The sequence below is a fragment of the Sanguibacter sp. Z6_81 genome (assembly GCF_057180625.1).
Genome location: NZ_JBXUFV010000003.1, coordinates 339672 through 396705, shown reverse-complemented (window position 1 = coordinate 396705; position 57034 = coordinate 339672). Strand labels below are relative to the sequence as shown.

At 71.2% G+C, this 57034-nt stretch carries 51 protein-coding genes (2 of these 51 only partly in view); 12 read left to right on the top strand and 39 right to left on the bottom strand.

The features are described 5' to 3' along the window. From rplS to AC2AXK_RS10135, 21 genes are all read right to left on the bottom strand, one after another. A protein-coding gene (gene rplS / locus AC2AXK_RS10235; protein WP_484345261.1) for a 50S ribosomal protein L19 crosses the window boundary here: on the bottom strand, positions 1–294 show its 5' portion. 66 nt of this gene lie to the left of the window's left edge; only the first 294 of its 360 coding nucleotides appear in the window; the start codon lies at positions 292–294; the stop codon falls past the left edge of the window. 225 nt (positions 295–519) lie between these two features. Beyond that, positions 520–1311 carry a tRNA (guanosine(37)-N1)-methyltransferase TrmD gene (gene trmD / locus AC2AXK_RS10230; protein ID WP_484345260.1) on the bottom strand — a complete coding sequence of 264 codons (792 nt, stop codon included), beginning with the start codon at positions 1309–1311 and terminating at the stop codon, positions 520–522. 1 nt (position 1312) lies between these two features. Next, positions 1313–1921, bottom strand: coding sequence for a ribosome maturation factor RimM (gene rimM / locus AC2AXK_RS10225; protein ID WP_484345259.1), 609 nt, complete (start codon positions 1919–1921; stop codon positions 1313–1315). Positions 1922–2034: 113 nt separating this feature from the next. After that, complete coding sequence (locus AC2AXK_RS10220; RefSeq protein ID WP_484345258.1) at positions 2035–2274, bottom strand: RNA-binding protein; 240 nt, start codon at positions 2272–2274, stop codon at positions 2035–2037. Then, positions 2274–2708, bottom strand: coding sequence for a 30S ribosomal protein S16 (rpsP, locus tag AC2AXK_RS10215; protein WP_484345257.1), 435 nt, complete (start codon positions 2706–2708; stop codon positions 2274–2276). The genes AC2AXK_RS10220 and rpsP overlap by 1 nt, the downstream gene beginning before the upstream one ends. A gap of 158 nt (positions 2709–2866) precedes the next feature. Next, positions 2867–3964, bottom strand: a complete 1098-nt coding sequence (locus tag AC2AXK_RS10210; protein WP_484345256.1) for an amidohydrolase family protein — start codon at positions 3962–3964, stop codon at positions 2867–2869. Positions 3965–3988: 24 nt separating this feature from the next. Further along, positions 3989–5566: a signal recognition particle protein gene (gene ffh, locus AC2AXK_RS10205; RefSeq protein WP_484345255.1), complete on the bottom strand. Its 1578-nt coding sequence runs from the start codon at positions 5564–5566 to the stop codon at positions 3989–3991. Positions 5567–5618: 52 nt separating this feature from the next. After that, positions 5619–7475, bottom strand: a complete 1857-nt coding sequence (locus tag AC2AXK_RS10200; protein WP_484345254.1) for a [protein-PII] uridylyltransferase — start codon at positions 7473–7475, stop codon at positions 5619–5621. Between the two features lie 95 nt (positions 7476–7570). Then, positions 7571–7909: a P-II family nitrogen regulator gene (locus tag AC2AXK_RS10195; RefSeq protein WP_484345253.1), complete on the bottom strand. Its 339-nt coding sequence runs from the start codon at positions 7907–7909 to the stop codon at positions 7571–7573. Then, positions 7906–9216, bottom strand: coding sequence for an ammonium transporter (locus AC2AXK_RS10190; protein ID WP_484345252.1), 1311 nt, complete (start codon positions 9214–9216; stop codon positions 7906–7908). The genes AC2AXK_RS10195 and AC2AXK_RS10190 overlap by 4 nt, the downstream gene beginning before the upstream one ends. Before the next feature lie 161 nt (positions 9217–9377). Beyond that, on the bottom strand, positions 9378–10586 hold the full coding sequence (gene ftsY / locus AC2AXK_RS10185; RefSeq protein ID WP_484345251.1) for a signal recognition particle-docking protein FtsY: 1209 nt from the start codon (positions 10584–10586) through the stop codon (positions 9378–9380). Between the two features lie 121 nt (positions 10587–10707). After that, complete coding sequence (gene smc / locus AC2AXK_RS10180; RefSeq protein ID WP_484345250.1) at positions 10708–14274, bottom strand: chromosome segregation protein SMC; 3567 nt, start codon at positions 14272–14274, stop codon at positions 10708–10710. 44 nt (positions 14275–14318) lie between these two features. Continuing rightward, complete coding sequence (ndk, locus tag AC2AXK_RS10175; RefSeq protein WP_484345249.1) at positions 14319–14759, bottom strand: nucleoside-diphosphate kinase; 441 nt, start codon at positions 14757–14759, stop codon at positions 14319–14321. A 38-nt stretch (positions 14760–14797) separates the two neighbouring features. Beyond that, the gene (locus tag AC2AXK_RS10170; protein WP_484345248.1) at positions 14798–15247 is read right to left on the bottom strand and encodes a DUF4233 domain-containing protein; all 450 of its coding nucleotides are present in this window, start codon (positions 15245–15247) and stop codon (positions 14798–14800) included. A 38-nt stretch (positions 15248–15285) separates the two neighbouring features. Further along, complete coding sequence (dhaM, locus tag AC2AXK_RS10165) at positions 15286–16002, bottom strand: dihydroxyacetone kinase phosphoryl donor subunit DhaM (RefSeq protein WP_484345247.1); 717 nt, start codon at positions 16000–16002, stop codon at positions 15286–15288. Beyond that, positions 15999–16646, bottom strand: a complete 648-nt coding sequence (gene dhaL / locus AC2AXK_RS10160) for a dihydroxyacetone kinase subunit DhaL (RefSeq protein ID WP_484345246.1) — start codon at positions 16644–16646, stop codon at positions 15999–16001. Before dhaL ends, dhaM begins: the two co-directional genes overlap by 4 nt. A 149-nt stretch (positions 16647–16795) precedes the next feature. Continuing rightward, positions 16796–17785, bottom strand: coding sequence for a dihydroxyacetone kinase subunit DhaK (gene dhaK, locus AC2AXK_RS10155; protein WP_484345245.1), 990 nt, complete (start codon positions 17783–17785; stop codon positions 16796–16798). A gap of 81 nt (positions 17786–17866) precedes the next feature. Next, entirely contained in the window at positions 17867–19267 is a 1401-nt protein-coding gene (locus AC2AXK_RS10150) for a bifunctional folylpolyglutamate synthase/dihydrofolate synthase (RefSeq protein ID WP_484345244.1), read from the bottom strand. After that, the gene (gene ileS, locus AC2AXK_RS10145) at positions 19264–22623 is read right to left on the bottom strand and encodes an isoleucine--tRNA ligase (RefSeq protein ID WP_484345243.1); all 3360 of its coding nucleotides are present in this window, start codon (positions 22621–22623) and stop codon (positions 19264–19266) included. The genes AC2AXK_RS10150 and ileS overlap by 4 nt, the downstream gene beginning before the upstream one ends. Before the next feature lie 158 nt (positions 22624–22781). Next, complete coding sequence (locus tag AC2AXK_RS10140; protein ID WP_484345242.1) at positions 22782–23012, bottom strand: hypothetical protein; 231 nt, start codon at positions 23010–23012, stop codon at positions 22782–22784. Between the two features lie 244 nt (positions 23013–23256). Continuing rightward, positions 23257–24015: an SDR family oxidoreductase gene (locus AC2AXK_RS10135; RefSeq protein ID WP_484345241.1), complete on the bottom strand. Its 759-nt coding sequence runs from the start codon at positions 24013–24015 to the stop codon at positions 23257–23259. A gap of 85 nt (positions 24016–24100) precedes the next feature. Here AC2AXK_RS10135 and proC point away from each other — a divergent pair, with 85 nt between their 5' ends. Further along, the gene (gene proC, locus AC2AXK_RS10130) at positions 24101–24934 is read left to right on the top strand and encodes a pyrroline-5-carboxylate reductase (protein WP_484345240.1); all 834 of its coding nucleotides are present in this window, start codon (positions 24101–24103) and stop codon (positions 24932–24934) included. Positions 24935–24974: 40 nt separating this feature from the next. On the opposite strand, the gene AC2AXK_RS10125 is transcribed toward proC, so the two are convergent. The 7 genes from AC2AXK_RS10125 to AC2AXK_RS10095 all read right to left on the bottom strand — a co-directional run bounded on the left by AC2AXK_RS10125 (position 24975) and on the right by AC2AXK_RS10095 (position 34201). Next, positions 24975–25205, bottom strand: a complete 231-nt coding sequence (locus AC2AXK_RS10125; protein ID WP_484345239.1) for a helix-turn-helix domain-containing protein — start codon at positions 25203–25205, stop codon at positions 24975–24977. Further along, positions 25205–25879 (bottom strand): hypothetical protein, encoded by a 675-nt coding sequence (locus AC2AXK_RS10120; RefSeq protein WP_484345238.1) that lies wholly within the window; start codon positions 25877–25879, stop codon positions 25205–25207. The genes AC2AXK_RS10125 and AC2AXK_RS10120 overlap by 1 nt, the downstream gene beginning before the upstream one ends. Positions 25880–26025: 146 nt before the next feature. Next, entirely contained in the window at positions 26026–26769 is a 744-nt protein-coding gene (gene narI, locus AC2AXK_RS10115; RefSeq protein ID WP_484345237.1) for a respiratory nitrate reductase subunit gamma, read from the bottom strand. Further along, positions 26766–27425, bottom strand: coding sequence for a nitrate reductase molybdenum cofactor assembly chaperone (gene narJ, locus AC2AXK_RS10110; protein WP_484345236.1), 660 nt, complete (start codon positions 27423–27425; stop codon positions 26766–26768). The genes narI and narJ overlap by 4 nt, the downstream gene beginning before the upstream one ends. Then, a complete protein-coding gene (gene narH, locus AC2AXK_RS10105) occupies positions 27422–29101 on the bottom strand; it encodes a nitrate reductase subunit beta (RefSeq protein ID WP_484345235.1) in 1680 nt (559 codons plus the stop codon). Before narH ends, narJ begins: the two co-directional genes overlap by 4 nt. A gap of 67 nt (positions 29102–29168) precedes the next feature. Beyond that, positions 29169–32879, bottom strand: a complete 3711-nt coding sequence (locus AC2AXK_RS10100) for a nitrate reductase subunit alpha (protein WP_484345234.1) — start codon at positions 32877–32879, stop codon at positions 29169–29171. A gap of 68 nt (positions 32880–32947) precedes the next feature. Further along, a complete protein-coding gene (locus AC2AXK_RS10095; protein ID WP_484345233.1) occupies positions 32948–34201 on the bottom strand; it encodes an MFS transporter in 1254 nt (417 codons plus the stop codon). 350 nt (positions 34202–34551) lie between these two features. Here AC2AXK_RS10095 and AC2AXK_RS10090 point away from each other — a divergent pair, with 350 nt between their 5' ends. The 3 genes from AC2AXK_RS10090 to AC2AXK_RS10080 are packed head-to-tail and all read left to right on the top strand — an operon-like array spanning position 34552 to position 37494. Then, positions 34552–35523, top strand: a complete 972-nt coding sequence (locus AC2AXK_RS10090) for a putative F420-0 ABC transporter substrate-binding protein (protein WP_484345412.1) — start codon at positions 34552–34554, stop codon at positions 35521–35523. A 7-nt stretch (positions 35524–35530) separates the two neighbouring features. Further along, positions 35531–36658: a putative F420-0 ABC transporter permease subunit gene (locus AC2AXK_RS10085; RefSeq protein WP_484345232.1), complete on the top strand. Its 1128-nt coding sequence runs from the start codon at positions 35531–35533 to the stop codon at positions 36656–36658. After that, a complete protein-coding gene (locus AC2AXK_RS10080) occupies positions 36655–37494 on the top strand; it encodes a putative F420-0 ABC transporter ATP-binding protein (protein WP_484345231.1) in 840 nt (279 codons plus the stop codon). The genes AC2AXK_RS10085 and AC2AXK_RS10080 overlap by 4 nt, the downstream gene beginning before the upstream one ends. Before the next feature lie 37 nt (positions 37495–37531). Here AC2AXK_RS10080 and AC2AXK_RS10075 read toward each other — a convergent pair whose 3' ends face one another. After that, the gene (locus tag AC2AXK_RS10075; RefSeq protein ID WP_484345230.1) at positions 37532–37951 is read right to left on the bottom strand and encodes a CoA-binding protein; all 420 of its coding nucleotides are present in this window, start codon (positions 37949–37951) and stop codon (positions 37532–37534) included. Between the two features lie 168 nt (positions 37952–38119). Here AC2AXK_RS10075 and AC2AXK_RS10070 point away from each other — a divergent pair, with 168 nt between their 5' ends. The 4 genes from AC2AXK_RS10070 (at position 38120) to AC2AXK_RS10055 (ending at position 41417) form a co-directional block, all read left to right on the top strand. Continuing rightward, entirely contained in the window at positions 38120–38713 is a 594-nt protein-coding gene (locus AC2AXK_RS10070) for an HhH-GPD-type base excision DNA repair protein (protein ID WP_484345229.1), read from the top strand. A gap of 65 nt (positions 38714–38778) precedes the next feature. Further along, the gene (locus AC2AXK_RS10065; RefSeq protein ID WP_484345228.1) at positions 38779–39828 is read left to right on the top strand and encodes a zinc-dependent alcohol dehydrogenase family protein; all 1050 of its coding nucleotides are present in this window, start codon (positions 38779–38781) and stop codon (positions 39826–39828) included. A gap of 84 nt (positions 39829–39912) precedes the next feature. Next, a complete protein-coding gene (locus tag AC2AXK_RS10060; RefSeq protein WP_484345227.1) occupies positions 39913–40566 on the top strand; it encodes a SatD family protein in 654 nt (217 codons plus the stop codon). Beyond that, positions 40563–41417 (top strand): hypothetical protein, encoded by an 855-nt coding sequence (locus AC2AXK_RS10055; RefSeq protein ID WP_484345226.1) that lies wholly within the window; start codon positions 40563–40565, stop codon positions 41415–41417. Before AC2AXK_RS10060 ends, AC2AXK_RS10055 begins: the two co-directional genes overlap by 4 nt. Before the next feature lie 83 nt (positions 41418–41500). Here AC2AXK_RS10055 and AC2AXK_RS10050 read toward each other — a convergent pair whose 3' ends face one another. From AC2AXK_RS10050 to AC2AXK_RS10030, 5 genes are all read right to left on the bottom strand, one after another. Further along, complete coding sequence (locus AC2AXK_RS10050; protein WP_484345225.1) at positions 41501–42310, bottom strand: coenzyme F420-0:L-glutamate ligase; 810 nt, start codon at positions 42308–42310, stop codon at positions 41501–41503. Then, positions 42307–43305 (bottom strand): TIGR03557 family F420-dependent LLM class oxidoreductase, encoded by a 999-nt coding sequence (locus tag AC2AXK_RS10045; RefSeq protein WP_484345224.1) that lies wholly within the window; start codon positions 43303–43305, stop codon positions 42307–42309. The genes AC2AXK_RS10050 and AC2AXK_RS10045 overlap by 4 nt, the downstream gene beginning before the upstream one ends. Positions 43306–43367: 62 nt before the next feature. Then, a complete protein-coding gene (locus AC2AXK_RS10040; RefSeq protein WP_484345223.1) occupies positions 43368–44060 on the bottom strand; it encodes a hypothetical protein in 693 nt (230 codons plus the stop codon). Continuing rightward, positions 44057–45667, bottom strand: a complete 1611-nt coding sequence (locus AC2AXK_RS10035) for a WXG100-like domain-containing protein (RefSeq protein ID WP_484345222.1) — start codon at positions 45665–45667, stop codon at positions 44057–44059. The genes AC2AXK_RS10040 and AC2AXK_RS10035 overlap by 4 nt, the downstream gene beginning before the upstream one ends. Then, positions 45664–45951: a hypothetical protein gene (locus tag AC2AXK_RS10030; protein WP_484345221.1), complete on the bottom strand. Its 288-nt coding sequence runs from the start codon at positions 45949–45951 to the stop codon at positions 45664–45666. Before AC2AXK_RS10030 ends, AC2AXK_RS10035 begins: the two co-directional genes overlap by 4 nt. A 135-nt stretch (positions 45952–46086) precedes the next feature. Here AC2AXK_RS10030 and valS point away from each other — a divergent pair, with 135 nt between their 5' ends. The 4 genes from valS to AC2AXK_RS10010 all read left to right on the top strand — a co-directional run bounded on the left by valS (position 46087) and on the right by AC2AXK_RS10010 (position 51462). Continuing rightward, complete coding sequence (gene valS / locus AC2AXK_RS10025) at positions 46087–48810, top strand: valine--tRNA ligase (RefSeq protein WP_484345220.1); 2724 nt, start codon at positions 46087–46089, stop codon at positions 48808–48810. 209 nt (positions 48811–49019) lie between these two features. Then, complete coding sequence (locus tag AC2AXK_RS10020) at positions 49020–49808, top strand: transporter substrate-binding domain-containing protein (protein ID WP_484345219.1); 789 nt, start codon at positions 49020–49022, stop codon at positions 49806–49808. Next, complete coding sequence (locus tag AC2AXK_RS10015; protein WP_484345411.1) at positions 49805–50653, top strand: amino acid ABC transporter permease; 849 nt, start codon at positions 49805–49807, stop codon at positions 50651–50653. Before AC2AXK_RS10020 ends, AC2AXK_RS10015 begins: the two co-directional genes overlap by 4 nt. Then, positions 50650–51462 (top strand): amino acid ABC transporter ATP-binding protein, encoded by an 813-nt coding sequence (locus AC2AXK_RS10010; protein WP_484345218.1) that lies wholly within the window; start codon positions 50650–50652, stop codon positions 51460–51462. Before AC2AXK_RS10015 ends, AC2AXK_RS10010 begins: the two co-directional genes overlap by 4 nt. 89 nt (positions 51463–51551) lie before the next feature. On the opposite strand, the gene AC2AXK_RS10005 is transcribed toward AC2AXK_RS10010, so the two are convergent. From AC2AXK_RS10005 to tig, 5 genes are all read right to left on the bottom strand, one after another. Further along, entirely contained in the window at positions 51552–52766 is a 1215-nt protein-coding gene (locus tag AC2AXK_RS10005) for a baeRF2 domain-containing protein (protein ID WP_484345217.1), read from the bottom strand. Positions 52767–52920: 154 nt separating this feature from the next. Further along, positions 52921–54201 carry an ATP-dependent Clp protease ATP-binding subunit ClpX gene (gene clpX, locus AC2AXK_RS10000; protein WP_484345216.1) on the bottom strand — a complete coding sequence of 427 codons (1281 nt, stop codon included), beginning with the start codon at positions 54199–54201 and terminating at the stop codon, positions 52921–52923. Between the two features lie 166 nt (positions 54202–54367). Next, positions 54368–55066, bottom strand: a complete 699-nt coding sequence (locus AC2AXK_RS09995) for an ATP-dependent Clp protease proteolytic subunit (protein ID WP_484345215.1) — start codon at positions 55064–55066, stop codon at positions 54368–54370. Positions 55067–55115: 49 nt separating this feature from the next. Then, the gene (locus AC2AXK_RS09990) at positions 55116–55739 is read right to left on the bottom strand and encodes an ATP-dependent Clp protease proteolytic subunit (protein WP_484345214.1); all 624 of its coding nucleotides are present in this window, start codon (positions 55737–55739) and stop codon (positions 55116–55118) included. Between the two features lie 212 nt (positions 55740–55951). After that, positions 55952–57034: the 3' portion of a trigger factor gene (gene tig, locus AC2AXK_RS09985; RefSeq protein ID WP_484345213.1), read on the bottom strand. 315 nt of this gene lie beyond the right edge of the window; the window shows 1083 of its 1398 coding nt (coding positions 316–1398); the start codon falls outside the window, past its right edge — the gene reads right to left on this strand; it ends in the stop codon at positions 55952–55954.

Below are 57034 nucleotides of genomic sequence, written 5' to 3'. Positions count from 1 at the left end.
GTAGTACAGCTTGGCGCGACGCACGTCACCACGGGTGATGACCTCGACGGACTCGATGGTCGGCGCGTTGAGGGGGAACGTGCGCTCCACCCCGACGCCGAAGCTGATCTTCCGGACGGTGAACGTCTCGCGGACGCCGCCGCCGACGCGAGCGATGACGACGCCCTGGAACGCCTGGACGCGAGAGCGGGTGCCCTCGACGACCTTGACGTTGACCTTGACGGTGTCACCGGCGCGGAAGGCCGGGATGTCGTGGCGCAGCGATGCTGCGTCGACGCTGTCGAGAGTATGCATGTCGTTCTCCCCGTCCTGCCACAGGTCAGGCACGTATCGTGGGCACGCGCGGCTCGCACCGCGCGGTCCAGTCCAGTTCAGAAGGTGGTGCGACATCCTGCGGGAGCCGCAGGACGACATCGCCGTGTTGGACGCCCCTGTGGCAGAGTCCGGTCCAGCGCACACCAATGACCTATCTTGCCACACGAGCAGGGAGCCGCTGCACGCCGGCCCGACCGGTCTGCGTCAGGCGCTGGCGGTCTCCGGCGGTCTGGGATGGCCCGTCGCCCCCACGGACCACCCGTGGGCTGCGAGCACTGCGCGGTCGCCCGCGTCGAGGGCCTCCGCGTCGAGCGCCAGCACGAGGTCCGGACGCCGCGCCAGGGTGCGCTCCAGCGACTGGTCGCGTCGCCACCGGACGATGCGCGCGTGGTGACCGCTGAGCAGGACGTCCGGCACCCGGTGACCCATCCATTCAGCCGGCTTCGTGTAGACGGGATACTCGAGCAGCCCGGCCTCCCCGTGCGACTCCTCGACGAGAGACCCTGGGTTGCCGATGACGCCCGGGAGCAGGCGCGCGACCGCCTCGATCATGACCATCGACGCCACCTCGCCCCCGTTGAGGACGTAGTCACCGATCGACAGCTCGCGCACGTCGCCGCCCGACGAGCGATGGCGCTCGACGACACGCGCGTCGATGCCCTCGTAGCGCCCGCAGGCGAAGACGAGCTGGGACGCGCCTGCCAGCTCGTGCGCGGTGCGTTGCGTGAACGACTCCCCCGACGGCGTCGGGACGACGAGGGTGCCGTCCGGTCGCAGCACCTCGTCGAGCGCGGCACCCCACACGTCGGGCCGCATGACCATGCCTGCGCCGCCGCCGAAGGGCGTGTCGTCGACCGTACGGTGCCGGTCGCTCGTCCAGCCCCGCAGGTCGTGCACCCCGAGCTCGAGCAGGCCCGAGGCCACTGCCTTGCCCACGAGCGACAGCCGCAGCGGCTCGAGGTAGTCCGGGAAGATGGAGACGACGTCGATCCGCATGTCAGCGATCGCCGTCCGGCTGCACGCCAGGTGCCCCGGCGTCCTCGTCGTCCGGCTCGGGCCGATCGGAGCTGTCGCCCGCCGGCAGCGCGACGTCCAGGTTCGCGGCGTCACGTGCGAGCAGCCCGCCGGGCGGGTCGAGGACGACCCTGCCACCGGGGACGTCGACGACGGGGACCATGGCGCGGACGAAGGGGACGAGCGTGCGCGTGCCGTCCGTCTCGAGCAGCACGAGGACGTCGTGCGCGGGCATGTGCTCCAGGCCGCTGATCGTGCCCACCACGGTCCCGTCGACGAGCTCCGCGCGCAGGCCGGCCAGCTCGTGGGGGTACCAGGCGTCCTCCTCCTCGGAGGCGTCCACGTCGACGACGAGCTCGATCCCGCGCGAGGCCTCGGCAGCGGTCCGGTCCGCGATCTCGGCGAAGTACACGTGCCACCGGCCGTTCTGGATCCGCGTCCCGGTGACGGTGAGGGGACCCGCGGACGCGGGGACGGTGCGCAGCACGGCCCCGACCGCGAGCCGGGTCTCGGGGTCGTCCGTGTGCAGGTCCAGCGCGACCTCGCCGCGCAGCCCGTGCGCGCGGCCGATCTTCGCGACCGTGAGTTCCATGGGTGCTCCTCCTGCAACGACCTCGTCCGAGGTCTGGTGACAACGCACCGGGGCCCGCCCACCTCACGGTGGCCGGGCCCCGGGCCATGCTGGTCGTACGTGTGCCGGTGCGCTCAGCGGCGGTCGATGTCGACGACGTCCACCCGCACGGGCGTGTCACCGGCGAGCGCGCCGGTCACCGTCCGCAGCGCGCGCGCCGTCCGACCGCCGCGACCGATCACCCGACCGAGGTCGTCGGGGTGCACCCGGACCTCGAGGAGCTCGCCACGGCGCAGGGCCTTGGCGTTCACCTGCACGTCATCGGGGTTGTCCACGATGCCGCGCACCAGGTGCTCGAGCGCGTCGGCGAGCATCAGGCCTGCTCGTCCGCGGGAGCGTCAGCGGCGGGGGCGCTCGCTGCAGCGGCAGCCTTTGCCTCGGACGCCTTCGCCTTGACCTTCTCGGCGTCGGCGGCAGCCGTCGCGACGGCCTCGGCGACAGCCTCGGCGCTCGGCGCGGCCTTCACGCGCAGGGTGCCCTCCGCGCCGGGGAGGCCCTTGAACTTCTGCCAGTCACCGGTGACCTTGAGCAGCGCGAGGACCTGCTCGGTGGGCTGGGCGCCCACGCTGAGCCAGTACTGCGCACGCTCGGAGGTGATCTCGATGAGCGAGGGCTCCTCGGTCGGGTGGTACTTGCCGATCTCCTCGATGACGCGGCCGTCACGCTTGGTGCGGGAGTCGGCGACGACGACGCGGTAGTACGGTGCTCGGATCTTGCCGAGACGCTTCAGACGGATCTTGGTGGCCACAGTGGTGGTCTCTCCTGCTTCTGGGGATGTGGTGAACCGTGCACCTCCCGGCGGGGTGCGGGGGGTCCGTGGTTCGAAACGCGGCTACGCACGGAGAGAGGGGCCGGGCATGCCGAGTACAGCGGACCATTATGCCAGATCCACGAGGCCCGCTCCACCTACGTTCGCGGGTGGATCTCACCGCGCAGGACGACCGCCGACGGCGCCGCCAGGACGCCGATGTCCGCCCGGGGATCCTCGGCGTAGAGCACGAGGTCTGCCGGCGAACCGTCGCCGAGCCCGCCGACCCCGAGATACTGCCGGGAGCGCCAGCTGGCCGCCGCGACGACGTCCGCTGCTGGTATCCCCGCGCGCACGAGCTCCGCACACTCGGCGGCGATCCGACCATGCGCGATCGTGCCTCCCGCGTCCGTCCCCACGAGAAGACGGACGCCCGCGTCGTGCATGTCCCGCACCTGCTCGTACCTGCGCCGATGCATCGCGCGCATGCGCGCTGCGAACACGGGGTACCGGGCGTCCGCCTGCCGGGCGATCTGCTCGAACTGGCTGATCTGCAGGAGGGTCGGCGTCACGGCCACCTGCCGCCGGGCCACCTCGTCGATCTGCTCGGGTGTCAACCCGGTGCCGTGCTCGAGGCAGTCGATCCCCGCCCCGAGCAACCCGGGTACGGCCTCTGCCGAGAACGTGTGAGCGGTCACCCGGGCTCCGGCGCGGTGCGCCGCCGCGACAGCGTCGTGCACGACGTCGTCCGGCCAAAGCGGAGCGAGGTCCCCGAGGTCCCGGTCGATCCAGTCGGCGACGATCTTCACCCAACCGTCCCCGCGGGCGGCTTCCTCGGCGGCGGACGCGGTGAGCTCCCGCACGTCGTCGAGCTCCCGCGCGAAGCCACGGATGTACCGCTTGGGCCGTGCGAGGTGCCGTCCAGCCCGGACGATCCGCGGGAGGTCCGGGCGCCGGGCGATCCATCCGGTGTCGACGGGCGAGCCGGCGTCGCGGATGAGCAGGACGCCACTGTCCCGGTCGGCTCGCGCCTGCTGCTCGGCGACCGCCGGGCCGACCCCGCCGTCCGGGCCGAGACCCACGTGGCAGTGCACGTCGACAAGACCGGGGAAGGCGAAGCCCTCCAGGTGCAGGACGTCCCCGCTCAGTCCGGTCGGCGGCGTGAGGCGGACGTGCCCGTCCTCGACCCAGAGGTCCCCGACCTCCTGGTCCTCCCCGAGCACGACGACGCCGCGCACGTGGATCACCTGGGGCATCGCGTACCTCGCCCGGCCCGACCGTCAGCGACCGAGGAACTTCTCGAGACCTGCGGGGATCTCGAGCGGAGCGTCCGGCTGGCCGCTCTGCCCGATGCCGAAGGCCGAGCCGGGGGCGGTCGGAGCTGTCCCGGCCGCGGCTGCGCGCTGCTCAGCAGCGCGCTTCGCCGGGTTGCCGGACTTGCTCTTCTTGCCACGGACCTGCTGCGCCTGCTGACGACCGCGCGACTTCTTGCCGCCCATGCCGGGGAGGTTCCCCATACCGGGGACCGCCATGCCGCCGCCGCGGGACATCTGCCGCATCATCTTCTGCGCGCCGGCGAACCGCTCGAGCAGCTGGTTCACATCCGTGGTCGTCACCCCGGAACCCCGGGCGATGCGCGCGCGGCGCGACCCGTTGATGATCTTGGGCGTCTCGCGCTCGGCGGGGGTCATCGACCGGATGATCGCCTCGATGCGGTCGACCTCGCGCTCGTCGAAGTTCTCGAGAGCCTCGCGCATCTGCCCCATGCCGGGCAGCATCCCGAGCATCTTCTTCATCGAGCCCATCTTGCGCATCTGCTGCATCTGGACGAGGAAGTCGGCGAGCGTGAAGTCCGTGCCCGCGGCGACCTTGGCCGCCATGGCCTCGGCCTCGCCCGCGTCGAAGGCCTGCTCCGCCTGCTCGATGAGGGTGAGGATGTCACCCATGTCGAGGATGCGGGACGCCATCCGGTCCGGGTGGAACGCTTCGAAGTCGGTGAGCTTCTCACCCGTGGACGCGAAGAGGATGGGCTGCCCGGTGACTCTCGCCACCGACAGGGCTGCACCACCTCGGGCGTCTCCGTCGAGCTTGGACAGCACGACGCCGGTGAAGCTCACCCCGTCCGCGAACGCCTGGGCCGTCGCGACCGCGTCCTGACCGATCATCGCGTCGATGACGAAGAGGATCTCGTCGGGGTTCGTCGCGTCCCGGATGTCCGCGGCCTGCTGCATGAGCTCAGCGTCGACACCGAGGCGACCCGCGGTGTCGATGATGACGACGTCGTGCTGCCGCGAGCGTGCCGTCTCGACGCCGGCGCTCGCGACCGCCACCGGGTCGCCGCGGGGTGTCTCGTCCTCACCGGCGACCCCGGGGTGCGGGGCGTAGACGGGGACGCCCGCGCGCTCGCCCACGACCTTGAGCTGGGTGACGGCGTTCGGACGCTGGAGGTCAGCGGCGACGAGCAGCGGGGTGTGCCCCTGCGTCCGCAGGCTCAGCGCGAGCTTCCCGGCGAGCGTCGTCTTCCCGGCACCCTGGAGGCCGGCGAGCATGATCACCGTCGGGGGGTTCTTGGAGAACCGCAGGCCACGGCTCTCGCCGCCGAGGATCGCGACGAGCTCCTCGTTGACGATCTTGACGACCTGCTGCGCGGGGTTGAGCGCCCCGGAGACCTCCGCGGACAACGCTCGCTCACGCACGGTCCCGGTGAACTCGCGGACGACGGGGACGGCGACGTCCGCGTCGAGGAGCGCGCGCCGGATCTCCCGCACGGTCGCGTCGATGTCCGCCTCGGACAGACGTCCCTTGGTCCGGAGGTTCTTGAAGGTCGATGTCAGGCGGTCGGACAGAGTGGCGAACACCGTTGCAATCCTCACCGTTCGCTGGATATGGCCAAGAGCCAAGACTACCGGCTCACTCCTCGGGCGTGGCGCCCCGGCCGTCCCCCGGCCCCACGTCCAGCGCCTCCGCGTCCCCGAGGGTCCGCCGCGTGCGTTCGACGAGGTCGTCGACGAGCCGCGCACGCCACGCTGTCCAGGCCGTCGGTCCGAGCGACGACGAGTCGGCTTCGGTCAGGGCACGCAGCACGTCGAGCAGGTCCGCGCGGTGGTCGACGGCTGCGGCGAGCTCGGCGACGGTCGCCGGGTCGTTCGGGTCGCTGCTCACCGCGAGCCGCGACAGGGTCAGGTGGTGGGCGACCATCCGCGCGACGTCGGCGATGACGTCCTCCGCGAAGCCCATCCGCCCCAGGATCGCCGGGACGAGACCCGCGCCGGTGACGGAGTGGTCCTGCGCGCCGGCGCGCTTGCCGATGTCGTGCAGGAACGCTGACAGCAGGAGGACGTCGCCGCGAGCCACCGCCTTGCGGGGGACGAGCGAGACCGCCTCGATGAGGTGTCGGTCGACGGTGTGCCGGTGGATGGCGGCCCGCTGCGGCCGGTTCCGCACACCGGCCCACTCGGGGATCCAGGACGTGACGACGCCGGCCAGGTCGAGCGCCTCCCACACGGGGATCTGTGCCTGACCGGAGCCGAGCACGGTGAGCAGCGCAGCCCGGGCCGCGCGCGGCCACGGCTCAGGCAGTGGCGGGCACTGCGCGAGGCTCGCCACGGACACCGGTGAGATCGTCAGACCGGTGCGCGCTGCCGTCGCGGCGGCCCGCAGCGCGAGCATGGGGTCCGTCGTCGGGTCGGTCGCGACGGCGAGCACGAGCTCGCCGTCGTGCTCGACGAGCCCGTCCCCCACGGGACGCAGGCGGGGAGCCGCCCGTCGGCCGCGGATCATGAAGGGGCGCGCCGCGGCCAACGGGCGTTGCAGTGCCTGGCGTGCACGGCGCACGGTCGTGTCCAGCCCGTAGGAGATCTCCCGGCCTGCCTCGGCGAGACTCGCGAGGAAGTCGTCGGGGTCGTCGTACCCGCAGCGCGCGGCGACCTCGTCGAGGTCCGCGAGCACGAGGCGGTTCGTGTGGCGTCGCGTCGCGAGCTGGAGCGCGTCGCGCGCGTCGAGCAGGTGCGCGTAGGCCCGGTCGACGGCCCCGTGGGGGCGGTCGGTCAGCCAGGTCGCGGCGAGTGCTCCGAGGACGACCGCATCGCGGATGCCGCCTCGTGCCTCCTTGAGATCCGGCTCGACGAGGTAGGCGAGCTCCCCGTGCCGGTCTGCTCGCGCACGGGTCGATGCGAGAAGCTCGGGCAGGCGCCGTCGCGCGGCGGAACGCCAGTCGGACAGCACGGCGGAGGTGGCCCGGTGCACGACGACGGTGTCTCCCGCGATCGGCCGCACGTCCAGCATGCCGACCGCCGCGGGAAGGTCCTTCGACGCCACCTGTCGGCACTGCGCGAGCGACCTCACCGAGTGGTCGAGGTCGAGGCCGGAGTCCCAGATCGGGTACCAGAGCCGGTCTGCGAGCGCGGACAGCTGTTCTGCGGAGTGCGTCCGCCCGTCGTGCACGAGCACGAGGTCGAGGTCGCTCATCGGCCCCAGGTCTCCGCGTCCGAGGCTCCCGACGGCCGCCAGCGCGACACCGCTCGGGTCGAGGTCCGCGGCGGCGTCCTGCCACAGCTCGGCGAGCCTGCCGGTGACGAGGTCCACGAGCGACTCCCGCCGTGCACGTCCCAGCTCGGACGTCCCTGCTCCTGCTGCACCGACCCGGTTGAACCGCTCCGCGACGGCGAGCCGCTCGGTCCGCAGGTCCCGCACCCCCCGTGCTGCTCCCGGCGCTCCGGGGGAACCGGGGTCCGCCTGCGCGCCGTGTCCCTGCACCTGCTCCGTCATCCTGTCGCCCCCTGACGTGCTCCCCGGCCGGGGAGCGCAAGACGGACCGGCCGATCGACCGGTCCGTCTCGTGCTGTTCGGTGTTCGTCCGTGCGCTACAGAGCCTGCGCGCCGTGCTCCCCGGTACGGACCCGGGCCACGTCGTCGACGGGAACGGTCCAGACCTTCCCGTCGCCGATCTTCCCGGTCTGCGCGGCCTGGACGATCACGCCGGTGACGACCATGGCGTCGTCGTCCTCGACGAGGACCTCGATGCGGACCTTGGGCACGAGGTCCACGGTGTACTCGGCGCCGCGGTACACCTCGGTGTGGCCTTTCTGGCGGCCGTAGCCGCTGGCCTCACTGACGGTCATCCCTCGGACGCCGGCCGCCTCGAGGGCCGACTTCACGTCGTCGAGACGGTGGGGCTGGATGATTCCGGTGACGAGCTTCATGCCTTGACCTCCGTAATGACCCGGCCGCCGCCGAGGGTCTCGTATGCGCCCTCACCGTGGACGGCGAGGTCGATGCCGCCGACCTCCGCCTCCTCGGTGACCCGCCAGCCGAGGGTGCTCTTGATGATGAGGCCGATGACGAGCGTCACGACCGCCGAGACGATCATGGCCACGACTGCGACGACGATCTGGATGATGAGCTGGTCGATGCCGCCACCGTAGAACAGACCGGTCTCGGTCGCGAGGAATCCGATCGCGACGGTACCGACGAGGCCACCGACGAGGTGGACGCCGACGACATCGAGCGAGTCGTCGTAGCCGAACCGGTACTTGAGGCCGACGGCGAGTGCGCACAGGGCGCCGGAGACGAGACCGAGGACGATCGAGCCGACGGGGCTGAGCGCACCAGCGGCGGGGGTGATGGCGACGAGACCAGCGACGATGCCGGACGCGGCACCGAGCGACGTGGCGTGACCGTCACGGATCTTCTCCACGACGAGCCACCCGAGGATGGCTGCCGCGGCGGCCGTCGTCGTGTTGACCCAGGCGAGGCCGGCCGTCTCGTTGGCACCGAAGGCCGAGCCCGCGTTGAACCCGAACCAGCCGAACCACAGGAGCGCGGCACCGAGCATGACGAACGGGAGGTTGTGCGGGCGCATCGGCTCCTTGCCGAAGCCCTTGCGCGCTCCGATGAGCAGGACGAGCACGAGCGCTGCCACACCGGCGTTGATGTGCACGACCGTGCCACCCGCGAAGTCGATGGGCGCGACGTCGGCCACGCCGTCCGTGCTGCCGAAGATCATCGACGCGATGCTGTTCTCGGCACCGCTGAGGATCCCACCGCCCCAGACCATGTGGGCGATCGGGAAGTAGGAGAGGGTGACCCACAGGGCTGTGAACAGCAGCCAGCTGCCGTACTTCACACGGTCCGCGATGGCGCCGCTGATGAGCGCGGTCGTGATGATCGCGAAGGTGACCTGGAAGGCGACGTCGACGACCTGCGGGTAGTTGCCGAGGGTGCTCACCACCGGATCACCCGCCTCGTCGAAGATGGTGCCGGAGAGGCCGAACTGATCGAACGGGTTACCGATGATCCCGCCGACGTCGGAGCCGTACGACATCGACCAGCCCCACAGCACGTACACGACGCCGATGATGGCCATCGCGCCGAACGACATCATCATCATGTTGAGCACGGACTTGGCTCGGACCATGCCGCCGTAGAAAAACGCCAGACCGGGCGTCATGAGGAGCACGAGAGACGCTGACGTCAGCATCCACGCGGTAGCTCCGGTATCCCATTCCATCGGATCATCTCCCATCCCAGCCGGGGCGGCCGGTCGGGTACAACCTTCTGGGAGCGCGGTTACCCTCAGCGCGCGATCGTGTTACGCCCGCGTGACGAGATCACCACTCAGGTAAACGTTGTGTTTCGCGCAGGCCGACGATGCCCCGATCCGGGCCGGGCTCACTCCTGGAGCAGGGCGTCCACGAATCCGGCGGGGTCGAACGGGGCGAGGTCGTCCGGCCCCTCACCCAGGCCCACGAGCTTGACCGGGACGCCGAGCTCACGCTGCACGGCGACGACGATCCCGCCCTTGGCGGTCCCGTCCAGCTTCGTCAGGACGATGCCCGTGACACCCGCGACCTCTGCGAACACCCGGGCCTGGTTGAGTCCGTTCTGTCCTGTCGTGGCGTCCAGCACGAGGAGAACCTCGCTCAGGGGCGCCTCCTTGGTGATGACGCGGGTGATCTTGCCGAGCTCGTCCATGAGGCCGGCCTTGTTCTGCAGACGTCCCGCGGTGTCGACAAGAACGACGTCCGCACCGCGGGAGTGCGCCGTACGCACCGCATCGAACGCGACGGCCGCAGGGTCTGCCCCGTCCTTGAAGGACCGCACCGTCTCGACGCCCACCCGGGCGCCCCAGGTCGTCAGCTGGTCCGCGGCTGCTGCCCGGAAGGTGTCGGCTGCGCCAAGGACCACCGAGCTGCCGTCCGCGACGAGCACCCGGGTGAGCTTGCCGACCGTCGTCGTCTTGCCGGTGCCGTTGACCCCGACGACGAGGACGACGGCTGGTGTCTTCGTGCCGTCCTCGTTCACGACGGGCTGGGTGTTGAGGCTGCGGTCGAGCGTCGGGTCGACGAGCGTGATGAGCTCGGACCGCAGCATCGCTCGGACGCTCGCCGCGTCCTTGACCCCCTGGACCCGCACCTGCAGGCGCAGGGCCTCGATGAGCTCGGTCGCCGGACCGGCACCCACGTCCGCGAGGAGCAGGGTCTCCTCCAGCTCGTCCCAGTCGTCCTCGGTGAGGTGGTCGCGCGAGAGCACCGAGAGCAGCCGGGTGCCGAGGGGGGAACCGGAGCGCGCGAGCCGCTCGCGCAACCGGGTCAGCCGCCCGGCTGCCGGCTCGGGCACCTCGACCTGCGGGAGGTCGAGGTCGGGCACGCCGACCTCGGGTCGGGTCAGCCCGGGGTCCACGAGCCCCCCGGGAGCCGGGTCCACCGCGACGCCCGTCCCGTCCGCCTCGTGCGCCCGTGGGCCGACCTGGGCGCCCGTCGAGGAGCGGTCGATCGGCGGAGCCCCACGGCGCCGTCGTGCGGTCGAGACGCCGACGAAGCCGAGGACGAGGAGGGCGAGGACAGCGAGGGTGATCCACAGCGGGAGGAGTTCAGTCACCCCTGCAGTCTCTCAGGACGGGGCGTCGCGCTGCACCACGAGCGGTCCACCGCGAGCGGCCCGCGGCGAGCGGCCCGTCGGCCAGCACGTTGCTGAGCGCGCCGGCAGGGGGCAGCGTGCGTCAGTCCCGGGCGGGCATGCGCTGGCTGATGACCGTCGTCACGCCGTCGCCCTGCATGGTGACCCCGTAGAGGGCGTCCGCGATCTCCATCGTCCGCTTCTGGTGCGTGATGACGATGAGCTGGCTGTCCTCTCGGAGCTCGACGAAGATCTCCAGGAGCCTGCCGAGGTTGGTGTCGTCGAGCGCCGCCTCGACCTCGTCCATGACGTAGAACGGGCTGGGTCGTGCCTTGAAGATGGACACGAGGAGCGCGACGGCGGTGAGCGAACGCTCGCCGCCCGACAGGAGGGACAACCTCTTGACGCGCTTGCCGGCGGGCCGCGCCTCCACCTCGATGCCCGTCGCGAGCATGTCCGACGGGTCGGTGAGCACGAGGCGCCCCTCACCGCCGGGGAACAGCCGCGGGAACACCTCCTCGAACTGGGCCTGGGTGTCGTGGAAGGCCTGGGTGAACACCTGCTCCACGCGGTCGTCGATCTCCCGGACGATCTGCAGGAGGTCGGCTCGGGAGGTCTTGAGGTCGGCGAGCTGCTCGGTGAGGAAGGTGTGCCGCTCCTCGAGCGCCGCGAACTCCTCGAGCGCGAGCGGGTTGACGCGCCCCAGACGCGCGACGTCCCGCTCGGCGGCCTTGAGCCGCTTCTCCTGCTCCGCGCGCACATAGGGGCGCTCGCGCGGAACGTCGGGGTCCTCCCCGTCCGCCGCCGCGCTGCCGGGCGGGTCGGGCACGGGACGGTGCGGCCCGTACTCCTCGACGAGGACCTCGGGGTCGAGCCCGAGGTCCTCACGGGAGCGCTGCTCGGCCTGCTCGATGCGCAGCTGGTGCTGCGCCCGGAGGACCTCGTCACGGTGGGCGACGTCGGTGAGGGCCCGCACCTGCCCGTCGAGGTCCTGCACGACGCCCCGTCGTCGGGCAGTCTCCTCGTCGTGCTGGGCGCGGGCTCGCTGCGCCGCGTCCCGCTCGAGACCCGCTCGCTCGAGCGAGCGCTCGACCTGGCGCAGGAGCACCGTGGTCGCGTCCTGGACCGCGGCGGCTCGATCGATCTGGCGCAGGCGCTCGGCCTCGAGCGCAGCCGCGCGTTCACGAGCAGCTCGCTCCGCGGCGGCTGCACGGTCGAGCCCTTGCGCGCGACCAGCAAGTGCGCGGGCACGCTCCTCGCTCGTCCGCAGCGCGAGCCGGGCCTCGACCTCCCTGGCTCGGGCATCGGCCGCTGCTGCGGCGCGCGAGTCGCGGTCCGAGGTCGCCGCTGCGATGGACTGCTCGGACTCCTCCGGGACGGCGTCGGCCGCCTCGAGACGGTCCTCGAGCTCCGCCATCTCCTGCTCGAGACGCTCGAGGTTCGCGGTCGCGGTCGCGAGCTGTGCCGTGAATCGCGCGGCCTCTGCGCGGGCACCACGCGCGGTCGCACCGAGGCGCCCGAGCCGCTCCGCCACGGCCGCCAGCGCGGCGTCCGACGCGTTGAGGTTGACGAGCGTCTCCTCGGAACGCGCCCGCGCGACCGCCTGCGCCTCGCGTGCCTGCTCCTCGGCAGCACGGATGGCGAGCAGCCGCTCCTCGACCTCACGCGCCCCGGACTGCGCCTCGTCGAGCGCCGCGCGCAGGTGCAACGCGCCCGGTGCGGACGCCGAGCCGCCCGCCGCGCGGTCCGCAGCGAGGAGATCACCGGTGCGGGTGACAGCAATGAGCTCCGGACGCCCGGCGACGAGGCCGCGAGCGGCGTCGAGATCGTCCACGACGACCACGGTGCGGAGCAGGGCTGCGATGCCCCGCGCCACCGACGGGTCCACCGTCAGGACGTCCGTCACCCGCACGACGCCCGGCGGGAGGTCGTCTTCCGCGGACTGCGCGACCGGCTCGCCCTCGGCCGCCACCACGAGGGCGGCGCGGCCGGCCTCCTCCTCGCGAAGGAGGCGGAGCGCTGCGGCGGCTGCGTCGACTGACCCGGCCGCAACCCCGTCGGCCCACGACCCGAGAGCCGCGGCGACGGCGTCCTCGTACCCGGGGGCGATGGTCAGCAGATCAGCGACGGGTCCCAGCAGCCCGGACGCGTCGGAGGCCAGCAGCACCCCGGCACCGTCCTTGCGGTCGAGGCTCATCTCGAGCGTCTCGCTCCGGGTGCGCCACCGGGCATGCTCGGCCTCCGCGTCGGCCCGCGCCTCCCGCACGGCGCGCAGGGCGCTCGTCGCAGCCTCGAGCGCGAGGGCAGCTGCCTCGTGCTGTGCGTCGAGGTCGTGCTCGCCCTGCTCCGCGCCCTGCACCTCGGTCTCGAGCGCCTCAGCCTCCTGCGTGGCGCGGCTCGCGCGGCGCTCAGCCTCGGCGAGCGACTCGCGGACCCGCTCGATCTCGGACGCGGTCGCCTCGAACCGTGAGCGTGCAGCAGCGACCTTGCCCGCGAGGCGCGCCCGTCCCTCCCGCCGGTCGGCGGACGCGAGCACGAGTGCAGCCAGGAAGCGCTCCGCGGAGCTCGCGCCCTCCTCCGCGTCCGTGCGCTCGACGCCAGCCGCCTCGAGCGCCACCCGGAGGCGCTCGACCTCGTGCTGGAGCTGCGCCTCGGTGGCACGGGCACGTTCGGCCTGTGCCTCGAGGTCACTCGGGTCCTGACCCCGGGTCGTCTCCTGCGGTGCTGCGAGCAGCCGCAGACGCTCGGCCGCGAGCGTCCGGGTCCCCCGGACGCGCTCGGCGACGGCGGACAGCTCGTACCAGGTCTCCGCCGCGGCCGCGAGAGCCGGCGCGGCCTCGGCTGCCCTGGCCTCGCTCTCCGCGAGCGCTCCGCGAGCCTGGTCGAGCGCCTGCTCCGCCGCGGCCCGTCGCTGCTGGACCGCGGTGTCCTCGGCGATCTCCTGCTCCCTCGTCGCGAGGAGCTGGGCGAGGTCGTCTGCGAGGAGTCGGGCACGGGCGTCCCGGAGGTCGGACTGCACGGCAGCGGCACGACGCGCGACCTCGGCCTGACGTCCGAGCGGACCGAGCTGCCGGCGCACCTCCGCCGTGAGGTCGCCCAGCCGCAGCAGGTTCCCCTGCATGCTCTCGAGCTTGCGGAGCGCCTTCTCCTTGCGCTTGCGGTGCTTGAGCACCCCCGCGGCCTCCTCGATGAACCCGCGCCGCTCCTCAGGGGTCGCCCGGAGCACCGCGTCGAGCTGCCCCTGACCGACGATGACATGCATCTCCCGCCCGAGGCCGGAGTCGGAGAGCAGGTCCTGGATGTCGAGGAGCCGGCAGGATGACCCGTTGATCGCGTACTCAGAGCCCCCGTTGCGGAACAGCGTCCGGCTGATCGTCACCTCGGAGTACGCGATCGGGAGCGCTCCGTCGGAGTTGTCGATCGTCAGGGCCACCTCGGCCCGTCCGAGCGGCGGCCGACCTGACGTGCCGGCGAAGATGACGTCCTCCATCTTCCCGCCGCGCAGCGTCTTGGCCCCCTGCTCGCCCATGACCCAGGCGAGGGCGTCGACGACGTTCGACTTGCCGGAGCCGTTGGGCCCCACGACGCACGTGACACCCGGCTCGAACCGGAGGGTCGTCGCCGATGCGAACGACTTGAATCCCCGCAGAGCGAGGGTCTTGAGATGCACGGTACGACGGCCGGTGTGCTGCTGGCGGAGAGGGGGTCAGGTGCTCAGAGGCCGGGGAACCACAGGGCGATCTCGCGGGCGGCAGACTCCTCCGAGTCGCTGCCGTGCACGAGGTTCTGCTGCACCTTCAGGCCCCAGTCACGGCCGAGGTCACCACGGATGGTGCCGGGGGCGGCGGTCGTCGGGTCGGTCGTCCCTGCGAGCGAGCGGAAGCCCGGGATGACGCCCTGCCCCTCGGCGACGACTGCGAGCACCGGGCCGGACTTCATGAACTCGACGAGCGGTGCGTAGAACGGCTTGCCCTCGTGCTCGGCGTAGTGCTGCGCGAGGAGCTCGTCGGTCGCGGTCTTCAGCTCGACGGCTGCGAGGGTGTACCCCTTGGCCTCGATCCGGCGCAGGATCTCCCCCGACAACCCCCGGCGGACGCCGTCCGGCTTGACGAGGACGAGGGTGCGGGAGGTCGCGGGTGCGGGGTCTGTAGTCATGCGGAACACCCTAGTGGGTGACTCTGACGCCGCGGCGATCAGCGGACGTTGGGCGCCTCGTCGGGGTGGGCCGCGTCGTACTCCGCGCGCTCCCGGTCGATCTTCGCGCCCAGCCACAGGGAGACGATCCACAGCGCGATGAAGACGATCGCCACGGGGAACATGAGGGGGATGACGAGACCGCCCGCGAGGAACGGGACCTGGACGAGCGACCCGGCGACATAGCCGCCCGGCATGGTCACCGTCCGGCTGAGGACGAGGAGCGTGAGAGCGAGGACACCACCGACGAGCCAGACCTGGCCCGCGGGGACGTCGAGGAGCCGTGATGCCGTGAGCGTGGCGAAGACCACGACGAACGCCTCGAGGACGAGCATCGTCGACGCGAACTGCGGCTTCGCGGGCTTCTTGGGGACGATGCGTGGTACTCCGCCGCTCTGCGGGGAGACACCGGGGCCGACGGGCTCGGGGGTGCTGCTGGCTCTGCTCACCGACCCAGGATACCGACGCCAGCGCCCGGGCCTGCCGCTCAGGCCTCGCCGAACCCGCCCTCGACGGCGTGCACGACAGCTGCCACGGCCTCGACAGCCTGCGGTCCGCTGGCCGAGACGTCGAGCTCCTGCCCGCCGGTCGCACCCAGCTTCATGAGCTCGAGGATGCTCGCGCCGTTCACCCCGTTGACGGTGAGTCGGGCGTCGAACCCCGCGATGAGACGCGCGAGGACCGCCGCCGGCCTGGCGTGCAGACCGAGCGGGTTGCGCAGCACCACCGACCGGCGTGTGCCGTCGCCGTCACCGCTCGCTGCAGCGGGCACCCCGGCCTCGCTCGTCCTCTCCGGCCACTCCCGGTCCGAGAAGGTCGAGCCCGCATGCTCCGCGGAGTCGAGCACCTCGGCGAGGCTCCCGCCGCCATGAGCCGTGACCGCGGCAGCGACCGCTCCCTCGACGAACGGAGCGTCCGCGAGGCGGACGCGTTCCGAGTCCGCGGCAGGCAGCACCTCGATGACCGACTCCACCGTGAGGATCGCCGAGCCGAGGTCGGCGAGGACGAGCACCCCGTCCGAGGTCCGCAACGCCTCGGAGACCGCGCCACTGACCCGGCCGAAGTCGGTGCCGAGCGTCTGCTCCGCGGTCCCGCCGGCGTGCAGCAGGAGCACCCCCGGCGCCATCTGCGCGGCGAGCTCCGCGGTCCCCGCGGCGAGCCGCTGGGAATGGGAGACGAGGACCAGCGCCACACGTGCTCTCATGCTGCGTCCTCCTGGGTGGCCGCCCGCACAGCCGCGCACAGGACGATGACGCTCGAGGCTGCCCCGGGGTCCTCGTGACCGACGCTCCGCTCACCGAGATAGCTCGCGCGCCCCTTCGTCGCGACGAGCGGCTTCGTCGCGTCCGCGCCCGCGCTCGCACCCTGCGCGGCAGCGACGAGGACCCCGAGCGGAGCGGCGCCGGCGGCCGCGGCAGCGACCGCGGCCTCGACCGCCGGCACCCAGGCGTCGACCATCGTCTTCTCGCCCTGGACCGCCTTGCCTCGCGCCGTGATGCCCTCGAGGGCCGCCTCGAGGAGTGCCACCACACCACGCGCGTCGAGCGTCTCGAGCCCCGTGACCTTGGCGGCGCGCAGGTACGCCGTCCCGTACAACGGACCGGAGGCCCCCCCGACCGAGGACATGAGCGTCGTGGCGACGAGCCTGAGCACGTCACCGATGAGCCGTGGCTCCTCCTCGACCGAGTCGAGGGCGCTCACCACGGCCCGGAAGCCCCGGTCGAGGTTCTCCCCGTGGTCCCCGTCCCCGATCTGCCGGTCGAGCTCCACGAGATCGTCGCGCGCTCCTGCGATCGCGGCTGCGGTCTCCCGCGCCCATCGCTCCGCCCACGCCACGTCCAACGCCATACCTGCCACAGTCCTTCTCTCGCCCGCATCCGTGCATCTCTCGTGACCCGCCCGCGTCACTCCCGCACTCCCGCACGCCCTGCTCGTCGCCGGGCTGGAGCCGTTCGTCGTCGGGCCGGGCTTCGTCACCCGCCGGGCACCCGTGTGGTTCACCACCGGAGAGCTGCCGTCCGGACCGGGGCGTCCCACAGCTCGGTGAGCTCGTCGTCGAGGCGGAGCACCGTGACCGACGCCCCCTGCATGTCCAGCGCAGTGACGTAGGAACCCACGAGCGACCTGCTGACCTCGACACCCTGCTCCTCGAGGAGCCGGCGTGCCTGACGATAGACCACGTACAGCTCCGACACGGGTGTCCCGCCCATACCGTTAACGAACAGCAACACCCGGTCCGCCGGACGCAGGGCGAGGGCACTCCCCACCGCGTCGAGCAGGACGCGGGTGATCTCGTCGGCCTTCGTGTGCGGGACACGGCGACGCCCGGGCTCGCCATGGATCCCGATGCCGATCTCCACCTCGTCCTCCCCGAGGTCGAAGCTCGGACGTCCGACATGCGGCACGGTGCACGCCCGCAGGGCGACGCCCATGGTGCGGACGTCGCCGACGACCCGCCGGGCGAGCGCCGCGACGGACGCCAGGTCGTCGCCGCGCTCTGCGGCGGCGCCGGCGATCTTCTCCACGAGCAGCGCTCCGGAGACACCCCGCCGGCCGATCCCTGGCTCGTCGGTCGCGACGTCGTCGTCGACGACCACCGTGACGACGTCGCGGCCGTCATCCACCGCGATCTCGGCCGCGGTCTCGAAGTTGAGGACGTCGCCCGTGTAGTTCTTGACGATCGCGAGGACCCCGCGCCCGCCGTCGGCTGCGACGAGACCCCGCAGCACCTGGTCCGGCGTGGGCGAGGTGAACATCGGACCCGGGACGGCGGCGTCGAGCATGCCCGCTCCCACGAATCCCGTGTGCAACGGCTCGTGCCCGGATCCCCCGCCGGAGACGAGGCCGACCTTGCCGGCGCTCGTGCCCCCGCGTCGGGTGACCACCAGGGAACCCGGGAGCTGCGCCACGAGGTCGGCGTGTGCGAGGACGAACCCCTCGACGGCCTCGGCCACGGCCTCCTCGGGCGCGTTGATCAACTTCTTCATGGCACGCCTCTCCCCGGGTCGCGTCGTCGTCGGTCCCGCCATTAGACCACCCCGGCTCCGGCGGTGCGGGCCGGAGCCCGGTCAGCCGCGGCCGAGGAGCACCCGGGCCTCGGCCGCGAGGATGACGGACCCGGTGATGAGCACGCCGGTGCCGGTGCCGACACCGATGGTGTCCTCGCTCTCCGCACGGCCGGCCGCGAGGTCGATCGCGGCGTCGAGCCGTTCAGCGCTGTGGACCCGGTCCTCCCCGAAGATGTCGATCGCGAGCTCCTCCAGGTCGTCGACGTCGTGCGACCGTTCGGAGCTCGAACGGGTGACGACGACCTCCGCGAGGAGCGGCTCGAGGAGGGCAAGGATCGTCTCGGCGTCCTTGTCCGCGAGGACACCCACGACGCCGATGAGCCGGGTGAACTCGAAGGACTCCTCGACGGCGTCGACGAGCGCCTGCGTCCCGGCGGGGTTGTGCGCCGCGTCGACGAGCATCGTCGGGCTGGAACGGACCACCTCGAGGCGCCCGGGGCTGTCGACGTCCGCGAACGCCGCACCGACGACCTCGCCGTCGAGGGCCCGTCCACCGGAGAGCAACGCCTCGGTCGCCGCGAGGGCGAGCAGCGCGTTGTGCGCCTGGTAGGCCCCGTACACCGGGAGATAGATCTCCGTGTAGAGCCCGGCCGGGGTGCGCAGGCTCGTGAGCTGGCCGCCGACAGCCGGGTAGCGCTCGGGGACCTCGAGGTCGATCCCCTCGCGCAGGACACGCGCCCCGCGCTCCGCGGCCACCGCGAGGATCACTCCCTCGGCGTCCTCGCTCTGCTCCGCCAGGACGAGCGTCGCCCCCTCCTTGACGATTCCCGCCTTGGTCCCGGCGATGTCCGCGATCGTGTGACCGAGCCACCGCTGGTGGTCGAGAGCGACGGGAGTGATGATCGCGACCTCGCCGTCCGCGACGTTCGTCGAGTCCCAGGTGCCGCCCATCCCGACCTCGATGATCGCGACGTCGACAGGGGCGTCGGCGAACGCGGCGAAGGCCATGACCGTGAGCACCTCGAAGAAGCTCAGTCGCGGGCCACCGGACGCCTGCGACGACTCGTCCACCATCTCGACGTACGGCTGGACGTCGCGCCACACCTCGATGAAGCGCTCCGCGCTCAGCGGCTCGCCGTCGATGGCGATGCGCTCGGTGACGGAGGTGAGGTGCGGGCTCGTGAAGCGTCCGGTGCGCAGCCCGTGCTCGCGCACGAGCCGCTCGACCATGCGGGAGGTGGAGGTCTTGCCGTTCGTGCCCGTGACGTGGACCGTGCGGAACGCCCGCTGCGGGTCGCCCAGGAGCTCGCAGACCTGCCGGACCCGGTCGAGGGTCGGGTCGATGTCATGCTCCGGGGCGCGGCTCATGATCGACCGGTACACACCGTCCAGCTCCGCCTGGACCTCGGGCGGGACCTCGGGGCCCTCGTCCCGACGTCGGCCGTTCGTCCTGCTGCTCATGCGTCCACCCCCGTGGTCGTCCCCTCACCGGTCGCGCGGGCGACCGTGACGTGCCGGTCCGGCGCCGGCGACGCGGCAACGACGATCTCGACCGCGAGCGTCTCCCGTGCGATGAGCTCGGAGTGCTCCTCGACGGCTGCGAGCCACTCCGGCGGCACCGTCAGCGAGAGGGTGATGCGGTCGGTCACGTCGAGGTCCGCCGCCTTCCGGGCGTCCTGCACGTCGCGGACGACGTCGCGGGCGTACCCCTCGGCGAGGAGCGCGTCCGTGAGAGCGAGGTCGAGCACGACGAACCCGCCGTCGGGCAGGACCGCCGCGGCGACCTGTCCGTCCGCGTCACCGGAGCCGACGACGGTCGACACCTCGTACTCCGCCGGCTCGAGCGGCACGTCGCCGTCGGGCGTCGTCAGCACGATCGTGCCGTCCGGCTCCTCGCGCCACTGGCCGGCCTTGGCCGCCTTGATCGCAGCCTGGACGCCCCGGCCCAGGCGTGGGCCTGCCGCGCGGGCGTTGACCGACAGTCGGCGGGAGATGCCGTACCTCTCGGCCGCGCCGGAGTCGAGGCCGACCAGCTCCACGTCCTTGACGTTGAGCTCGGTCGCCAGGAGGTCGGTGTACGGCGCGAGCGTCGTCGGGTCCTCCACGACGACGGTGAGCCGGGCGAGCGGCTGGCGCACCCGCAGCTTGTGGGCCTTGCGCAGACCGAGGCTCAGCGAGCACGCGGTGCGGACGCGGTCCATGACGGCGACGAGCCCGGCGTCCGGCACGAGGACGGGGTCGACGACCAGCCGCACCCCGGCCGCGCGGACGGCGCCGTCGACGACGAACGGTTCGGCGTCCTCGTCGACGCGCTGCTGCGCGGGCCAGTCGGTGAGGTGCACGCTGCGTCCACCGGTGAGCCCGCGCCACACCTCCTCGCTGAGGAGCGGAGCGAGGGGGGCCATGACCCGGGTGAGCACCTCGAGCGCGGTCCACAGCGTGTTGAACGCGTCGGTGTCCTCCGCCCAGAACCGGTTGCGCTGGGTGCGCACGTACCAGTTGGTGAGCACGTCGAGGTGCTCCCGGACGCTCTCACAGGCGCCGGAGATGTCGTAGACGTCCATCTGTCGGGTCACGGTGTCGACGAGACGCTCGGTGCGCGCGAGGAGGTACCGGTCCATGACGGGCAGGCCGGCGACCTCGTCGGGCGTGACGGCGCGTGCCTGGTACCCCGCGCCGCCGTTCGCCGCGTCGGCATACAGCGTGAAGAAGTAGTACGTGCTCCACACGGGCAGCAGCACCTGACGCACGGAGTCCCGGATGCCCTCCTCGGTGACGACGAGGTTGCCACCACGCAGGATGGGCGAGCTCATGAGGAACCACCGCATCGCGTCCGAGCCGTCGCGGTCGAGGACCTCGGAGACGTCCGGGTAGTTGCGCAGCGACTTGCTCATCTTGCGGCCGTCCGACCCGAGCACGATCCCGTGCGAGACGGCGGTGCGGAAGGCGGGCCGGTCGAACAGGGCGGTCGCGAGGACGTGCAGCGTGTAGAACCAGCCCCGCGTCTGCCCGATGTACTCGACGATGAAGTCGCCCGGGTAGTGGTGCTCGAACCAGTCGGCGTTCTCGAACGGGTAGTGCACCTGCGCGAACGGCATGGACCCCGAGTCGAACCAGACGTCGAGGACGTCGGGGATGCGGCGCATCGTCGAGCGCCCCGTGGGGTCGTCCGGGTTGGGGCGCGTCAGCTCGTCGATGAACGGGCGGTGCAGGTCGGTGACGGGCACGCCGAAGTCCGCCTCGAGCTCGGCGAGGGAGCCGTAGACGTCGACGCGTGGGTAGGCAGGGTCGTCCGAGACCCACACGGGGATGGGCGTGCCCCAGTAGCGGTTGCGGGAGATCGACCAGTCACGGGCGTTCGCGAGCCACTTGCCGAACTGGCCGTCCTTGATGTGCTCCGGTGTCCAGGCGATGTCCTGGTTGAGCTCGACCATGCGGTCGCGGATCTTCGTGACGCTGACGAACCAGCTCGAGACGGCCTTGTAGATGAGCGGGTTCCGGCACCGCCAGCAGTGGGGGTAGGAGTGCTGGTAGGTCTCGTGGCGCACGACGACCGCGCGGCGCGCCGCGTCGGTCCGGGCGAGCGGCCCGGTGCCGTCCTTGAGGTCCTTGATGATCGCCGGGTTGGCGTCGAACACCTGCTGGCCGGCGTACTCCGGCACCTGCGCGGTGAACCGACCGCGGTCGTCGACGGGCACCACCGTGCTGATGCCTGCCTCGAGGCACACCGCCATGTCGTCCTCGCCGAAGGCGGGCGCGAGGTGCACCAGCCCGGTGCCGTCCTCGGTGGTGACGAAGTCGGCCGTGAGGATCTGGTGAGCGGCGGGGTCGGCGTCCGCCCCCGCGAAGTAGTCGAACGGCGGGACGTACCGGCGGCCGGCGAGCTCGGCGCCGCGGACGGTGCGCAGGACGTGCGACGCGACGTCGTCGGAGAGGTCGAGCTCCTTGGCGTAGGCGGACAACCGCGCCGCACCCAGGAGCACCTCGTTGCCCGCGAGCGCAGACTCGGGGCCGGGCGCGACGACGACGTACTCGACGTCCGGCCCGACGGCGACGGCGAGGTTCGAGGGCAGCGTCCACGGTGTCGTCGTCCAGATGAGCGCGAGCTCCTGGGTGGGCTCGCCGGCGTTGTCGAGCAGGCGGAGCCCGACGGTCAGCGCCGGGTCCTGACGGGACTGGTAGACGTCGTCGTCCATGCGCAGCTCGTGGTTGGACAAGGGTGTCTCGTCGCGCCAGCAGTAGGGCAGCACCCGGTAGCCCTCGTACGCGAGCCCCTTGTCGTACAGCTGCTTGAACGCCCAGATCACGGACTCCATGAACGTGATGTCGAGCGTCTTGTAGTCGTGCTCGAAGTCGACCCAGCGCGCCTGGCGCGTCACGTACTGCTGCCACTCCCCCGTGTACCGCAGCACGGACTCGCGGCATGCCGCGTTGAACGTGTCGATGCCCATGGCCTCGATCTGCGACTTGTCGGTGATTCCCAGCACCCGTTCGGCCTCGAGCTCGGCCGGCAGGCCGTGGGTGTCCCAACCGAAACGGCGCTCGACCCGCTGCCCACGCATCGTGCGGTAGCGCGGCACGACGTCCTTGGCGTACCCGGTGAGCAGGTGGCCGTAGTGCGGCAGGCCGTTGGCGAACGGGGGGCCGTCGTAGAAGACGAACTCGTTGCTGCCGTGCTCGCCCTCGGGGCGGTTGTCGATCGACGCCTGGAACGTGCCGTCGGCCTGCCAGTAGGCGAGGACCTCCTCCTCGAGCGCGGGGAGGTTCGGGGAGGCGGCGACGCCGTCGTCGGACGGGCGGTGCAGCGGATAGCTCATGAGTACAGCTCCTGTGGCGGGTGGTCCGGGTCGTGCTCGCTCTCGTGCGAGGACGACACCGACGCGTGAGCGTCGAGCCGCGGTACCACCCCGCTTGCCGCTGGTCGGTGCAGACCGGCGGCCTCTCATGTCGGCTGTGACGGGCCACCCGTCCGGTTCTACTGGGGTGCCCCGGTGAGGGAGACCTGTTCTTCCGGAGGCTCACCGGTGATGGCCGGGTCGACGCCTGTGCTCCCACTATAGCCACCGGTCCGCGCGCTGCGGGGCGGGTGACGGCGGCCAGGACGCTGTGGTGGCGCCAGGCGACGGGCGGAGTAGGCGGAGATGTCGCGGGCGACGAGCATCTCGATGGTGAGGGGTGCGGAGGCGAGGACCTCGAGGGTGACCATGGTGTTCCTCTGGGGCGGTGCTGGGCCCGCTCACCTCAGGGACATGGTCCTGGGTCGGCGCGGGCAGGGCGGGTCGGAGGCAGGGGCCTCAACAACACGCGGCACGGGTGACCTGCACCGCAGCGGAGCGCACGCGCTGGGCGCGCACGACGGCGGGGCGGGAGGTGGTCACGACGAGGAGTGTGCCATCTCCCCAACGGTCGGGCAAGGGCACCCGCGGCTCGGGGCGCGCACCGGCGATACGTCAGGCGGGCGGCGTGCGTGCGACGACCGTGTTCGACGCCTGTGCCCGCGGGCGGATCACCATGGAGTCGATGTTCACGTGGTGGGGTCGGGTGAGGGTCCACGTGATCGCGTCGGCGACGTCCTGCGCGGTGAGCGGCTCCTCGACGCCGGAGTAGACGTCGTCGGCGCGGCGCTGGTCGCCGCCGAACCGGGTGAGCGAGAACTCCTCCGTGCGCACCATGCCGGGGGCGATCTCGATGACACGCACGCTCTCGCCCACGAGCTCGAGGCGCAGCGTCTCGGCGAGCACGCGCTCGGCGTGCTTCGCGGCGACGTACCCGGCACCGCCCGGGTAGGTGCCGTGCCCGGCGGTGGACGTGACGACGACGACGTCACCGCGTCCGGACTCTCGGAGGGCGGGCAGCAGCGCCTGGGTCACCTGGAGGGTGCCGAGGACGTTCGTCTCGTACATCTGACGCCACTGCTCGACGTCGCCGGTGGCGACGGGGTCGAGCCCGAGCGCTCCCCCGGCGTTGTTGACGACCGCGTGGAGCGGGCCCTGTTCCGTGACCAGCGCGGCCAGGCGTGCGACGTCGTCGGCGCGCGTGATGTCGGCCGCGACCGCGGTGGCGCCGGTCTCGGCGGCCAGCTCGGCGAGGCGGTCCGCACGGCGCGCGACCGCGACGACCTCCCAGCCCTGCGCACGCAGGAGGCGCACGGTGGCGGCGCCGATCCCCGACGAGGCTCCGGTGACCACCGCTCGTAACGCCTGCGACATCGCTCTCCCCCTGCTTCCCGGGGGGCTCGTGCCTCCCACCCGCTACCGTAAACCAGCACGTCCACACCACGAGAGGTACGCAGACATGACGGTCGGGTTCATCGGTACGGGCAACATGGCGAGCGCGATCGTCCGCGGGATCGTCAGCGACGGCTTCCTCCCCGCGACGGAGATCGTCGTGTCCGACCCGACGACCGAGAAGCGCGAGGCGCTGCGGGACGAGCTGGGCGTGCGCGCCGCCGCGACGAACGCGGAGCTCGTCGAGGCCTGCGACGTCGTCGTGCTCGCCATGAAGCCGCAGGTGATCCCGGAGGTCCTGCCGGAGCTCGCCGCCCAGCTCGCCGACCGGCGCCGGGTCGTCGTGTCCATCGCCGCAGGGACCCCCGTCGCCCGGCTCGAGGCGCTCCTGGCGACGGCCGGACGGCCGGCGGGCTCCGCGCCCGTCGTCCGCGTCATGCCGAACATCAACGCGACCATCGGTGCGGGCATGGCGGCGGTCACCGGCAACGCGGCCGCGACGCGCGAGGACCTGGACCTCGTGCTCGGGATCTTCCGTGCTGTCGGCGACGCCATCGAGCTGGCGGAGTCACAGTTCTCGACCTTCACGGCGATCGCCGGCAGCTCGCCCGCGTTCGCGTACCTGTTCATCGACTCGCTCGCGCGGGGCGCCGTGCAGGCAGGTATGCCGAAGGCGCTCGCGACGCGGATCGCCGCCCAGACCGTGCTCGGGTCGGCGCGGATGGTCCTGGAGTCCGAGCACAACCCGTGGGGCCTCATCGACGCCGTGTGCTCGCCCGGGGGGACGACCGTGGCCGGTCTCATGGCGCTCGAGGACCGGGCGTTCCTGTCGACCGTCGTCCATGGCGTCGCCGCGACGATCGCACGGGACGCCGAGCTCACCGCGCGCACCGAGACCTGACCCGATCCGCCCGAGGACACCCAGGGTGGCGAGGACGAGATCAGGCATCGAGCACGACCTCGAAGAGGTCGCCCGGCCCGCACCCGAGCACCTGGCACAACCGGGTGAGGGTGTTGAACCGGATCGCCCGCGCACGGTTGTTCTTGAGGACGGAGAGGTTGACGACCGATATCCCCACCCGCTCGGAGAGCTCGACGAGGGTCATCCCCCGCGCTTCCAGGAGGGTGTCGAGACGGCACACGACCGAGTGGTCGTCGGGCTGCTCACCCATCAGACGATGCCGTCCTGGTCGCGAGCGAGCCGCGCACCGCTGCGCAGGGCTATCTGCATGCAGATGCAGAAGAGCATCGCGGCGTAGGCGATCCACACGCCGGACCCGAGGTCGGGGCTCGGGGCCATGCGGCCCTGCCACCCCAGGGAGCCGATGGCCCAGTTGGTGCCCAGCTGCCGCAGCCCTTGCGGACCCGCGACCATGGCGAAGACCGCCACCGTGAACACGTTGAGGACGCGCATCGTCGCCGGTGCGAAGAGGCGCCCGTCCGACAAGCGCAGGGCGAGCAGCGCGAGCATGACGGCGACGGCGCACCACAGCACCGTGTGCACGCCGTCAGCCAGCCAGAGCAGGGCCACGGCAGCTCCTGGCAGAGCATCAGCGGCGACGGTCGCCTCGAGCGTTCCCGTGGGCTCGAGAGCGACGCCAGAGGGCGACTGGACTGTCGACACGCCGTCGACCTGGTGCAGCGCCAGCACGACGAAGCCCTCGCTCCACTGGTAGGTCGCGGCGAGCAGGTACGACACGACGAGCGCCACGACACCGATCCCGCAGACGACGACGACGACCCAGAAGAGCAACCTGCGGTCCTTGCGGCTCTGGTCGGTGAGGGTGGTCACGACCGTCGACGGTCGGGGTGCGGGCTCTGCGGGTGGTGTTCCGTTGGTGTCCATCGTCGCACCATATTGTTTATCGTTACTAACGACAAACGATATGGTGAGCGACAGCCGGTTGCCCGACGGCGCGTGCGCGGTCTGCTCCCCTGGCTGCACGACGGTCGAGATCACTGCACGCACCGCACGCGCCGAGAGCTGACGGGCTACCGGCCGCTCGTCGCGCGGTCCCAGGCTGAGCCCCGGGGCCGCCGAGCCGGCGCGACGTCCTTGCTGCGGTAGACGACGTACGGACGCCACAGGTAGCCCACCGGGGCGCTGAAGACATGGACGAGGCGGGTGAACGGCCACATCGCGAAGAGGATCATCGCCGCCATGGCATGCGCCTGGAAGCCGATGGGCGCCTGCGCCATGAGCTCTCCCCGGGGGTCGAGGTAGAAGATGCTGCGGTACCACTCGGAGACACCGGTGCGGTAGTCGTAGTCCCCGCCGAGGTTGAGGACGGAGCCGGAGACGGTGTTCCACAGGCCGAGGAGGATGACGAGCCCGAGCATGAACCACATGGCCTTGTCCGTCCTCGTCGTCGCGCTGAACACCGGCCCCACGGTCCGCCTGCGGTAGATGAGCAGCGCCGCGCCGACGAGGGTGCAGAACCCGGCGACGCTCCCGATGCTCACGGCGAGGACGTGGTAGGCGCGCTCGGAGATGCCCACCGCGTCCGTCCAGCTCTGCGGGATCCCGAGGCCGAGGACGTGCCCGAGGAACACGGCGAGGATCCCGAAGTGGAACAGCGGGCTGGCCCAGCGCAGCAACCGGCTCTCGTAGAGCTGCGAGGAGCGCGTCGTCCAGCCGAACTTGTCGTACCGGTACCGCCAGACGTGCCCGAGCACGAAGATCGCGAGGGTCACGTACGGGATGACCACCCACAGGAGGATGTCGGTCGTCGTCATGGGTGGACTCCGGAGTACTCGGGGCGGGCGAACGGTTCGAGGCCGACGTCCTCGCCGGGTGGTCCCTCGGCCGCGAGGCGCAGGACCGCCTCGCGGTCCGTGCCGGCGAGCGCCGGGAGCGTCGCGCTCACCGCCGTGACGGCGTCGGCGTACGGCGACCCGACGTCGAGGAGGGCGGTGCGCAGCAGCTCCAGTCCTGCACGGTGCTCGAGCAGCAGCCGGATGCCCTCCGCCCGGTCGGCGGTGGCGGCGAACTCCAGGAGCACGCAGAGGTGGTCGGGCAGCTCCTCGTCGCCGACGACGAGCCCGGCCCGCCGGTACGCCTGCTTGAGGGTGACGAGGGCGACGCCGCGCTGCCGGGTGTCGCCGTGGGCGTAGTAGGTGAGGTAGAGGCAGCAGCGCCGACGGTGGTCGAACGTCGCGACGTACTCCGCCTCGAGCTGCCCCTGGGTCCCCGCGGCGAGGTGCGCGACGAGCCGGCGCAGCGGGGCGCCCGACTGTCCGGGCAGCGCGCCGCACACCCGCTCGAGGGCGCCGAGACGACCGAGCAGCGTCGCGTCGGGGTAGTCGAGAAGGAGCGCCGCGACGCGATGCACGAGGGCGGTCTCCTCGGACGCCAGCTCTCTGGCTGCGCGCGCCCGCGCCGCACGGTTCACGGCCGCGGCTCCGTCTCTCCGGCGGGGTCGGTCCCGTCCCCGCGGGACGGGAACAGTCCGGCGGGAGCCCCTTTCCCGTCCCAGTTGAGGAGGTTCACCCGGGTGGGCGTGCCCGTCGCGCTGTCGCTCGTCTGACGCTGCTTGAGCATGTGGAAGTTCTCGATCGCCACGGGAGTGGTCCCGCCCGACCCCTCGCCGAACGGGCCGGACCCACCCATGCCGGGACCGCCGTCGTAGTCGAGGCTGCACTCCGTGGCGAGCTCCTCGAGACCGTGGGCCTGCTCCGCGTGCGCCGGCGGGATGACGTACCGCTCCTCGTACTTCGCGATCGCCAGGAGCCGGTACATCTCGTACATGGAGTCACCGTCCATCCCCACGGCCTGCGCGATGGACTCGTCGCGCTCGCGCCCGAGGGTGATGTCCCGCATGAACGACCGCATCGCCGCCAGGCGCTTGAGCACCGCGGTCACCGGCGTCGCATCACCGGCGGTGAAGAGCTCCGCGAGGTACTCCACCGGGATCCGCAGGGTGTCGATCGCCGCGAAGAGGTTGTGCGTGTCCTCCGCGTCCTGCCCTGTCTCGGCGACGACGTCGACCACCGGGCTGAGCGGCGGGATGTACCAGACCATCGGCATCGTCCGGTACTCCGGGTGCAGGGGCAGCGCCACCTCGTAGTCGCTGATGAGGCGCCAGACCGGCGAGCGCTGGGCGGCGTCGACCCAGTCCCGCGGGATCCCCGCGAGCTCCGCCGCGCGGACCACCTCCGGGTCGTGCGGGTCGAGGAACACGCTGCGCTGCGCGGCGAGCAGGTCGTGGTCGTCCGCGACGCTCGCGGCCTCGAGCACCTTGTCCGCGTCGTAGAGCACGAGCCCGATGTACCGGAGCCGACCGACGCACGTCTCGGAGCAGATGGTCGGCAGGCCCACCTCGACGCGTGGGTAGCAGAACGTGCACTTCTCGGCCTTGCCGGTGCGGTGGTTGAAGTACACCTTCTTGTAAGGGCACCCGGTCACGCACTTGCGCCAGCCCCGGCACGCGTCCTGGTCGACGAGCACGATCCCGTCCTCGGCGCGCTTGTAGATCGCTCCCGAGGGGCAGGACGCCGCGCACGACGGGTTGAGGCAGTGCTCGCAGATGCGCGGCAGGTAGAACATGAACGTCTGCTCGAACTCGAGGGTGACCTTCTCGGACACCTTCTGCAGGACGGGGTCAGCATGGGCGAGCTCGGGGGCGCCGCCGAGGTCGTCGTCCCAGTTGGCGCTCCACCGGATCGCCGTGTGCTCGCCCGTGAGGAGCGACGTCGGCCGGGCCACCGGCGTGTGCTCCTGCAGCGGCGCCGTCGTCAGCGTCTCGTAGTCGTAGGTCCACGGCTCGTAGTAGTCGTCGATGGACGGCATCCTCGGACTCGCGAAGATCGTCGCGAGGTTCTTCCACCGCCCGCCCTGCTTGAGCTTGAGGCGTCCGCGCCGGGTGCGGGTCCAGCCGCCCTCCCAGCGTTCCTGGTCCTCGTACGTGCGGGGGTACCCCTGCCCGGGCCGCGTCTCGACGTTGTTGAACCACACGTACTCGGTGCCGCTGCGGTTCGTCCACGCCTGCTTGCACGTCACCGAGCACGTGTGGCACCCGATGCACTTGTCGAGGTTCATGACCATCGACATCTGCGCCATCACTCGCATCGTGCCCACCCTCCCCTGTGCGTGCGGTCCCGTCCGGTCCGCCCTGTCGTTCCCGTGCGGCTGCGCATCAGTACCGGACCTCCTGGGACCGTCGGCGGATCATCGTGACCTCGTCACGCTGGTTGCCGGTGGGGCCGATGTAGTTGAAGGCGTACGAGAGCTGCGCGTAGCCGCCGATGAGATGGCTGGGCTTGATGAGCAGCCGGGTGAGGGAGTTGTGCATGCCACCACGCCTGCCTGTGGTCTCGGTCAGCGGGACGTCGATGAGGCGGTCCTGCGCGTGGTACATGTACACCGTTCCCTCCGGCATCCGGTGGGAGACGATCGCTCGCGCGACGACCACACCGTTGCGGTTGACGGCCTCGATCCAGTCGTTGTCCTTGATGCCGACCTTGGCCGCGTCCCGGCTGCTCACCCAGATGGCCGGGCCTCCCCGGGAGAGGCTGAGCATGAGGAGGTTGTCCTGGTACTCGGAGTGGATCGACCACTTGTTGTGGGGGGTCAGGTACCGGACGGTGAGGCCGAGCTCGCCTGTGCTCCCGATCTCGGGTTCCCCGAAGAGCGCCGGCATGTTGAGCGGCGGGCGGAACACCGGGAGGTTCTCCCCCACCTCCGACATCCAGTCGTGGTCGATGAAGAACTGCTGACGGCCGGTGAGGGTGTGCCAGGGCTTGAGGCGCTCGACGTTGATCGTGAACGGCGAGTACCGGCGTCCGCCGGCCTCGCTCCCGGACCACTCCGGCGAGGTGATCACGGGCACCGGAGCGACCTGGGTGTCGCGGAAGGTGACCTGCTTCCCCTCGTGCTCGGCAGCGAGGTCGGCGAGCCGCATGCCCGTCCGTTCCTCGAGCGTGCGGAAGCCCTGGACGGCGAGCCGACCGTTGGTGGTCCCGGACAGGGCGAGGATCGCCTCGCACATGTCCGTGTCCCGGGCCAGGGACGGTCGCCCCGCGCCGACGCCGGTGCGCACGGTCCCGTTCTTCCGCCGCAGGTAGTCGACCTCCTCGCCCACGCGGAACGTCACGCCCTTCGTCGTCTCGCCGAGGGTGTCGACGAGCGGGCCCAGCGCGGCCATCTTCTGCGCGACCGCCGGGTAGTCGCGCTCGACCACCGTGAGCTTCGGCATCGTCACGCCGGGGACGGGGTCGCAGTCGCCCGCGGCCCAGTCCCGGACCCGCCCGTGGGGCGTCGCGAGCTCGTCCGGTGTGTCGTGCGCGAGAGGTGACGCGACGACGTCCTGGCGGACACCCAGGTGCTCGACGGACAGCTCGCTGAACCGCTGGGCCAGCGCGGCGAAGGCGTCGAAGTCCGTCCTGCTCTGCCAGGGCGGGGCGATGGCCGGCGAGAAGGAGTTGATGAAGGGGTGCATGTCCGTCGAGCTGAGGTCGTGCTTCTCGTACCACGTCGCCGCTGGGAGGACGATGTCCGAGAAGAGCGTCGTGCTCGTCATCCGGAAGTCGAGCGAGAGCAGGAGGTCGAGCTTGCCCTTCGGGGCCTCGTCTCGCCAGACGACGTCGCGGGGACGCGCCTGCGGCGGTGCCTCGGTCGCCCGGACGGAGGCGTCGGTCCCCAGGAGGTGCTTGAGGAAGTACTCACCACCCTTGCCGGAGCTCCCCAGGAGGTTGGCCCGCCAGACCGTGAGCACCCGCGGGAAGTTCTCGGGCGCGTCCGGGTCCTCGCAGGCGAACCGCAACCTGCCCGCCGCGAGCTCGCGGGGGACGTACTCGGTGACCGGCAGCCCTGCCTCCGCCGCGTCGTCGGCGAGGTCGAGCGAGCTGCGGTCGAAGGTCGGGTAGGACGGCATCCAGCCGAGTCGCGCGGACTGGGCGAGCACGTCGGCTGTGCTCCGTCCGGCGAATGCCCCCGTGCCCGCCGCGGATGCCACCGTGTCTGCGCTGAACGCGTCGTAGCGGTACTGGTCCGTGTGCAGGTACCAGTAGGCAGTCTGGATCATCTGGCGTGGCGGCCGCACCCAGTCGAGCGCGTTCGCGAGCTGCGCGTACCCCGTGATCGGCCGCACCTTCTCCTGGCCCACGTAGTGCGCCCACCCGCCGCCGTTGACGCCCTGGCACCCCGTGAGGGTCGTGAGCGTGAGGAACGTCCGGTAGATCGTGTCGGAGTGGAACCAGTGGTTGGTGCCGGCGCCCATGATGATCATCGAGCGTCCGCGGGACTCCTCCGCGTTCGTCGCGAACTCGCGCCCGATGCGCTCGGCCTTCCCCGCGGGGACGCCGGTGATCGTCTCCTGCCACGCGGGGGTGCCGGGCTGGCTCGGGTCGTCGTAACCCGTGGGCCACTGCCCGGGCAGCCCGGGGCGCCCCACGCTGTACTGGGCGAGCAGGAGGTCGAACACGGTGGTCACGAGGTGTCCCCCGACCCGCCGCACCGGGACCCCGCGGTGCGCGAGCTCGCCGTGCCCGTCCGGCGCGTCGAACCGGGGCAGGTCGACCGCGACCGTCCCCGCGTCGTCCGTGGCCGCCGCGTAGAGGGTGAGGACCGGGTCGACGTCCCCCAGGTCGAGGTTCCAGCGCCCGGCGCCCTCCTCGGCGAAGCGGAACCCCAGCGAACCGCCCGGCACCACGGGCGAGCCCGTGGTGGCGTCGAGCAGGACCGTCTTGAACTCCGCGTTCCCGTCCGTCTCGCCGAGGTCGGAGGCTGTGAGGAACTTGTCGGGGACGTACGCGCCCGCCCGCTCGACGAGGCGCACGAGGAACGGCAGGTCCGTGTAGCGCTTGACGTAGTCGGTGAAGTACGGGACCTGCCGGTCCACGAAGAACTCCCGGAGCGTGACGTGCCCCATGGCCATCGCGAGGGCGCCGTCCGTGCCGGGCTGGGCCGCGAGCCACTCGTCGGCGAACTTCACGTTGTCCGCGTAGTCCGGGGACACCGCCACGACCTTCTGCCCCCGATACCGGGCCTCGGCCATCCAGTGCGCGTCCGGTGTCCTCGTCACGGGGAGGTTCGAGCCCCACATGATGAGGTAGCCGGCGTCCCACCAGTCCCCGGACTCGGGGACGTCGGTCTGGTCCCCGAACACCTGGGGGGACGCGACCGGAAGATCGGCGTACCAGTCGTAGAAGGAGAGCATCGGTGCCCCGATGAGGGAGTAGAACCGCGAGCCGGCCGCGTGGGAGACCATCGACATCGCCGGGATCGGCGAGAACCCGGCCAGGCGGTCGGGACCGTACGTCTTGATGCTGTACACGTGTGCGGCGGCGGCCATCTCGACCGCCTCGTCCCACGTCGCCCGGACGAGGCCACCCTTCCCGCGCACCGCCTTGTACCGTCGCGAGCGCACCGGGTCTTCGACGACGTCGCCCCAGGCCAGGACGGGGTCCGTGAGGCGCGCCCTCGCCTCGCGGTACATCTCGAGCAGGGCACCGCGCACGTACGGGTACCGCACCCGCGTAGGCGAGTACGTGTACCAGGAGAACGCGGCCCCGCGTGGGCAACCCCGGGGCTCGTACTCCGGGCGGTCCGGCCCCACGCTCGGGTAGTCGGTCTGCTGGGACTCCCACGTGATGATCCCGTCCTTGACGTACACCTTCCACGAGCACGACCCCGTGCAGTTGACGCCGTGCGTGGAGCGCACGACCTTGTCGTGGCTCCACCGGTCCCGGTAGAAGCTGTCCCCGTCGCGACCCCCGATCTCGTGGAGCGTCCGCAGGTCCTGGGACACCTCCTGCGGCTGCAGGAACCGCCGGGTCCGCAGCAGGGCGTCCGTGAGCGCGTCCCCGAGCCCGGCGCGTCCGGGCCCCTCGGTCTTCTCGGTCGTCATCCGGATCTGTTCCTCTCCGCCGTCCCGCGGCGCACGTGGTGGTCGTGCCGTGCTCGAGCTCGTCCAGGTCAGCCAGCCGGTGGTCGCGCCTCCCCCCGGGTCGCCCGCCGGACGGGTCCCAGGGTGAGCGCCGTGACGGCGACCGCGGTGAGGGCGAGCAGGATGAACCCGACCGTGTACGCGCCCGTGGCCTCGTAGATCGCTCCCATGACGAGCGGCGGGAAGAACCCCCCGAGACCCCCCGCCGCGCCGACGAGCCCCGTGACGGACCCGACCGAGTCGGGAGGCACGACCTTCGCGACGAGGGCGAAGCACGCTCCGGACGTAGCGCCCAGGACGGCGGCCAGCCCGAGGAACGCGACGGAACCGGCCGGCAGGAGCTCCAGACGCAGTGCTGCGAGGAGCGAGAGGGCCGCAGCGAGGGAGCAGCAGACGACGAGCACGGGAACGGGGTTCCACCGGTCTGACAACCACCCACCGACCGGTCGGGCGATCACGGCCAGGATGATGAACCCGGCGGTGCGGAACGCTGCGTCGGAGCGGGTGAGCCCGTAGTCCGTCGTGAGGTAGGTGGGCAGGTAGACGCTGAACGCCACGAACCCTCCGAACCCGAGCGCGTAGATGAGGGACAGCTGGACGGTTGCGGGCATCCGCGCCGTACGCACCGTCGCGCGCAGGAACGACCCCTCGGGTGGCCGCGGCGGGGTGGCGTCCCGCAGGAGCACCCACGCCGCGACGGCGTACGCGACGAGGAGCACGGCCACGAGCACGAACGGGGCGGCGCTCCCGAAGGTGTCCACGAGGGACACGGTCGTGAACGCGGCGACCGCGGTACCGGCGGTGCCCATGCCGAACAGTCCGAGCGCGGTGCCCCGGCGCTCGGGGGCGAACCACTTGTTGACGAACGGGACGCCGATCGCGAAGCTCGTGCCACCGAGCCCGAGGAAGAACCCGCCGAGCAGGAGCATGGGGTAGCTCTCCGCGACGAGCCCGACGAAGAGGACGGGCACCATCGTGCACAGGCTCACCACCGGGAACATGCGCCGGGCGCCGTACCTGTCGGTGAGCGCCCCTACGGGGATCCGTCCGAGCGACCCGACGATGACCGGCACGGCCACGGCGATCGAGACCTGCACCGGCCTGAGGTCCATCTGGTCCTCGTAGGTCGAGGCGAGAGGGCTGATGAGCGACCACGCCCAGAAGTTCACGAGGAACCCGAGGGTGGCCATGACGAGCATGAGCGTCGGGCTCCTGCTCGCACCGTCGCCGCCCCGAGCAACCTCGGAGGAGCGCGCGCTCGGATGGTCGGGCGACGCTGCCATGTCCGCCTCCTGCCGGAGTCCCCAAAAGCGTATTTTGTACACTAACCGGCACGGACCGGACGCGCCCGAGCAGCGAGCCCGTCCTCGGTATCCACGACGAGGACTCCCTCTGCCACGCCCGCACCACGATCCGTCGACATCGGCGTGCATGAGCGCACGCAGGTAGACTCCACGGTGATCCCGAACCCCGATCTGGTCCGGTGCGCGACTCCTGCTTGAGCCGCTGATCTCCGCGCGCAGCTGCCGCGCCCCACGTCGTCGCTCCCCGACCACCGGAGATCTCCGTGACCCCTGTACGACCCTCGCGGGCGCGCGCCGCCCGCGGCGCGGCGCTCGCCACAGCCCTCGCCATGACCCTCACGCTCTCGTCCTGCGCGGGCGAGGAGTCGGCTGCGACCCCGTCGGAGCCCGCTCCAGCGGGCGGCTCCACGACCTTCCCGCTCACGCTCGACAACTGCGGGGTCGACACCACCGTCGACGCACCGCCGGAGCGGGTCGTGACGATCAAGTCGAGCACCACAGAGATGCTCCTCGCGCTCGGGCTCGGCGACCGGATCGTCGCCACCGCCTACCCCGACGGACCCGTCGCCGACTGGCTGGCCGACGCTGCGGCGGACAACCCGGCGATCGCCACGCCCCTCTCCGACAAGGTGCCCGGCGCAGAGGCGGTCCTCGAGACGGAGCCCGATCTCGTGTACGCGGGATGGGAGTCCAACCTCACCGCGGAGGGCGCCGGAGACCGGGCCACCCTGCAGTCGCTCGGCGTCGCCACGTACGTCTCGCCCTCGGCGTGCAAGGACCCTGCCTACCAGCCCGCGCCCCTGACGTTCGACGACGTCTTCGCCGAGATCACCGAGGTCGGGCAGATGTTCGACGCCACCCAGGACGCCGCCGAGCTCGTCGCCGAGCAGCGCGTCGAGCTCGGCGGCGTCGTGCAGGACGACCGCGGGCTGACCGCGCTGTGGTACTCGTCCGGCTCGGACATCCCGTACGTCGGCGGTGGCATCGGCGCCCCCGCGATGATCATGGACGCTGTCGGCCTGGAGAACGCCGCTGCGGGCATCGAGGACACGTGGGGCCCGTACTCGTGGGAGGAGGCCATCGCCGCCGACCCCGACGTGCTCGTCCTCGTCGACTCCGCGTGGAACTCCGCAGAGAAGAAGATCGGCGTCCTGGAGTCCAACCCGGCGACGGCCAACCTCACGGCCGTCCGCGAGGAGCGTTACCTCGTCGTGCCCTTCGCCGCGACCGAGGCCGGCGTCCGGAGCGTCTCGGCCGTCGTGGACCTCACAGCCCAGCTCGCAGCGATCGACACGGAGTGACGCGCGCGTGACTGCCACCCAGACGCCCTCCGTCGACCGGGCCACCCGCCCGGACGGCGGCGCGCCCTCGGGGTCACGGCGTCCCGGTGGACCGGTGGGGAGCGCCGGCGGGGCGTCGCGGATCCTGCCAGCGGCGTGGCTCGCGAGCGCCACGCTCGTGCTCGTCGCGACCGTGCTCCTGGCCGTGACCGTGGGACCCGCCGACATCAGCGTCCCTGACGTGTGGCGGTCGATCCTCACGCACGTCGGGCTCGGGGACCTGCTGGGCCTCAGCGAGGTCCCCCTCCTCCAGGACGGGACCGTCTGGCAGCTGCGCCTCCCCCGGGTCCTCACCGCGGCCGCCGTGGGCGCGGGCCTCGCCATCTGCGGGGTCGTCATGCAGTCCCTCACCCGGAACCCGCTCGCCGATCCCTACCTCCTGGGACTGTCCTCCGGGGCGTCCCTCGGCGCCGTCCTCGTCCTCGTCCTCGGGGTCACGGTCCTGCTGCCCGTCGCCGCGTTCACGGGAGCAGTGCTCGCCCTCGTGGTGGCCCTCGCGCTCGCGGGAGCGCTCGGCCGGATCACCGCGACGCGGACGATCCTTGCCGGGCTGGCCGTGAGCCAGCTGTGCGCCGCAGGGACGTCGTTCGTCATCTTCTGGTCGGCGACGGGCGACTCCTACCGCGAGATCCTCTCGTGGCTCATGGGTTCGGTCGCCGGGGCGACGTGGACCTCGGTCGCCATCGCAGCCGGTGCCGTCCTCGTCGTCGGCACGCTCCTCGCATCGACCGGCTCCGTGCTCGACGCGTTCACGTTCGGAGACACGGCGGCCGCGACGCTCGGCCTGTCCGTCAACCGCACGCGGTGGGCGCTGCTCGTCGGGGTCGCGCTCCTCACGGGAGCGCTCGTGTCCGTCTCGGGATCGATCGGGTTCGTCGGCCTCATCCTCCCGCACGCCGTCCGCCTCGTCACAGGTGCCCGGCACCGACTGCTCCTGCCCCTGTCCGGACTGTGCGGCGCGACCTTCCTCGTGTGGGCGGACACCGCGGCCCGCACGGTCTTCGCGCCACGGGAGCTGCCTGTCGGGATCGTCACCGCCGCCATCGGGGCGCCGGTGTTCGCACTCGTGCTGTGGCGCAGCCGGCGGTCCCTGTGAGGGGGCGCCCGGCAGCCCGGGCCACCGTCGCCACGGGCACGGACAGGCCGGCGAGCCGCTCCGGGGCGCTCACCGCGTCCCGGGTGTCCTGGTCCGTGGAGGGACGCCTCATCATCGACGGGGTCGACTGCACCGCTCCTGCCGGTGCCGTCACGGGGCTCCTCGGGCCGAACGGCTCCGGCAAGTCGAGCCTGCTCCGGCTGGTGGCCGGGGTCGAGGCGCCGGAGTCCGGTGCGGTGACGCTCGCGGGGCACGACCTCCTGTCGACACCCCGCCGCGAGCGCGCACGGGTCGTCGCGTTCGTCGAGCAGGATGCTGGGACGGAGCTGGCGCTCACGGTGCTCGACGCCGTCCTCCTCGGTCGGATCCCGCACCGGTCGCTGCTCTCCGGCGACAGCGAGCGTGACCGGGAGGTCGCCCGGGCAGCACTCGACCGCGTCGGCGCGTCCGAGCTCGCCGGGCGTGACCTGTCGACGTTGTCCGGTGGTGAGCGTCAACGGGTGCACGTCGCCCGCGCCCTCGCCCAGGAGCCCCGTGTCCTGCTGCTCGACGAGCCGACGAACCATCTCGACATCGCGGCGCAGCTCGCGACGATGGACCTGCTGACCTCGCTCGCGGCGGACGGTGTGACGGTGCTCGCCGCCCTGCACGACCTCAACCTCGCCGCAGGCTCGTGCGACCACGTCGTCCTCCTGTCCGGAGGCACGGTGGCCGCTGCCGGTGCCGTGTCGGACGTGCTCGTCCCGGACGTGCTGGATCGGGTCTACGGGGTGCGCACGCAGGTCCTCACGCACCCCGCCACCGGTCGCCCCGTCCTCACGTTCGCTGGTCGCTGAGCCTGTTCCTGCTCGCCGACGCGCCGGAGCGCGGACCCTAGGTGTCGAGACCGAGCCGAGGCACCTCGATGGCCGGGCACGTGTCCATGACGACGTCCAGTCCGGCGTCGGCCGCGCGGGCAGCCGCCGCCTCGTCGATGACGCCCAGCTGGAGCCAGACGGTCGTCGCGCCGACGGCGATCGCCTGGTCGACGACGTCTCCGGCGAGCTCGGAGCGGACGAACACGTCGACGACGTCGATCTCCCCCGGGACGTCGGCGAGGTGCGCGTAGCCCGTCGCGCCGTGGACCGTCTGCGCCTTCGGGTGCACCGGGACGATGTCCATCCCGAGGTTCTGGAGGTACGCGCCGATGCCATAGGCGACACGGTCGCGGTTGTCAGAGAGTCCGACGACCGCCCATCGGCCCGGCGTGGTGAGCAGGCGGCGGATCACGGCGTCGTCGTTGGTGTGCGTCATGGTCCTACGACACCACATCCGGGTCGCGTTCGGGCTCCGTCGCCTGCGTGGTCCGCCGGCTGACCACGAGCACGCGGGGCGCGGCGACGAACCCACCTCTGTCTCTCGTGCGCCGACCCTGCCCGGGCGTGCAGAGCGAGGGTCGGACGGCGCTGCGATGATGTGGGGATGAGCACCTCAGACCTGTGGCTCACCGGCGACCCGGAGGCCGACCACCTGCTCACGAGCGACCCGTTCGCGCTGCTCGTCGGGATGCTCCTCGACCAGCAGGTGACGATGGAGAGCGCCTTCGCGGGGCCGTCGAAGATCGCCCAGCGGATGGGAGGTCTGGATGTGCGGGCCGTCGCCGACGCAGACCCGGACGAGTTCGCCTCGCTCTGCGCGACGCCACCCGCGGTGCACCGCTACCCCGGCTCGATGGCCGGTCGCATCCAGGGTGTCGCCCGGGCGCTCGTCGACACGTACGACGGTGATGTCACCCGGTTGTGGACCGACGGCGACCCGGACGGCGCCGAGGTGCTCCGGCGCCTCAAGGCGCTGCCCGGCTTCGGCGACCAGAAGGCGCGCATCTTCCTCGCTCTGCTCGGGAAGCAGTACGGCGTCCGGCCGGCTGGCTGGCGAGAGGCCGCGGGACCATACGGGGACGAGGATGCCCGACGCTCGATCGCCGACGTCACGGACCCGACGAGCCTCGCCGAGGTCCGCGCGACCAAGCAGGCGGCGAAGGCCGCAGCGCGAGCAGCGAAGTCCGCGAAGGGCTGAGCACGCACGGCGGCTCGGGTCTCCGGCCGAGCGTCAGGTCAGGTCACTCCCTAGACTCGACACCCATGCGCGCAACAGTGATCCACGGTCCCGGCGACATCCGACTCGACGACGTCGCGGAGCCCCGTCTCGTCCTGCCGGGCGACGCGGTCGTGCGCGTCGTGGCAGCGTGCGTGTGCGGGTCGGACCTGTGGCCGTACCGCGGCGTGACACCCACCGACGAGCCCAGGGCCATCGGGCACGAGTTCGTCGGCATCGTCGAGCAGGTGGGCGACGACGTGTCGCAGGTGCGGGTGGGCGACTTCGTCATCGCCCCCTTCTACTTCTGCGACAACACGTGCCTCAACTGCCGTAACGGCGTGAGCACGTCGTGCCTCACGGGCGGGTGGTGGGGCTCGACGGACCGCGACGGTCACCCGGTGCAGGGTGCGCAGGGCGAGCGGGTCCGCGTCCCGCTCGCGGACGGCACCCTCGTCGCGACGCCCGAGGTGCCCGACGACGCGCTCGTGCCGAGCCTCCTCACGCTTGCCGACGTCATGGGGACCGGCCACCACGCGGCGCTCTCCGCCGGTGTCACGACAGGCAGCACCGTCGTCGTCGTCGGGGACGGTGCCGTCGGGCTGTGCGCGGTGCTCGCAGCGAAGCGGCTCGGGGCGTCCCGGGTCGTGGCGATGTCCCGCCATGCCGATCGCCAGGCCATCGCCCGCGAGTTCGGCGCGACCGACGTCGTCGCGGAGCGCGGCGACGAGGGAGTGGCGCGCATCAAGGAGATGTTCGACGGGATCGGGCCGGACTGCGTGCTCGAGTGCGTCGGGACCGCCGAGTCGATGGACCAGGCGATCCGCTCGGCCCGGCCGGGCGGGATGGTCGGGTACGTCGGCGTGCCGAACGGTGGCCCCGAGCTCCCCGTCCGGGCGCTGTTCAACACGAACGTCGGGGTGAACGGCGGCGTGGCGCCCGTCCGCGGGTACGTCGAGGAGCTGCTGCCCGAGGTGCTCTCGGGCGCCATCAACCCGGGGCGGGTGTTCGACCTCGAGCTCCCGCTCACGGAGGTCGCGCAGGCGTATGCCGCGATGGACGAGCGGCGCGCCACGAAGGTGCTCCTGCGGCCGTGACCCCGAGCAGTCCAGCCGCGTCATGGCGGAGGCGCTATCACCCTTGCGCTTATATTTGATTGACATTAGCGCTACTCTGATCGCATGTCATCCACGTCGATCGCGCTCATCGTCGATATCGTCGGTTCCCGGCATCTGACGAACCGCACCGCAGCGCAGCGCGAGATCCGCGAAGCGTTCGATCTGGCCCAGAGCACGTATCCCGTCGAGCAAGCTCTCTGGCCGACTGTGGGTGACGAGTTTCAGGCGGTCTACCGCGCCCTCCCCGACGCGGTGCGCGCGACCACGCTGGTCCGACTCTCCCTACCTCCGGGCGTCGACCTGAGGTTCGGGCTGGGTCGTGGCGAGATCCGCACCATCGAACCCGCGGGGGCCGGATCGATCCAGGACGGCTCGGCCTGGTGGTCTGCACGTGAAGCGATCAAGGAAACCCATCGCCGTCAGAGCACCGGCAGCCGGTACGTGCGCTCCTGGTTCATCGACGGCGCTCCGGTTGCCGGGGACCGCCGCACCGAACGGCTGGTGAACGCCTACCTCCTTCTGCGCGACATGACGATTTCGTCGATGAAGCCGCGCGAACGTCGGCTCGCGCTGGGCACTCTGCTCGAGCGCACACAGTCGGAGCTCGCGTCAGAAGAGGGAATCACGCAGGGCGCCGTCTCGCAGAATCTTTCGCGCTCGGGAGCCTCCGCCCTGCTCGCGGCTGACTATCTCATCGGCGAGGGGTGGGACGCATGATCGCCAGCATCCTCCTGCTCATGGTCGGAGCGGTCGACGCCGTCCGAACAAGCGCCGTCGGTCACACGAGGCCGCGCCGCGCCGTCGCTCTCCTGCTCCCCGTCCTCATCGTTGCGAGCGCGTCGGTCTTCACTCTTGGACTGGACTGGTACTGGGCTGTCGCGTGTGCGATCGTCGCGGCCGGATGGGTCGTGGTGATGCCGATCGCAGGCTCTGCCGCCGGAGTGGACCGACCTGCCCCGGTGTGGCCAGCGGTCGCGTTCTTGATCCTGCTTGTTGCTGTGGTGCTCGTCGACACCACGTCGGCGACGGTGCCCGCGGCGGTCGCCAGCGTCGTGGGGGCATCACCGAGGGCTGGTCTCGGCAACGTGTCGGCAGACCTCGTCCTCGCCGGTTCTGCCGTCGCGCTGACACTCACCCAGACCGCGAACCTCATCGTGCGAGCGGCGCTCGGCCGAACCGGTGCTGAGATCCACGTCCTGTTGGTGCCCGCCCGATCGAGCGTCTCGACGATGGTGACCACCTCTCGCCTGCCGTCCCGATGGGCGTCTCGCATATGGCACCGCTACGTCAGCGCGCTTGATGCGCGTCCTGACTACTCGGCAGCGACGATGCGCGGAGGTCGGCACATCGGGCCTCTCGAACGGATCCTCATCACCGCAGCGACGACGAGCGGAGCCTTCCCGATCGTCGCGGGGCTGCTGGCTGCGAAGGGGATCGTCCGGTTTCCCGAGATCTCGGCTGATCGGGCTTCAGGCGGGAAAGCGGAAGAGTTTCTCGTCGGCAGCCTGACCAGCTGGTCGATCGCAGGCGCCGCGAGCCTGTACCTCGTTGCAGTCCACGCATCGTGAGAGAGACGTGCCCGAGAAGAATGATCACGTCACCGCGCTGATATCCCACCGATATCAGGTGGACCGTGATGAGACGATGGTCCTCAAGAGTGTCGCGACGTCTCCCTCGCGGCGCGCCCATCGGCTTCTCCCCTCGCGTACGCCTCGGCCGAGCCCTCGGCGAAGAGGTCTGACGCGCCCAGCCGGACGAGCACACGGGCGCCGGGACCGTCGTCGGGCGTCGTGAGGTGCGACAGGCCGCGGACGACGGCGACGGGGCGTCCTGACGTCTTGCCCTTGACGAGCTCCGCGGCTGCCGCGACCTCGTCAGCCACGGCGGTGACCGTCACGGTGAGCGGCCGGCCGTGCGTGTCCACCGAGCCACGGTCGTCGACCAGCGGACGCAGACCCGCGACGCCGATCGCGAGATCCGTGAGGCCGTCCCGCCACGGCCGGCCGGCCGTGTCCGTGATGACGACGGCGACCTCGGCACCGAGCCGCTCGCGCAGCCCGGCGCGCAGGCGCCGCGCCGAGGCGTCCGGGTCCAGGGGCAGGAGCAGCACTGTGCCCTCCGGAGTGTTCGACGCATCCACGCCCGCCGCAGCCATGACGAGTCCGAGCCGGTTCTCGACGATGCGCAGCGGCGGGCCGTCCGGCCGCTCCCGGGTCGCGACGACGCGCACCGTCTCCGCGGTGATGGCGGCCTCGCGGTCCTCCGCGGCGACGACACGGCCCTCCGCCTTGGAGACGATCTTGCTCGTGACGACGACGACGTCGCCGTCGACCAGCTCCGGACACGCCCCCGCGACGAGAGCGGAGAGATCGTCACCTGTGACGACCTCGGCGATGCCGTCCGGGGCCCAGACGCGGTAGCCCGCGTCCGGGCCGTCGGACGACGTGACGGGATCAGTCACCGGGAGAGCTTCGGCAGCACGTCCCGCCCGAAGACGTCGATCCACTCGCGCTGGTTGCGGCCGACGTTGTGCAGGTAGATGCGGTCGAAGCCGAGGTCTACGTACTTCTGGATGTTCGCGCGGTGCACGTCGGGGTCGGACGAGATGACCATGCGCCCCTCGAAGTCCTCGGGGCGCACGAGCTTGGCGATCTGCTCGAACTCGAACGGCGAGCGGATGTCGGCCTTCGGGAACTTCATGCCGCCGTTGGGCCACTCGGTCATGGCGTTGACCATGGCCTCCTCGTCGGTCTCGGCCCACGACAGGTGGATCTGGAGAACCTTGGGCATCGACCCGGGGTCACGGCCGGACTCGCGGACGCCGTCGTCGAACTTGCCGAACAGCATGGAGATCTTCTCGAGCGGTGCGCCGACGGTGATGAGACCGTCCGCATGCTTGCCCGCGCGCTTGGCGGTCACCGGACCGGCGGTCGCGACGAGGATCTCCGGCGCCACCTCCGGCATCGTCCACAGTCGCGTCGACTCCATCTTGTAGAACGGCCCCGTGTGCTTGACGTCCTTGCCCGCCAGCGACGCCGTGAAGAGCTTCTTGATGATGTCGATCGCCTCGAACATGCGGTTGATCCGCTCGGGCGCCTCGGGCCAGTACTGGCCGATGATGTGCTCGTTGAGCGCCTCGCCGGACCCGAGGCCGAGCCAGTGCCGGCCGGGGTACATCGCGGCGAGCGTCGCGGACGCCTGCGCGACCATCGCTGGGTGCCACCGGAAGGTCGGTGCCGTCACCCCAGGGCCGATGTCCCCCCGCGTGCGCTCCCCCAGCGCGGACAGGACGTTCCACACGAACGCGCTCTGCCCCTGCTGGGGCACCCAGGGCTGGAAGTGGTCCGCCGCCATGACGCCGCTGAACCCCTGCGTCTCTGCGTACTCGGAGAGGGCGACGATGTCGGTCGGGTGAAACTGCTCGAGCATGGCGGCATAGCCGATGGTCAGATCCATGGACCAACCCTAGACGCTCGGGCGCGGACCGCCCGGGGAGCGACCCGGTCCCACGGGATGCCTCATCCGACCTCGGTCCGCGCCTCCCGCTCCCTGTCTTCCCTCGCCTTGTCCGCCTCGTCGAGGATCCCCTCCTCTGTGAGGGGGACCGGAGTGCCCAGAACCTCCGGTCCGTCCCCACCCAGGCACGGGAGCTCGTCGACGTCCACGGCGGGGCTGCGTGCGGGAGGCGCCTCGTCGAGGTGGTAGAGCGTGTACGCGGCGACGGTGACGTCGACGGACGACGCCGCTCCGACGAGGTGCGTGTCAGGTCCGCTCGGGAGCACCGTGACACGTGCGAACGCCGGAGCGTCGTCCAGCTCACGCACAAGGTGCAGCACGAGGGCGGAGGCGCGGCCGTTCGTGCCACCGGTCTGTCCCTGCTCGTCCGGCGCACCGGGGCAGATGCCGAAGACCGGCGTCCAGCCCGCCGACCGCGCGGCCGCGAGCTCCTCGGCAGCCGCGGCCGCGACCGTCCGTGCGCGCGACTCCTCGAGGATGGCGCCCGGTCGCTCGTAGGGCTGGTACGGTCCCACGGCCGGCCCCCCCGACGTCGTAGCGACGGGGGTGAACCAGAGTGTCCCCCGGAGCGAGCCGAGACGCGCGTCGTCGAGGTCGGTCGGCGGCTCCGCCGCGGAGAAGCACCCCGCGAGCAGGAGCACCATGGGCGCCACGGCCACGAGCGCCCGGCCCCGCGCGGACGTCCCCCGCGTCACGGGACGACCGCCGCCCAGACCCGCGGCCACGACCCAGCGTCGTCGAGCTCGTCACCGCCGGCGACGAACCCGTCCGCGCTCACCGTCTCGACGGTGCCCGTCGCCGGGTTGAAGAGCTCGAGAGCGCCGTCCGGCGTGCGCCCCACGGCGAGCACGACATGACGCGGTGCACTGTCGGAGCCGGTGTACAGCGGAACCGGACGACCGCTGTCCACCGCACGCGCAACGTCGTCGTAGGTCTGCCGCGCGTCGTCGGGCGAGTCGGTGTCGACCATGCTGACGTGGTAGGGCGTCCCGGGAATCCCGGCGCCGTTGTTCATCTCCTCGCTCGCACCCCACGGCGGCGTGCCCAGCGCAGTAGGCCACGGCAGCTTCGTGCCGAGGAACGGTGGGACGACGACGTCCGCCGACCGGTCGACGGCGGAGTTGGTCCGTGCCTGGACCCTGGTCTCCTCCTCGGCGAACCGTTCAGCGATGCCCGCGGAGGTCGATCCGGCCGGGTCCGTCGTCCCGGTCGTAGCGTCGTAACCATCCAGCACGTGCAACGCGTAGACCGGGTCGGCGAGCATGCGAGCGACGATGAGGGACGCCGAGCCGCAGGTCGTGTCGGTGGCTTGCTGCAGCACGGGCACGCCGTCCGCCGTCCGCTGCCTCGACACCAGGCTCGACGTCGGGTCGAGCACCGCGGCGAGCGCCTCCGGATCCCTCTCCCCGATCCGGTCGGCGAAGCGTACGAGCGTGGCCGGGTCCGCACCGCCCGCGAGCGCCGCGAGGATCCATGCCCGGTGCTCCGGACCTGGGGCGCCGGCCAGGACCCCGTCGACGACCGTCCGCGCGCCAGCCGGCAGGGCGTCGTACGCCTCCTGCGCGCGGCGAGCCGTGTCTCCGACGAGGGGCCGCGTCTCGAGTCCCGATGGCCCGGCGAGGTTGATGACGTCGACGGCGCTGAGACCGACCACGCCGTCCGGGAACGGCATCCTGTCGATGACGGTGTCGAAGGTGCGATCGCACGCCTGCGCAGCGTCGAGCGCCCCGGAGTACGCGTCGACTGCGGCGCGGATCGCGTCACCCACGTCCCCGACGAGTCCGCGGATCATGTCAGGGACGTCCCACGGTGCACAGGGCCGGATCCGGGACCCGGCCGACCGGAGGTGGTCAGCGACCTCGGCGTGCCGGGCACGCGCCGTGGTGAGCTCCTCGGAGTACACGGTCAGCGCCCGTGCCGCCTGTCCCGCGAGCTCTGCTGCCTCGTCGACGAGGCCACCGAGAACCTGGACGGAGTCGGTGCAGGCTTGCGCCGCTTCTCCGGTCCAGACCTGGGGGACGTGCGAGCGCTGGGTGGTCAGCCAGTCGGCGACGGCGTCGAGCGCCGCGCGGAGCTCCACCCAGGTCGTGGCGGCGGCATCCGCTGCGGCCGGGTCCCCCGGGGGCGCCTCGGTCATGAGGTCCCAACCACGGTTGACGAGATCCCACAGTGCCGAGAGATTGTCGAGGATGTCGCGGGGGTCGAACGAGAAGCCGAGCGACCGGACGTCATCCGCGAACGCCCACAGGTCACGGATGCGCGCCCTCCAGTCGAGCGCGGACAGGACCGGGACCTGCGTCACGGCCGGACCCCCGTGAAGACGACGGCCTGGTCGTCGTCGCCCGCACGGTAGGCGGCCGCGCACGCATCGATCTTCTGCGAGATCTCCGCCAGCGCGCCTGCGGCGGTGGCCAGGCCACCCTGCCAGCGCTCGACCGCCGCATCGTGGCGACCCGAGGCCGTGCCCAGGTCAGCCCCCGCGGCAGCACGGTGGGACAGTGCCGCCGTACGGACCCTCTCCCGGGAGGCAGCCACGGAATCCGCCAAGCTGTCGAGGCCCGCCTCGTCCACCCAGAACTCGCTCATACGTCCCCCGCCGCCCCGCGGCGCCGTCGACGCCGTCGCACGTCCGATGCAACCACCGCCCGCACCGGGACGCGATGGGGAGAAGTTCCCCGGGCGTGCACGCGCTGACCCGTGCGTCTGGAAAGATGGTGGCCCATGAGCTCATCTCCTGACGCCGCTGTGCCCGCAGACTCCTCCCAGGCGCAGGAGCGCCGCACGCACCTCGTCGCGACGGTCCGCCAGGTCCCGGACAAGGTCAGCCTGGACGGCCTCGAGCAGCGGTGGGACGCGGGCTGGTCCGAGCAGGGCACCTACGCGTTCGACCGCACCGCGGAGCGCTCAGGCGTCTTCTCGATCGACACTCCCCCGCCGACCGTCTCGGGCTCGCTGCACGTGGGCCATGTCTTCAGCTACACGCACACCGACGTCGTCGCGCGCTTCCAGCGCATGCGCGGGAAGTCGGTGTTCTACCCGATGGGGTGGGACGACAACGGCCTGCCCACCGAGCGCCGGGTGCAGAACTACTACGGGGTGCGGTGCGACCCGTCGCTGCCGTACGTCGAGGGTTACGAGCCCCCGCTCCAGGGCGCCGAGGGCAAGAGCGTCAAGGCTGCCGACCAGCAGCCCATCAGCCGCAAGAACTTCGTCGAGCTGTGCGAGCGGCTCACCGCCGAGGACGAGCAGCAGTTCGAGGCGCTGTGGCGCTACCTCGGCCTGAGCGTCGACTGGTCGCACCACTACCAGACCATCGGCCGGTCGGCCCAGGCCGTCGCACAGACCGCCTTCCTGCACAACCTCGCCCGTGGTGAGGCCTACCAGGCCGAGGCGCCCGGGCTGTGGGACGTGACCTTCCAGACGGCCGTCGCGCAGGCCGAGCTCGAGGCGCGCGACTACCCCGGCCACTTCCACAAGGTCGCCTTCCACGCCGCGGACGAGTCGGGAACGCCCGTCGTCATCGAGACGACGCGTCCGGAGCTGCTGCCGGCGTGCGTCGCCCTCATCGCCCACCCGGACGACGAGCGCTACCAGCACCTGTTCGGCACGACGGTCCGCTCCCCCCTGTTCGACGTGGAGGTGCCCGTCCTCGCGCACCCCGCCGCCGAGCCCGACAAGGGTGCGGGCATCGCGATGTGCTGCACCTTCGGCGACCTCACCGACGTGCAGTGGTGGCGCGAGCTGCAGCTGCCGACACGCTCCGTCCTCAACCGCGACGGACGGATGACGCGCGACGTGCCGGAATGGATCACCTCGGAGCGCGGGACCGCCCTCTTCGGCGAGCTCGTCGGCCGCACGACGTTCGCCGCCCGCACCGCCGTCGTCGACGCCCTGCGCGAGTCCGGCGATCTTCTGGGCGAGCCGGTCGCGACCCAGCGCAAGGCCAACTTCTTCGAGAAGGGCGACAAGCCGCTCGAGATCGTCACCAGCCGCCAGTGGTACATCCGCAACGGCGGGCGCGACGCCGAGCTCAACGCTGCGCTCCTCGCGCGCGGCGACGAGCTGAACTTCCACCCGGAGTTCATGGCCGTCCGCTACAGCAACTGGGTCGGGGGCCTCAACGGGGACTGGCTCGTCTCCCGCCAGCGGTTCTTCGGTGTGCCGATCCCGGTGTGGTACCCCGTCGACGCCGCCGGTGAGCCGCAGTGGGATGCGCCGATCGTGCCCGACGAGGCGTCGCTGCCCATCGACCCGTCCTCTGACGTGCCCGCCGGCTACACGGCGGACCAGCGCGGCCAGGCCGGCGGGTTCATCGGCGACCCCGACATCATGGACACGTGGGCGACGTCCTCGCTCACGCCGCAGATCGCGGGTGGGTGGCTCACAGACCCGGACCTCTTCTCGCGTGTGTTCCCCATGGACCTGCGTCCCCAGGGTCAGGACATCATCCGCACCTGGCTGTTCTCGACCGTCGTCCGCTCGCACCTCGAGCACGGCTGCCTGCCCTGGAGCGACGCAGCGATCTCGGGGTGGATCCTCGACCCCGACCGCAAGAAGATGAGCAAGTCCAAGGGCAACGTCGTCACCCCCATGGGCCTGCTCGAGGAGCACGGCTCCGACGCCGTCCGCTACTGGGCCGCGTCCGCGCGGCTCGGGACTGACGCCGCGTTCGAGATCGGGCAGATGAAGATCGGCCGCCGACTCGCGATCAAGATCCTCAACGCGAGCAAGTTCGCGCTCTCCTTCGCCGGTGAGGGCGAGGTGTCGCTCGACCCGTCCCTCGTCACGGAGCCGCTCGACCGGGCGATGCTCGCCGGCCTCGCCGACGTCGTCGAGCGGGCCACCGCCGCGCTGGTCGCCTACGATCACACGCGGGCCCTCGAGGTCTCCGAGACGTTCTTCTGGACGTTCTGCGACGACTACCTCGAGCTCGTCAAGGACCGTGCCTACGGGGCGGGCGCCACCGACCCGTCCGCCGAGACGCTCTCCGCGCGCGCCGGCCTGGCCATCGCGCTCGACACGCTCCTGCGCCTGTTCGCGCCCGTCCTGCCCTTCGCGACCGAAGAGGTGTGGTCGTGGTGGCGGGAGGGTTCCGTGCACCACGCCACGTGGCCCGTCAGCGACGGGCTGCGCGCAGCGGCCGGCGACGCAGACCCGGCGGCGCTCACCGCGGCCGGCCACGCCCTGGCGGTCCTGCGCAAGATCAAGTCCGAGGCCAAGGTCTCCATGCGCACACCGCTGCTCGCGGTGGAGCTCGCCGTCCCCGCAGCCGCCCGCGACGCCGTCGCCGCGGCCGTCGTGGACCTGCGCGGCGCCGGGCGGGTCACCGGTGAGCTCGTGCTCTCCGAGGGTCAGGGCGACCCGGCCGTGCAGGGCGGCATCGTCGTCGTGCACAGCGAGCTCGGCGAAGCGGAGGCGAAGCAGCCGCGTCAGCCGCGCGCCTGAACCTTGCGTACCCCGTCCATCCGCTCACATAGTGGAAACATCCGGGCGGTACGGTGCCGTTCGCCGAGGTCCGGCGGCGGAACCCTGGTGGGCGACCGTCGAGATTCTCGTCAGAGTCCACCCGTGCCGCTGGCTGGCCCTGGTCCGTCGGACGCACCCCGCGCCGCCGGCCAGCGACCACTGCCGTCCCCATACTCACGAGGAGTCCCATGCACACCCCCCGCCTGACCGTCGCCGCCCTCGCGGCCACCACCCTGCTCCTTGCCGGCTGCAGCTCCGACGACTCCGGCTCGACGACGGAGGCCGACGCCGGGTTCACGCCCGTCACCGCCGGCACCCTCACGGTCTGCACGAACGTCCCGTACGAGCCGTTCGAGTTCGAGCAGGACGGTGAGATCGTCGGCTTCGACATCGCGATCGTCCAGGAGGTCGCCTCCGACCTCGACCTCGAGCTCGCGACGGTCGCCTCGCAGTTCGACGCCATCGAGTCCGGTGCGGCACTCGAGTCGGGCCAGTGCGACCTCGTCATCTCCGCGCTGACCATCACCGACGAGCGCGCCGCGAACCTCGCGCTCTCGGACCCGTACTTCGACGCCGACCAGGGCCTGCTCGTCGCCGCCGGTTCCGAGCTCGAGACGGTGGAGGACCTCGCGGACGCGACGGTCGGTGTCCAGGTCGCGACCACGGGTCTCGCCTGGGCCCAGGAGAACGGCATCGCCACGCGGGAGTACGACGACATCGGGCTCCAGGTCAGCGCGCTGCAGTCGGGCGAGGTCGACGCGGTCATCAACGACGTCGCAGCGCTCGGGCCGTTCGTGGCCGAGGGCTACGAGGTCGCGGCGAACTTCGCGACCGGCGAGCAGTACGGCATGGGTGTCCAGAAGGACAACACCGAGCTGCTCGACGCCGTCAACGACACCCTCCAGCGGATCGAGGGGGACGGCACCTACGACGCGATCTACACGGAGTGGATCGGCCTGTCGCCCGACGAGAGCTGAGCATCGTGGAGACGACATCCACCACCACCGCGCCCGCGACCCCGCGGGCGCGGTGGAGCCCCCGCAAGCGGGCGCGTGCGTCCCGCGCCGTCCAGTACGTCATCCTGCTCGTGGTGCTCGTCGTCGTGCTCACCTCGCTCGACTACGACCGCATCGGTGAGTCGATCTTCAACGTCGAGGCTGCGCGCGCACTCCTGCCGGACGTCCCGCACGCCCTGAAGAACACTCTCGTCTACACCCTCGGTGCGTTCGCCGTCGGGCTGAGCCTCGGCATCGTCCTCGCCCTCATGCGGTTGTCGACCGTCGCGGTCTACCGGTGGCTGGCGACGGCGTACATCGAGTTCTTCCGGGGCATCCCGGCGCTCCTCGTCGTCCTGTCGTTCGCGTACGCGGTGCCGATCGCGCTCGGGATCCGTATCGAGTCGTTCACGCTCAAGGCCTCGCTCGCGCTCGGTGTCGTTGCCGCCGCGTACATCGCTGAGACCATCCGTGCCGGTATCCAGGCCGTGCCGAAGGGACAGGTGGAGGCCGCCCGGTCGCTGGGCATGTCGCACACGCGGACCCTGGTGACGGTCGTCATCCCGCAGGCGTTCCGCATCGTGCTGCCGCCGATGACGAACGAGATCATCCTGCTGACGAAGGACACCTCGCTCGTGTTCCTCATGGGCCTCAGCGGATCACAGCTCGAGCTGACGAAGCTCGGCCGTGACGCACTGACGAGCGGCGGCGGCGGCGGGCTCACCGGGCTCTTCGTCATCGGGATCGCCTACCTGTGCATCACCATCCCGCTGGGACTCCTCGCGCGGATTCTCGAACGCTGGACCGGCAAGGGAGCACGCCGATGACCGACACGCCCGCTGCCACGGTGACCAACGACGCCGCGACCGACGGGGCAGCGCCCGTCATCGAGATCCGCGGCCTCCGCAAGTCGTTCGGCGACGTCGAGGTCCTGCGCGGCATCGACCTCGACGTGGCACCGGGTGAGGTCGTGTGCGTGATCGGCCCGTCCGGCTCCGGCAAGTCGACGTTGCTGCGCTGCGTCAACCAGCTCGAGGAGGCCACGGCCGGGACCGTCACGGTGCTCGGTACCGAGATCACCGACCCCGACGTCGACATCGATCGTGTCCGGCGCCGGGTCGGCATGGTCTTCCAGCAGTTCAACCTCTTCACGCACCAGACGGTGCTGCAGAACTGCGTCGTCGCCCAGCGGAAGGTCCTGCGCCGGTCGCGTGCCGAGGCCGAGAAGACCGCCCTCGCCAACCTTGCCCGCGTCGGGCTCGCCGACAGGGCCGGCGCCCACCCGTCCCAGCTCTCCGGGGGCCAGCAGCAGCGCGTCGCGATCGCCCGCGCGCTGAGCATGGACCCCAGCCTCATGCTGTTCGACGAGCCGACGTCGGCGCTCGACCCGGAGCTCGTCGGCGACGTGCTCTCCGTCATGCGGGCTCTTGCCGACGCGGGCATGACGATGCTCGTCGTCACCCACGAGATGGCGTTCGCCCGTGAGGTCGCGGACCGGGTGGTGTTCATGGACGGTGGCGTCATCGTCGAGGAGGGCGATCCCGAGAAGGTCATCGGGGCCCCGACGCACGCCCGGACCCGGGCGTTCCTCGAGCGCGTGCTCGACCCGACGAACCAGGCGCCCACCGCAGAATGACATGTGCCGACGAGGAGGAACGCCGTGCGGCGTTCCTCCTCGTCGGCACTCCTGCCCCCACCATCGGGACGCGGGGCCAGCGCCGATGCTCAGCCGACGTCGCGCAGTCGCCCGGAGTCCGACGAGAGGCTCGGCACGCCCGTGTCGCTGGGGGTGCTCAGGTCGTGCCACCGCAGGACGGCACCCACCCCGTCCGGAAGGTCGACGCTCTCGTCCTCCGCGAACGTCAGGCCGGCGTCCTGACCGAGAGCCGCACGCACGAGTGCGACGTCGGCACGCACCTGCCGCGCACCCTCGGTCACGCCGATGTCCGCGAGCTCCTCCTGGGTGGAGGCGATCTGCAGGACCTCAGGGCCGATCCACAGCATCTGGTCGCCGAGGCGGTCGGCGGAGTGCGCCTCCGAGTAGTAGAAGATCAGCTCGGACACCTGACCACGCTGGAGGACGGAGACGACGTCGGCGAGGCTCGACACCGCTGCCCCGTCCCGGCCGTGCTCCTGGCGGAACCGGTCGAGGACGACGTCGCGACGGCGCGCACGGAACTCCTCGAGCACGACGTCGAGCCGGTCACGGAACACGTCGTCCTTGACGCCGTCGTTCCGCGAGCCACCGGGCACCTCGACGACCAGCTCCTTGGCCTTCTTCCCGAGCGCACCGCACACGAGAGCGACTGCCCGCACGTCCCCGGTGAGGATGACGAGCTCCGGGTCCTGGACCTCGACGAGCCGGTCGATCTGTGCTGCGACGGCCTCCGCGTTGCGCTCCCAGGAGTCCTCGGCGCGGTTCTCGAGCCGCCGGTGCGCCCAGCCGCCCGCGCTCGCCTTGGTCAGCTCGTCGTGACCGCCGGTCACCGAGGCACGGCGGATGTCCTCGAGGCTGCCCCCGAGAGCGCGCGCGGAGTCGACGAACGTGAGGTCAGCGCCTTCCCGGTTCACCTCGACGACGAGCCGGGCCACGGACTCGTCCGCCGCGTGGGCGGCGGGCAACAGGCACGGGAGCGGCCCGTGGGCCGCCTCGTCCCGGACGGGCGGGTTGACGAGGATCTTGTCGATGACGATCTCACCCTCGGCCGCGACGACGAACCTGCCGTGCGGTCCGGCGACCCGGGTGGGTCGCAGCAGGGCGGCCCCCAGCTCCTCGAGCAGGTCCTGCTGGGCGCCCTGGCGCTCCAGCGTCCGCCGCAACCCCTTCCATCGGTTCTCGACCTCTAGGTCTGAGGACTCACCCGCGCGGGTGGCGTCCATGTACACCGCGGTGAACGGTTCTTTACGGCCGATGAGGGGCTTGAGCCAGTCGATCTTCATCCGGTCACACCTCGAAATCTCGTGGGAGGTGGGCCGCACGCCGCCGGATCACGGACCCGCGACGACGTGTAGCCCGGGACCCTTCCACCCTCTGTCAGAAGCGCCCCGCATGCCAGTCGGCATGCGGGGCGGATCCATCAGTCTCACTCTACGATCACGCGCTCTTCTCGCGGGGCGCGCCCTTCGAGCGCTGCTTGCGCGGCACGAGCGTGGGGTAGACGTTCTCGAGCACGACCTCCCGGTTGACCACGACGCGCTCGACGTCGTCGCGGCTCGGGACCTCGAACATCACCTGCTGGAGGACCTCTTCCATGATGGCTCGGAGCCCACGGGCCCCGGTTCCCCGCAGGAGCGCCTGGTCCGCGATGGCCGACACGGCGTCGTCGGTGAACTCGAGCTCCACGCCGTCGATCTCGAACATCCGCTGGTACTGCTTGACGAGCGCGTTGCGCGGCTCCGTGAGGATGCGGACGAGCGCCTCCTGGTCGAGCGGCGTCACCGTGGTGATGACGGGAACCCGACCGATGAACTCGGGGATGAGCCCGAACTTCAGCAGGTCCTCCGGCATGACGTCGTCGTACGCCTCCGTGTCATCGGCGGAGTGCAGGGGCGCTCCGAAGCCGATCCCGTGCTTTCCAGCCCTCGAGGAGATGATCTCCTCGAGGCCCGCGAAGGCTCCGGCGACGATGAACAGGACGTTCGTCGTGTCGATCTGGATGAACTCCTGGTGGGGGTGCTTGCGTCCGCCCTGGGGCGGGACCGACGCCGTCGTCCCCTCGAGGATCTTCAGCAGCGCCTGCTGCACGCCCTCCCCCGACACGTCGCGCGTGATCGACGGGTTCTCCGACTTCCGGGCGATCTTGTCGACCTCGTCGATGTAGATGATCCCGGTCTCGGCCTTCTTCACGTCGTAGTCGGCGGCCTGGATGAGCTTGAGGAGGATGTTCTCGACGTCCTCGCCGACGTAGCCGGCCTCGGTGAGCGCCGTGGCGTCAGCGATGGCGAACGGGACGTTGAGCATCTTCGCGAGGGTCTGCGCCAGGTACGTCTTCCCGCAGCCGGTCGGCCCGATGAGCAGGATGTTCGATTTCGCCAGCTCGACCTGCCCCGCCTCGTCACCGACCGAGCGCGCTGTGGAACCCGCCTGGATCCGCTTGTAGTGGTTGTACACCGCGACGGCCAGGGACTTCTTGGCGCCGCTCTGACCGATGACGTACTCCTCGAGGAAGTCGAAGATCGCCCGCGGCTTGGGGAGCTCGACCATGCCGGTCTCCGCCGCCTCGGTGAGCTCTTCCTCGATGATCTCGTTGCAGAGGTCGATGCACTCGTCGCAGATGTACACCCCAGGTCCCGCGATGAGCTTCTTGACCTGCTTCTGGGACTTCCCGCAGAAGGAACACTTCAGCAGGTCCGCACCATCACTGATTCGGGTCACTGCGCTCTCCTCCCGGTTCGCCTCGGACGAGGCGGGTTGCGGCTCGTGCCACGTTCCCGACGGACGGCACCGTCGCGACAGTATGTGTCACACCATTGCACACCACCGGGGCGCCGATGTCAGCATGGCGCTCCGGTGGTGCCTCTTCATCCGGATGAAAGGGCGATCAGGCCTTCTTGGCGATGAGCGGCTTGCGGCTCTCGAGCACCTGGTCGACGATCCCGTACTCGACCGCCTGACGGGCACTGAGGATCTTGTCGCGCTCGATGTCCTTGCGGACCTGAGCCTCTTCACGACCCGTGTGGAGCGCGATCGTCGCCTCGAGCCACTCGCGCATGCGGATGAGCTCGTTCGCGTGGATCTCGATGTCGGAAGCCTGCGCGTAGCCGCCCCCCTCCATCGCCGGCTGGTGGATGAGCACCCGCGCGTTCGGCAGGGCGAGGCGCTTGCCCGGAGCACCGGCAGCGAGCAGGACGGCCGCGGCCGAGGCAGCCTGGCCGAGGCAGACGGTCTGGATCTGCGACGTGATGTACTGCATCGTGTCGTAGATCGCCGTCATGGCCGTGAACGAGCCACCCGGCGAGTTGATGTAGAGGATGATGTCGCGGTTGGGCTCCTGGCTCTCCAGGACGAGCAGCTGCGCCATGACGTCGTCAGCCGACGCGTCGTCGACCTGGACGCCGAGGAAGATGATGCGGTCCTCGAAGAGCTTCGTGTAGGGATCCTGGCGCTTGAAGCCGTACGGCGTGCGCTCCTCGAAGTTGGGCAGGACGTACCGCGACGACGGCGCTCCGTACGGCAGCGCCGTACCGCCGGCGCCGGCGAGGCGCTGCGCGGTGGAGATGAACTGGGACTCGATGCTCATGGGGTTACTCCTCGATGTCGGTGCGGGGTCGCGTGCGGTGTGAGCCGGTTCAGGAACCGGTCGTCCCGCCGCCCCCGGCGACCGAGTCGGCGTGGGTCACGACGTGGTCGATGAATCCGTACTCCAGCGCCTCCGGCGCGGTGAACCAGCGGTCGCGGTCCGAGTCGGTGTGGATCTGCTCGACGCTCTTGCCCGTCTGCTCCGCGATGAGCTCCGCGAGGACGCGCTTCATGTGGAGGATGAGCTCGGCGTTGATCCGGACGTCCGTCGCGGTCCCGCCGATGCCACCGGAGGGCTGGTGCATCATGACGCGGGCGTGCGGGGTGGCGTAACGCTTGCCCTTGGCACCGGAGGAGAGCAGGAACTGCCCCATCGAGGCGGCCATGCCCATGGCCACGGTCGCGACGTCGGGCTGGATGAACTGCATGGTGTCGTAGATCGCCATGCCCGCCGTGATCGATCCACCGGGCGAGTTGATGTAGAGGTAGATGTCCTTGTCCGGGTCCTCCGCGGCGAGCAGCATCATCTGCGCGCAGATCGCGTTGGCGTTCTCGTCGCGCACCTCCGAGCCGAGCCAGATGATCCGCTCCTTGAGGAGCCGGTTGTAGATGCTGTCGTTCAATCCCAGGCCGGCCACGTCACCACGTGCTGCTACTGGCATCTGCTCGTTCACGCCGTCTCCCATCGCTTCACTGCTTGCCGTGCGTTGCAGTGACCCTAACGCGCTGAGCACCGCCCGCCCGTCCCTGCAGCACCGTGTTTCGCTTTGGGCGCACTTCGCCCGTGTTCAGGTCCGTCGGGGCAGCCGGTGCACCCAGGAGACGCCGACTGCCCCCTGCTCGAAGGAGCAGGGGGCAGTTCCGCGTGGAGCGACGAACCGTTCGGTCAGGCCTTGTCGCCCTCGGCGTCGGCATCCTGCTGCTCGGAGTCCTGCTGCTCGACGTCCGCGTCCACGATGACGTCGTCGTCGTCACCAGCGACGTCGAGAGCGTCGCTCGCTGCGTCGTCCTCGTCGGAGCCGATGAAGTCGGACAGGTCCACGGCGTTGCCGGCGTTGTCGACGACGCTCACCTGGCGCAGCGCGACAGCGAGCGCCTTCGAACGTGCGACCTCCCCGACCATCGCAGGGATCTGGCCGTTCTCGTCGATCGTCTTGATGAACGTGTTGGGGTCCATGCCGTACTGGCGGCTGGCGTTCACGAGGTAGTCGAGCAGCTCGTTCTGGGCGACCTTGATCTCGAGCTGCTCGGCGAGGATGTCGAGGACGATCTGGTTGCGCAGAGCGGACTGCGTCTCCTCGGTGACCTCGGCACGGTGCGTGTCGTCCTCGAGGCGGTTCTCGCCCTCGAGGTGACGGTGCACCTCGGCCTCGATGACGCCCGCGGGCAGCGGGACCTCGACGGCCGTGAGCGCGGCGAGCAGCTGGTCCCGCGCCTGGACGGCCTGGTTCGACGTCTTGGCGTTGGCCACCTGCTCACGCAGGTCCGCGGTGAGCTCCTCGAGGGTGTCGAACTCGCTCGCGAGCTGCGCGAAGTCGTCGTCCGCCTCGGGCAGGTCGCGGTGCTTGACGGTCGTCGCGGTGACGGTGACGTCCGCTTCCTTGCCCTCGTGCTCGCCACCGGCGAGCGGTGCGACGAACGTCGTCGACTCTCCGGCCGACAGGCCGGTGAGCGCCTCGTCGAGACCCTCGAGCATGTTGCCGGAGCCGATCTGGTAGGACACGCCGGAGACCGAGTCGACCTCGTCGCCCTCGACCTTGGCGGTGAGGTCGAGCACGACGAAGTCGCCCTCGGCCGCGGGACGGTCCACGCCCACGAGGGTGCCGAAGCGCTCGCGCAGCGCGTCGAGCCGCTCGGTGACGTCCTCGTCCGTGACCTCGATGTCGTCCACCGTCACGGAGATGCCGGAGAGCTCGGGGAGCTCGAGCTCGGGGCGCACCTCGACCTCGGCGGTGAAGTGCAGGCCACC

Bases quoted from the DNA above. Each gene is read 5' to 3' on its own strand.
- AC2AXK_RS10210 (WP_484345256.1), bottom strand. From the start codon at position 3,964: ATGCCCCAGGTGATCCACGTGCGCGGCGTCGTCGTGCTCGGGGAGGAC.
- AC2AXK_RS10070 (WP_484345229.1), top strand. From the start codon at position 38,120: ATGAGCACCTCAGACCTGTGGCTCACCGGCGACCCGGAGGCCGACCAC.
- AC2AXK_RS10125 (WP_484345239.1), bottom strand. From the start codon at position 25,205: ATGGGTGAGCAGCCCGACGACCACTCGGTCGTGTGCCGTCTCGACACC.
- AC2AXK_RS10005 (WP_484345217.1), bottom strand. From the start codon at position 52,766: ATGAAGATCGACTGGCTCAAGCCCCTCATCGGCCGTAAAGAACCGTTC.
- AC2AXK_RS10020 (WP_484345219.1), top strand. From the start codon at position 49,020: ATGCACACCCCCCGCCTGACCGTCGCCGCCCTCGCGGCCACCACCCTG.
- AC2AXK_RS10100 (WP_484345234.1), bottom strand. From the start codon at position 32,879: ATGACGACCGAGAAGACCGAGGGGCCCGGACGCGCCGGGCTCGGGGAC.
- AC2AXK_RS10140 (WP_484345242.1), bottom strand. From the start codon at position 23,012: ATGGTCACCCTCGAGGTCCTCGCCTCCGCACCCCTCACCATCGAGATG.
- valS (WP_484345220.1), top strand. From the start codon at position 46,087: ATGAGCTCATCTCCTGACGCCGCTGTGCCCGCAGACTCCTCCCAGGCG.
- ileS (WP_484345243.1), bottom strand. From the start codon at position 22,623: ATGAGCTATCCGCTGCACCGCCCGTCCGACGACGGCGTCGCCGCCTCC.
- AC2AXK_RS10135 (WP_484345241.1), bottom strand. From the start codon at position 24,015: ATGTCGCAGGCGTTACGAGCGGTGGTCACCGGAGCCTCGTCGGGGATC.
- AC2AXK_RS10150 (WP_484345244.1), bottom strand. From the start codon at position 19,267: ATGAGCAGCAGGACGAACGGCCGACGTCGGGACGAGGGCCCCGAGGTC.
- AC2AXK_RS10120 (WP_484345238.1), bottom strand. From the start codon at position 25,879: ATGGACACCAACGGAACACCACCCGCAGAGCCCGCACCCCGACCGTCG.
- AC2AXK_RS10190 (WP_484345252.1), bottom strand. From the start codon at position 9,216: ATGGAATGGGATACCGGAGCTACCGCGTGGATGCTGACGTCAGCGTCT.
- AC2AXK_RS09995 (WP_484345215.1), bottom strand. From the start codon at position 55,066: ATGAGCATCGAGTCCCAGTTCATCTCCACCGCGCAGCGCCTCGCCGGC.
- narI (WP_484345237.1), bottom strand. From the start codon at position 26,769: ATGACGACGACCGACATCCTCCTGTGGGTGGTCATCCCGTACGTGACC.
- AC2AXK_RS10045 (WP_484345224.1), bottom strand. From the start codon at position 43,305: ATGGATCTGACCATCGGCTATGCCGCCATGCTCGAGCAGTTTCACCCG.
- AC2AXK_RS10200 (WP_484345254.1), bottom strand. From the start codon at position 7,475: ATGACGGAGCAGGTGCAGGGACACGGCGCGCAGGCGGACCCCGGTTCC.
- AC2AXK_RS10030 (WP_484345221.1), bottom strand. From the start codon at position 45,951: ATGAGCGAGTTCTGGGTGGACGAGGCGGGCCTCGACAGCTTGGCGGAT.
- AC2AXK_RS10065 (WP_484345228.1), top strand. From the start codon at position 38,779: ATGCGCGCAACAGTGATCCACGGTCCCGGCGACATCCGACTCGACGAC.
- AC2AXK_RS10195 (WP_484345253.1), bottom strand. From the start codon at position 7,909: ATGAAGCTCGTCACCGGAATCATCCAGCCCCACCGTCTCGACGACGTG.
- narH (WP_484345235.1), bottom strand. From the start codon at position 29,101: ATGCGAGTGATGGCGCAGATGTCGATGGTCATGAACCTCGACAAGTGC.
- AC2AXK_RS10060 (WP_484345227.1), top strand. From the start codon at position 39,913: ATGTCATCCACGTCGATCGCGCTCATCGTCGATATCGTCGGTTCCCGG.
- dhaL (WP_484345246.1), bottom strand. From the start codon at position 16,646: ATGGCGTTGGACGTGGCGTGGGCGGAGCGATGGGCGCGGGAGACCGCA.
- AC2AXK_RS10095 (WP_484345233.1), bottom strand. From the start codon at position 34,201: ATGGCAGCGTCGCCCGACCATCCGAGCGCGCGCTCCTCCGAGGTTGCT.
- dhaM (WP_484345247.1), bottom strand. From the start codon at position 16,002: ATGAGAGCACGTGTGGCGCTGGTCCTCGTCTCCCATTCCCAGCGGCTC.
- AC2AXK_RS10010 (WP_484345218.1), top strand. From the start codon at position 50,650: ATGACCGACACGCCCGCTGCCACGGTGACCAACGACGCCGCGACCGAC.
- ndk (WP_484345249.1), bottom strand. From the start codon at position 14,759: ATGACTACAGACCCCGCACCCGCGACCTCCCGCACCCTCGTCCTCGTC.
- rimM (WP_484345259.1), bottom strand. From the start codon at position 1,921: ATGGAACTCACGGTCGCGAAGATCGGCCGCGCGCACGGGCTGCGCGGC.
- AC2AXK_RS10055 (WP_484345226.1), top strand. From the start codon at position 40,563: ATGATCGCCAGCATCCTCCTGCTCATGGTCGGAGCGGTCGACGCCGTC.
- AC2AXK_RS10220 (WP_484345258.1), bottom strand. From the start codon at position 2,274: ATGCTCGCCGACGCGCTCGAGCACCTGGTGCGCGGCATCGTGGACAAC.
- trmD (WP_484345260.1), bottom strand. From the start codon at position 1,311: ATGCGGATCGACGTCGTCTCCATCTTCCCGGACTACCTCGAGCCGCTG.
- dhaK (WP_484345245.1), bottom strand. From the start codon at position 17,785: ATGAAGAAGTTGATCAACGCGCCCGAGGAGGCCGTGGCCGAGGCCGTC.
- AC2AXK_RS10090 (WP_484345412.1), top strand. From the start codon at position 34,552: ATGACCCTCACGCTCTCGTCCTGCGCGGGCGAGGAGTCGGCTGCGACC.
- AC2AXK_RS10075 (WP_484345230.1), bottom strand. From the start codon at position 37,951: ATGACGCACACCAACGACGACGCCGTGATCCGCCGCCTGCTCACCACG.
- proC (WP_484345240.1), top strand. From the start codon at position 24,101: ATGACGGTCGGGTTCATCGGTACGGGCAACATGGCGAGCGCGATCGTC.